The 57671-nt window shown below is 74.0% G+C and carries 43 protein-coding genes, 1 rRNA gene and 1 other RNA gene (1 of these 45 running past the window's edge); 33 read left to right on the forward strand and 12 right to left on the reverse strand.

Annotated elements, in window-relative coordinates; genetic code table 11:
* Nucleotides 1-99 (forward strand): 5S ribosomal RNA (gene rrf / locus SNE206_RS13825); the annotation flags it as partial.
* A 125-nt stretch (nucleotides 100-224) separates the two neighbouring features.
* Here the strand turns inward: rrf and SNE206_RS13830 are convergent.
* Nucleotides 225-1217, reverse strand: coding sequence for an LLM class flavin-dependent oxidoreductase (locus SNE206_RS13830; protein WP_407913620.1), 993 nt, complete (start codon nucleotides 1215-1217; stop codon nucleotides 225-227).
* An 84-nt stretch (nucleotides 1218-1301) separates the two neighbouring features.
* Here SNE206_RS13830 and SNE206_RS13835 point away from each other — a divergent pair, with 84 nt between their 5' ends.
* On the forward strand, nucleotides 1302-2084 hold the full coding sequence (locus SNE206_RS13835; protein ID WP_407913621.1) for a helix-turn-helix domain-containing protein: 783 nt from the start codon (nucleotides 1302-1304) through the stop codon (nucleotides 2082-2084).
* Here SNE206_RS13835 and SNE206_RS13840 read toward each other — a convergent pair.
* The 5 genes from SNE206_RS13840 to SNE206_RS13860 are packed head-to-tail and all read right to left on the reverse strand — an operon-like array spanning nucleotide 2051 to nucleotide 7643.
* On the reverse strand, nucleotides 2051-3361 hold the full coding sequence (locus SNE206_RS13840; RefSeq protein ID WP_407913622.1) for a DUF58 domain-containing protein: 1311 nt from the start codon (nucleotides 3359-3361) through the stop codon (nucleotides 2051-2053). The genes SNE206_RS13835 and SNE206_RS13840 overlap by 34 nt on opposite strands.
* Nucleotides 3362-3387: 26 nt before the next feature.
* Entirely contained in the window at nucleotides 3388-4410 is a 1023-nt protein-coding gene (locus SNE206_RS13845) for an AAA family ATPase (protein WP_407913623.1), read from the reverse strand.
* A complete protein-coding gene (locus SNE206_RS13850; protein ID WP_407913624.1) occupies nucleotides 4407-5708 on the reverse strand; it encodes a DUF4350 domain-containing protein in 1302 nt (433 codons plus the stop codon). The genes SNE206_RS13845 and SNE206_RS13850 overlap by 4 nt, the downstream gene beginning before the upstream one ends.
* Nucleotides 5705-6388, reverse strand: a complete 684-nt coding sequence (locus tag SNE206_RS13855) for a DUF4129 domain-containing protein (protein WP_407913625.1) — start codon at nucleotides 6386-6388, stop codon at nucleotides 5705-5707. The genes SNE206_RS13850 and SNE206_RS13855 overlap by 4 nt, the downstream gene beginning before the upstream one ends.
* 4 nt (nucleotides 6389-6392) lie before the next feature.
* The gene (locus SNE206_RS13860; RefSeq protein WP_407913626.1) at nucleotides 6393-7643 is read right to left on the reverse strand and encodes a hypothetical protein; all 1251 of its coding nucleotides are present in this window, start codon (nucleotides 7641-7643) and stop codon (nucleotides 6393-6395) included.
* Between the two features lie 286 nt (nucleotides 7644-7929).
* On the opposite strand from SNE206_RS13860, the gene mtrA reads away from it, so the two are divergent.
* From mtrA to SNE206_RS13875, 3 genes are read left to right on the forward strand one after another with little or no spacing between them, the layout of a single operon-like run.
* A complete protein-coding gene (mtrA, locus tag SNE206_RS13865; RefSeq protein ID WP_363487734.1) occupies nucleotides 7930-8607 on the forward strand; it encodes an MtrAB system response regulator MtrA in 678 nt (225 codons plus the stop codon).
* Between the two features lie 4 nt (nucleotides 8608-8611).
* Nucleotides 8612-10753, forward strand: coding sequence for an MtrAB system histidine kinase MtrB (gene mtrB, locus SNE206_RS13870; protein ID WP_407913627.1), 2142 nt, complete (start codon nucleotides 8612-8614; stop codon nucleotides 10751-10753).
* Nucleotides 10743-12575: an LpqB family beta-propeller domain-containing protein gene (locus tag SNE206_RS13875; protein WP_407913628.1), complete on the forward strand. Its 1833-nt coding sequence runs from the start codon at nucleotides 10743-10745 to the stop codon at nucleotides 12573-12575. The genes mtrB and SNE206_RS13875 overlap by 11 nt, the downstream gene beginning before the upstream one ends.
* A 46-nt stretch (nucleotides 12576-12621) precedes the next feature.
* Here SNE206_RS13875 and SNE206_RS13880 read toward each other — a convergent pair whose 3' ends face one another.
* The gene (locus tag SNE206_RS13880; RefSeq protein WP_407913629.1) at nucleotides 12622-13356 is read right to left on the reverse strand and encodes a ComF family protein; all 735 of its coding nucleotides are present in this window, start codon (nucleotides 13354-13356) and stop codon (nucleotides 12622-12624) included.
* A 433-nt stretch (nucleotides 13357-13789) separates the two neighbouring features.
* Between SNE206_RS13880 and hpf the strand changes: the two genes are divergently transcribed.
* Both hpf and SNE206_RS13890 read left to right on the forward strand, forming a co-directional pair.
* On the forward strand, nucleotides 13790-14476 hold the full coding sequence (hpf, locus tag SNE206_RS13885; protein ID WP_407913630.1) for a ribosome hibernation-promoting factor, HPF/YfiA family: 687 nt from the start codon (nucleotides 13790-13792) through the stop codon (nucleotides 14474-14476).
* Nucleotides 14477-14639: 163 nt separating this feature from the next.
* Nucleotides 14640-15395: a response regulator gene (locus SNE206_RS13890; RefSeq protein WP_407913631.1), complete on the forward strand. Its 756-nt coding sequence runs from the start codon at nucleotides 14640-14642 to the stop codon at nucleotides 15393-15395.
* A gap of 12 nt (nucleotides 15396-15407) precedes the next feature.
* On the opposite strand, the gene SNE206_RS13895 is transcribed toward SNE206_RS13890, so the two are convergent.
* A complete protein-coding gene (locus SNE206_RS13895; protein WP_407913632.1) occupies nucleotides 15408-16553 on the reverse strand; it encodes a winged helix-turn-helix domain-containing protein in 1146 nt (381 codons plus the stop codon).
* Nucleotides 16554-16842: 289 nt separating this feature from the next.
* Between SNE206_RS13895 and secA the strand changes: the two genes are divergently transcribed.
* Nucleotides 16843-19593 carry a preprotein translocase subunit SecA gene (gene secA / locus SNE206_RS13900; RefSeq protein ID WP_407913633.1) on the forward strand — a complete coding sequence of 917 codons (2751 nt, stop codon included), beginning with the start codon at nucleotides 16843-16845 and terminating at the stop codon, nucleotides 19591-19593.
* Between the two features lie 80 nt (nucleotides 19594-19673).
* Here secA and SNE206_RS13905 read toward each other — a convergent pair whose 3' ends face one another.
* The gene (locus tag SNE206_RS13905; RefSeq protein ID WP_407913634.1) at nucleotides 19674-20372 is read right to left on the reverse strand and encodes an Rv3235 family protein; all 699 of its coding nucleotides are present in this window, start codon (nucleotides 20370-20372) and stop codon (nucleotides 19674-19676) included.
* Between the two features lie 321 nt (nucleotides 20373-20693).
* On the opposite strand from SNE206_RS13905, the gene SNE206_RS13910 reads away from it, so the two are divergent.
* From SNE206_RS13910 to SNE206_RS13935, 6 genes are all read left to right on the forward strand, one after another.
* Nucleotides 20694-21755 (forward strand): patatin-like phospholipase family protein, encoded by a 1062-nt coding sequence (locus tag SNE206_RS13910; RefSeq protein WP_407913635.1) that lies wholly within the window; start codon nucleotides 20694-20696, stop codon nucleotides 21753-21755.
* Between the two features lie 176 nt (nucleotides 21756-21931).
* On the forward strand, nucleotides 21932-22441 hold the full coding sequence (locus SNE206_RS13915; protein ID WP_407913636.1) for a DUF6912 family protein: 510 nt from the start codon (nucleotides 21932-21934) through the stop codon (nucleotides 22439-22441).
* 29 nt (nucleotides 22442-22470) lie between these two features.
* The gene (locus tag SNE206_RS13920; RefSeq protein WP_407913637.1) at nucleotides 22471-23130 is read left to right on the forward strand and encodes an HAD family hydrolase; all 660 of its coding nucleotides are present in this window, start codon (nucleotides 22471-22473) and stop codon (nucleotides 23128-23130) included.
* Nucleotides 23131-23593: 463 nt separating this feature from the next.
* A complete protein-coding gene (locus SNE206_RS13925; protein WP_407913638.1) occupies nucleotides 23594-28534 on the forward strand; it encodes an NAD-glutamate dehydrogenase in 4941 nt (1646 codons plus the stop codon).
* Nucleotides 28535-28639: 105 nt separating this feature from the next.
* Nucleotides 28640-29272, forward strand: coding sequence for an RNA polymerase sigma factor (locus SNE206_RS13930; RefSeq protein ID WP_407913639.1), 633 nt, complete (start codon nucleotides 28640-28642; stop codon nucleotides 29270-29272).
* Nucleotides 29269-30192 carry a CU044_5270 family protein gene (locus tag SNE206_RS13935; protein ID WP_407913640.1) on the forward strand — a complete coding sequence of 308 codons (924 nt, stop codon included), beginning with the start codon at nucleotides 29269-29271 and terminating at the stop codon, nucleotides 30190-30192. Before SNE206_RS13930 ends, SNE206_RS13935 begins: the two co-directional genes overlap by 4 nt.
* A gap of 30 nt (nucleotides 30193-30222) precedes the next feature.
* On the opposite strand, the gene SNE206_RS13940 is transcribed toward SNE206_RS13935, so the two are convergent.
* Nucleotides 30223-33015 (reverse strand): FHA domain-containing protein, encoded by a 2793-nt coding sequence (locus SNE206_RS13940; RefSeq protein ID WP_407913641.1) that lies wholly within the window; start codon nucleotides 33013-33015, stop codon nucleotides 30223-30225.
* A gap of 280 nt (nucleotides 33016-33295) precedes the next feature.
* On the opposite strand from SNE206_RS13940, the gene SNE206_RS13945 reads away from it, so the two are divergent.
* The 3 genes from SNE206_RS13945 to prfB all read left to right on the forward strand — a co-directional run bounded on the left by SNE206_RS13945 (nucleotide 33296) and on the right by prfB (nucleotide 37811).
* Nucleotides 33296-35176, forward strand: coding sequence for a serine/threonine-protein kinase (locus SNE206_RS13945; protein ID WP_407913642.1), 1881 nt, complete (start codon nucleotides 33296-33298; stop codon nucleotides 35174-35176).
* Between the two features lie 189 nt (nucleotides 35177-35365).
* The gene (locus SNE206_RS13950) at nucleotides 35366-36667 is read left to right on the forward strand and encodes a serine/threonine-protein kinase (RefSeq protein WP_407913643.1); all 1302 of its coding nucleotides are present in this window, start codon (nucleotides 35366-35368) and stop codon (nucleotides 36665-36667) included.
* 34 nt (nucleotides 36668-36701) lie between these two features.
* The gene (prfB, locus tag SNE206_RS13955; RefSeq protein WP_407913644.1) at nucleotides 36702-37811 is read left to right on the forward strand and encodes a peptide chain release factor 2; all 1110 of its coding nucleotides are present in this window, start codon (nucleotides 36702-36704) and stop codon (nucleotides 37809-37811) included.
* Nucleotides 37812-37969: 158 nt separating this feature from the next.
* On the opposite strand, the gene SNE206_RS13960 is transcribed toward prfB, so the two are convergent.
* A complete protein-coding gene (locus SNE206_RS13960) occupies nucleotides 37970-38164 on the reverse strand; it encodes a hypothetical protein (RefSeq protein ID WP_407913646.1) in 195 nt (64 codons plus the stop codon).
* Between the two features lie 338 nt (nucleotides 38165-38502).
* Here SNE206_RS13960 and ftsE point away from each other — a divergent pair, with 338 nt between their 5' ends.
* The 10 genes from ftsE to SNE206_RS14010 all read left to right on the forward strand — a co-directional run bounded on the left by ftsE (nucleotide 38503) and on the right by SNE206_RS14010 (nucleotide 50512).
* Nucleotides 38503-39192 carry a cell division ATP-binding protein FtsE gene (gene ftsE / locus SNE206_RS13965; protein WP_405013102.1) on the forward strand — a complete coding sequence of 230 codons (690 nt, stop codon included), beginning with the start codon at nucleotides 38503-38505 and terminating at the stop codon, nucleotides 39190-39192.
* A 55-nt stretch (nucleotides 39193-39247) separates the two neighbouring features.
* The gene (gene ftsX, locus SNE206_RS13970) at nucleotides 39248-40159 is read left to right on the forward strand and encodes a permease-like cell division protein FtsX (protein WP_405013103.1); all 912 of its coding nucleotides are present in this window, start codon (nucleotides 39248-39250) and stop codon (nucleotides 40157-40159) included.
* A 111-nt stretch (nucleotides 40160-40270) separates the two neighbouring features.
* Nucleotides 40271-41404, forward strand: coding sequence for a S41 family peptidase (locus tag SNE206_RS13975; protein ID WP_407913647.1), 1134 nt, complete (start codon nucleotides 40271-40273; stop codon nucleotides 41402-41404).
* A 58-nt stretch (nucleotides 41405-41462) separates the two neighbouring features.
* Nucleotides 41463-41951 (forward strand): SsrA-binding protein SmpB, encoded by a 489-nt coding sequence (gene smpB / locus SNE206_RS13980; protein WP_405013105.1) that lies wholly within the window; start codon nucleotides 41463-41465, stop codon nucleotides 41949-41951.
* A 125-nt stretch (nucleotides 41952-42076) separates the two neighbouring features.
* Nucleotides 42077-42455: a transfer-messenger RNA gene (gene ssrA / locus SNE206_RS13985) on the forward strand.
* Nucleotides 42456-42653: 198 nt separating this feature from the next.
* On the forward strand, nucleotides 42654-44021 hold the full coding sequence (locus SNE206_RS13990; protein WP_407913648.1) for a nitrate/nitrite transporter: 1368 nt from the start codon (nucleotides 42654-42656) through the stop codon (nucleotides 44019-44021).
* A gap of 215 nt (nucleotides 44022-44236) precedes the next feature.
* The gene (locus tag SNE206_RS13995) at nucleotides 44237-45424 is read left to right on the forward strand and encodes a uroporphyrinogen-III synthase (protein WP_407913649.1); all 1188 of its coding nucleotides are present in this window, start codon (nucleotides 44237-44239) and stop codon (nucleotides 45422-45424) included.
* A 201-nt stretch (nucleotides 45425-45625) separates the two neighbouring features.
* Complete coding sequence (locus SNE206_RS14000) at nucleotides 45626-47914, forward strand: HelD family protein (RefSeq protein WP_407913650.1); 2289 nt, start codon at nucleotides 45626-45628, stop codon at nucleotides 47912-47914.
* A 362-nt stretch (nucleotides 47915-48276) separates the two neighbouring features.
* Nucleotides 48277-49752 carry an NAD-dependent malic enzyme gene (locus SNE206_RS14005; protein ID WP_407913651.1) on the forward strand — a complete coding sequence of 492 codons (1476 nt, stop codon included), beginning with the start codon at nucleotides 48277-48279 and terminating at the stop codon, nucleotides 49750-49752.
* A gap of 478 nt (nucleotides 49753-50230) precedes the next feature.
* Nucleotides 50231-50512 carry an HU family DNA-binding protein gene (locus SNE206_RS14010; RefSeq protein ID WP_030271959.1) on the forward strand — a complete coding sequence of 94 codons (282 nt, stop codon included), beginning with the start codon at nucleotides 50231-50233 and terminating at the stop codon, nucleotides 50510-50512.
* Between the two features lie 75 nt (nucleotides 50513-50587).
* Here SNE206_RS14010 and murA read toward each other — a convergent pair whose 3' ends face one another.
* On the reverse strand, nucleotides 50588-51928 hold the full coding sequence (gene murA, locus SNE206_RS14015) for a UDP-N-acetylglucosamine 1-carboxyvinyltransferase (RefSeq protein WP_407913652.1): 1341 nt from the start codon (nucleotides 51926-51928) through the stop codon (nucleotides 50588-50590).
* Nucleotides 51929-52254: 326 nt separating this feature from the next.
* Here murA and SNE206_RS14020 point away from each other — a divergent pair, with 326 nt between their 5' ends.
* The 6 genes from SNE206_RS14020 to SNE206_RS14045 form a co-directional block, all read left to right on the forward strand.
* Nucleotides 52255-52827 carry a YqgE/AlgH family protein gene (locus SNE206_RS14020; protein ID WP_405013111.1) on the forward strand — a complete coding sequence of 191 codons (573 nt, stop codon included), beginning with the start codon at nucleotides 52255-52257 and terminating at the stop codon, nucleotides 52825-52827.
* A 58-nt stretch (nucleotides 52828-52885) separates the two neighbouring features.
* Nucleotides 52886-53167, forward strand: a complete 282-nt coding sequence (locus tag SNE206_RS14025; RefSeq protein WP_407913653.1) for a DUF3039 domain-containing protein — start codon at nucleotides 52886-52888, stop codon at nucleotides 53165-53167.
* A gap of 69 nt (nucleotides 53168-53236) precedes the next feature.
* Nucleotides 53237-54877: a beta-N-acetylhexosaminidase gene (locus SNE206_RS14030; RefSeq protein ID WP_407913654.1), complete on the forward strand. Its 1641-nt coding sequence runs from the start codon at nucleotides 53237-53239 to the stop codon at nucleotides 54875-54877.
* Between the two features lie 413 nt (nucleotides 54878-55290).
* Complete coding sequence (locus SNE206_RS14035; RefSeq protein ID WP_407913763.1) at nucleotides 55291-56157, forward strand: FAD binding domain-containing protein; 867 nt, start codon at nucleotides 55291-55293, stop codon at nucleotides 56155-56157.
* Nucleotides 56154-57548 carry a 2Fe-2S iron-sulfur cluster-binding protein gene (locus SNE206_RS14040; protein ID WP_407913655.1) on the forward strand — a complete coding sequence of 465 codons (1395 nt, stop codon included), beginning with the start codon at nucleotides 56154-56156 and terminating at the stop codon, nucleotides 57546-57548. Before SNE206_RS14035 ends, SNE206_RS14040 begins: the two co-directional genes overlap by 4 nt.
* A protein-coding gene (locus SNE206_RS14045) for a xanthine dehydrogenase family protein molybdopterin-binding subunit (RefSeq protein ID WP_407913656.1) crosses the window boundary here: on the forward strand, nucleotides 57545-57671 show its beginning. The gene runs 2144 nt beyond the window's last position; only the first 127 of its 2271 coding nucleotides appear in the window; the start codon lies at nucleotides 57545-57547; its stop codon lies beyond the right edge, outside the window. Before SNE206_RS14040 ends, SNE206_RS14045 begins: the two co-directional genes overlap by 4 nt.

Below are 57671 nucleotides of genomic sequence, written 5' to 3' on the forward strand. Positions count from 1 at the left end.
AGGGAAACGCCCGGTTACATTCCGAACCCGGAAGCTAAGCCTCGTAGCGCCGATGGTACTGCAGGGGGGACCCTGTGGGAGAGTAGGACGCCGCCGAACAATTCTTCGAGAGAAGCCCCCTCCCCTTTCCGGGAGGGGGCTTCTCTGCGTTTCCGGCCCAGTTTCCGGCCGGTATTCACCACACGACCGGACCAGGTGCCGATATCGGTGTCGATGTCGGTGGGTCAGTGCAGGTCGCTCGCGAGGTCGGCGACGAGTTCCAGCTGTTCGTACTGGGCGGGGAGATCCAGCGCTCCCAGCCGGACGACGAGTCGGCGGGCACCGGCGTCGCGGTACTGCTGGAGGCGGGCGGTCACCCGGTCGGCGGGGCCAATGACGACGGCCTGGATCTGCTCCAGGTCTTCCAGCCCCAGGCCGTAGTTGGCGCGGGCGTAGACGTCCATGGCGCGCCGTCCGGAGGCCTCGTCGGCGGCCACCAGCACGGAGACGAACAGGGCGGGGGCGATACTCCCGGCGTCGCGTCCCGCGGCCGTGGCGGCCTCCTGGACGGCCGTGAGGCCCGTCCGGTAGTCGGCGGGGTCGGGCGGATAGGGCAGCCACCCGTCGTACAGGCGGCCGGCGCGGGCGAGGGCGGCCGGGGTGGCACCGCCCAGCCAGATCGGCGGGCCGCCGGGCGTGAACGGGCGGGTGGACGGCGGGACGTCGTCGAACCGGAGGACCTCGCCGTGGAACGAGGTCGGCCCGTCCGCGGTCCAGAGCTGCCGCCACAGGGCGACGGTCTCGTCCAGGCGCTTGAACCGCCGCTCCCACGGGAGTTCGGAGAGGGTGTACAGCGGCTGCCCGAAGCGGCCGGGGAAGCCGGCGCCGACCGTCACGGCCAGGCGCCCGCCGGAGAGCAGGTCGATCGAGGCCAGTGCCTGGGCCGCCTGCACCGGGCGGCGGAGGAACGGCAGCAGAGCCCCGGTGCCGAGCGTCGCACGCCGGGTGACGGGGGCGAGGGCGGCCAGCATGGTGAGCGCCTCGATCCGGGGCGTCAGCAGCGAGTCGTTGACGAAGAGCGCGTCGTAGCCCAGCTGTTCGGCCCGCAGGGCGAACGGCACGAGCTCGCGGGGATCGGCGCCCTGCCCCCATTGCGCACTGCCGGTCGGGAGGAGGACGCCCAGGCCACGGCCGGTGGCCGGGTGGTTCGCGGGGCCGGTCTCGGTGTCGTTCTGCATGGGACGAGCCTGCGCCCTCCAGGGAAGGCTCTCAATTCCCCGGAGGGAATGGCGGGTCGGAGGGCCGGGGCCGAGACTGGCGGCGTGGACTTCTCCCAGGCACTGCGCGAACGTCGGACCCGCCACCGGGTGAGCCAGCTGGATCTGGCCTTGCGGGCCGGTACGACCCAGCGGCACGTGAGCTTCATGGAGAGCGGCCGTTCGGCGCCGGGCCGGGCCATGGTGCTGCGGCTCGCGGAGTCGTTGCAGCTCGGGCTCCGCGACCGCAACGATCTTCTCCTGGCAGCGGGTTACGCACCGGCGTACCCGGAGAGCCGACTGGACGGGGCCGCGCTGGCGCCCGTCCTGGAGGCGCTGGAGCACGTGCTGGCGGGCCATCTGCCCTACCCGGCGGTCGTGGTGGACCGGTACGGCGTGCTGGTGGCGGCCAATGCGGCGTTCGCGCTGCTGACGGAGGGGGCGGCCGCCGAACTGTACGCCCCCGGCGCCAACATGTACCGCTTCGCGCTCCACCCGCAGGGGCTCGCCCCGCGGATCCTGAACTTCCCCGAGTGGGCGCGGCACGTCGTCGAACGGCTCACCCGGCGGGCCGAGTCGGAGGCGGACGACCGACTGGCCGAGCTGCACCGCGAGTTGGCGGGTCACCTTCCACCGGAGGAGCCGGCGGGGGCGCCGCTCGGCTTCGCCGTACCCCTGCGGTTGCGCTCCGGCCGGAGCGAGTTGAACCTGATCACCACGATCACGACCTTCGCCACCGCGGTGGACGTCACGCTCTCCGAACTGCGGCTGGAGGCGTTCCTGCCCGCGGACGCGGAGACGGCGGAGCTGCTCGCTCAGAGCCGTCCGGCGGCCTTGAGGGCGAGGTAGGCGTCCGCGAGGGCCGGGGGCAGGGCCGCGGGAGGTGCGTCGAGGACGGTCACGCCGTGCCGGGTGAGGCGTTCGGCGGTGGTGCGGCGGTCGGCGCGGGTCTGCTCGGCCGCGGCGGCGCCGTAGACGGCGTCCAGGCTGCCGCGGCCTGCCGCGAGCTCCTCCAGCCGGGGATCGGCGACGGCGGCGAGGACGACCTCGTGGCGCTTGGTGAGCAGGGGCAGCTGCGGGAGCAGGCCCTCCTCGACGGCCCCGGACTCCAGGCCGGTCAGGAGCACGATCAGGGAGCGGTGCGGGGCCATCCGCAGCGCGGCGGCGGTGAGCGCGCGCAGGTCGGTCTCGACGAGCGCGGGCTCCAGCGTGGTCATGGCCTCGGTGAAGGCGGGCAGGACGTCGGCGGCGGAGCGGCCGGCCACCGCGGTGCGGCGGCGCCGGTCGTGGGCGAGGAGGTCGACCCGGTCACCGGCCCGGGTGGCGAGGGCCGTGAGGAGCAGGGCGGCGTCGAGCGACGCGTCCAGCCGGGGAGCGTCGCCGACCCGGCCGGCCGAGGTGCGTCCGGTGTCGAGGACGATCAGGATGTGCCGGTCACGTTCGGGCCGCCAGGTGCGCACGGCGACGGTGTGGCGGCGCGCACTGGCCCGCCAGTCGATGGAGCGGACGTCGTCGCCGGGGAGGTACTCGCGGAGCGAGTCGAACTCCGTGCCCTGGCCGCGGGTCAGGACGGAGGTGCGGCCGTCGAGTTCGCGCAGCCGGGCGAGCCGCGACGGCAGGTGACGGCGGCTGGCGAACGGCGGCAGCGCACGGACCGTCCACGGCACGCGGTGGGCGCCCTGCCGGGCGGCGAGGCCGAGCGGGCCGTACGAACGGATCGTCACCCGGTGGGCGTGGTGGTCGCCGCGTCGGGTCGGCCCCAGCACGGTGGTGAGCCTCCGCCGCTCCCCGGCGGGGACGGTGACGGAGTGCCGGGCACTGTCGTACGAGCTGCCGGGATGCCAGGCGGACGGGGGCCAGGCGTCCCTGACGAGGGAGCGGAGCGGCCGCCCGGACGGGTTGGTGACGGCCAGTTCGACCCGTGCGGTCTCGCCGAGACGGACGCGGGTGTCGCCGGACCGTTCGAGCAGCAGGCTGCGGACCGGGGCGGCGAGGACGAGGTCGGCGGTGACGGCGAGCAGGACGAGCAGGGCGGCCGCGCCGACCCCCGCCCACGAGGGGACGACCAGGCCGACGACGAGCGCGCCCAGCGCGGCGAGCAGGGCGGTACGGCCGGTCAGGGCCATGGGCGGGGCTCCTTGGTGAAGTGGGGTCAGCGCGGGGCGGGCGTCTGCGACAGGACGGCCTGGACGACGGAGTCGGCGGTGACGCCCTCCATCTCGGCCTCGGCCCGCAGCTGGATCCGGTGACGCAGCGTGGGAAGGGCGAGGGCCTTGACGTCGTCGGGGGTGACGTAGTCGCGGCCGGCGAGCCAGGCCCATGCGCGCGACGTGCCGAGCAGCGCGGTGGCACCGCGCGGCGAGACGCCGATCGACAGCGACGGGGACTGCCGGGTGGCCCGGCACAGGTCGACGACGTACGCCAGCACCTCGGGGGCGACGACGACCTTGGCGATCTCCTCGCGGGCGGCCGCGATGTGCGCCGGACCGGCGACCGGGCGGACTCCGGCGGCGGCCAGGTCGCGCGGGTCGAACCCGGCCGCGTGCCGGGCCAGCACCTGGTACTCCTGGTCGCGGGTGGGCAGCGGCAGGACCAGCTTGAGCAGGAAACGGTCGAGCTGGGCCTCGGGCAGGGGGTAGGTGCCCTCGTACTCGACCGGGTTCTGCGTGGCGGCGACGAGGAACGGCACCGGCAGGGCCCGCGGCTCGCCGTCGACGGTGACCTGGTGCTCCTCCATGGCCTCCAGCAGGGAGGCCTGCGTCTTGGGCGGGGTGCGGTTGATCTCGTCCGCGAGCAGCAGGTTGGTGAAGACCGGGCCGGGCTGGAACGAGAACTCCGCCGTGCGGGCGTCGTACACCAGCGAGCCGGTGACGTCGCCGGGCATCAGGTCGGGGGTGAACTGGATGCGCTTGGTGCCCAGGCTGAGCGCCGTCGACAGGGCGCGGACCAGCAGGGTCTTGGCGACGCCCGGCACGCCCTCCAGCAGCACGTGGCCGCCGCAGAGCAGGGCGACGACGAGGCCGGTGACGGCGGCGTCCTGGCCGACGACGGCCTTGCCGATCTCCTCGCGCAGTGCGGTGAGCGCTGCGCGGGCGTCGCCCGCCGGGGGCGGGCCGTCGGCCGGGCCGGTGCCGGGCTTCGTGAGCGTCGTGAAAACAGCGGGCTGCTCGGTCACGGCTGTCGTACCTGCCTTTCCAGGGCGTCGAGGTCGTCGGCGAGCCGCAGCAGTGCGGCGTCGTCGGTGGGAGGCGCGCCGTACAGCAGCGCGTGCAGCTCGGCGGAGGGGCGGCCGAGGCGCCCGGCGGCGGCCGCCGCGAGGGTCGCCGGGTCGGCCTCCCCCCGGCTCACGGGCACGCCGAGCGAGGGGGCGAGCCGGTGGCGGGTGGCGCGGCGCAGTGCCTCGGCGGCGTGGCCGCGGGCGCGCGCGCGGCGGTACAGGCGGGCACGGCCCTCGGTGGTCTCGGCGGCGCGGACCACGACCGGGAGGTCCTCGGAGACGACCGGGCCGAGCCTGCGGGCCCGCCAGACGGCGGCGAGGGCAGCGGCGACCGCCAGCTGGAGCACGGCCCAGCGCCAGCCGTCCGGGACGTGGTCGAGGAGGCTGCGGCGGTCCTCGGCCGGGGCGGCGACCGGGGCCGTGTAGTCCGGCAGGAACCACACCAGGTGGGGGCGGGAGCCGAGCAGGCCGAGGGCGAGCGCGGCGTTGCCGTCCGCCGTGGCGTGGGCGTTGGTGAGCGGGCGGCCGGTGCCGAGCACGGCCGTCTGCCGGCCGTCGGCGTCCTGGTGCAGGACGAGCGTCGGCCGCCCGCGGCGCGGGTAGCAGGCGCTGTCGCCCGGGTCGGGGACGTAGACCAGGCCGCCGAGTTCGGCGCTGCCGGCCCGGGTGGCCTCGGGGAGGGCGCAGTCGGGTGCGGTGGACGTCTCGACGACGTAGTCGGGGAGTCCGTCGGGCGCGGTCGAGGTGCGGACGCCGCCGGCGAACGCGTCGAGCTCGGCGTCGTCGGGGGCGATCAGCACGAGGCGGGAGCCGCGGCCGCGGGCGACCCCGGCGAGGGTGTCCAGCGTGTCCTCGTCGAGGAGGTAGGCGTCGGGGAGGACGACGGTGGTGTCCGGCTCGGCGAGGGCCGCGGCGAGCCCGGCCGGTCCGGCGGCGGTGCGGACGGTCACGCCCTGGCGTTCGAGCACGCGGACGACCGCGCGCGTGCCGTTCGGGTCGGGGGAGCGGGGGTCGAGCGGGGGCCAGGTGCTGCTGCCGCCGAGGCCGCCGACCAGCAGGCCGACCAGGACGAGGAGGACCGCGGCGAGCAGGTACCAGCGGGCGCGGCGCGGCCGGCGGGGACGGCGTACGGCGGTGCCCTGCGCTGCGGGGGCGGGCCCTGTGCCGTGGACGTCCGTGCCGTGGACGTCCGTGCCGGGAAGGTCCGTGCCGGGGAGGTCCGGAGCGGCGGGAGGGACGGGCGGGGCGGTGGTCATGCGGCGCCTCCGCGGGCCGGGGCGAGGACGGGCCTGCTCGCGCCGACCGAGCGGTCGAGCGCTAGCAGGCCCTCGTACGCGGCGCGGTCGGCGGTGCGTTCGCCGTACACGACGTCGTCGAAGGTGCGGGCGGCCGAGGCGAGGGCCCGGGCCTGGTCGGGGAGGACGCGGCCGGCCTCGGCGGCGGCCTCGTCCGCGGTGCGGCCCGGTCTGGTGTCGAGGAGCGTCCGCTCCTCCAGCGACCGGACGACGGCGCGCATCTGCTCGCGGACGGCCTGCGGCCACTCGCCCGCCGCGGCGTGCGCGGCGGCCGCGCGGCGGTGCTGCTCGGCGCTGCGCGGCCCGCGGTGTTCGAACAGGGCGCTGGTGCGGACGGTCTCCCGGCGCGGCGCGCCGAGGCGCCACCAGAGGGCGCCGACGACGAGGACGACCAGCAGCACCAGCAGCACGATGCCGGTGGCGTCACCCGCCATCGACCGGCCGAGGTGTCCGAAGATCTCGTCGAGGCGTTCCCCGAGCCAGTCCGTGGCGCGCTGGACGAGGCTGGGGTCGTGCCGGTGGTACGCCGGGTCGAACATCTCGTCGCGGACGGCGTCGCGCGCCGGTCCGCGGGGGATGGTCACCGGCGCGCCGTCGGCGAGCAGACGGATGCCCGGGCCCTGCGTCCCCCCGTGCGGCATCGGCTCAGGCTCCCGGGGGCGTCGGCCGGTCGGCCAGGTCAGCGGAGCCGTACTCGGGCAGGCCCGCGGCGCGGGCGAGCTCGATGTCGAGGGCCTCGCGGCGGATGCGCTGGTCGATGTACAGCAGCACGTTGACGGCGGCGCTGAGCGGGATGGTGAAGGTCGCCACCACGGTGCCGCCGATCGCCAGCACGAGCAGGCCCAGCGGCGGCAGGCCGAGGAGGAACGGGTTGTCCCCGCCGGTGTCGTCGCCACCGATCGAGAGGAGGCCCGCGACGCCGGTCACCGGCGTCATGACGATGGCGGAGGCGACCCCGATCAGCACGCGGGTGAGCACGTTGATGCCCAGCAGACGCCACCAGGCGCCCTTCACGAGCCGCCGCGAACGCGCCATCGAGGCGAGGACGCCCTGCCGTTCGAGGACGACGGCGGGTGCGGCGAGGCTCAGGTCGATCGCCAGCCAGATCGCGACCGGCGCGGCCGCCAGCATCAGGACGGCGCCCAGTCCGAGGAGGCCCTCGTTCAGGCCGTCGACGACGGAGACGATCAGCAGTGCGGCGCCCGGGACGAACGGGGCGACGACGATCAGCAGCGTCAGCAGGGTGAGACCGGTCAGGGGCGCGAGCCGCGGCAGGGCGGCCTTCCACGCCTCGGAGACGGTCACCGGCTGTCCGAGGACGGCCCGGCTCACCACCATCGTCAGCATGCCCACCGCGATGACGCCCAGGAGCAGCTCGACGGGCAGCGGGCCCAGCAGCGCCACGATCTCGGTGGCCGTGCCGGGCCGCTCGTACGCCAGCCACTGGCCCAGCGCCTCCAGCACCTGCTGGACGGCCGCGAGGCCCAGCGACAGGCCGAGGGCGGTACGCCAGTGCCGCCGCACGGTGGTCACGGCGCCGTCGAGGATCTCGCCCACGCCCAGCGGGCGCAGCGGGATGATGCCCGGCTTCGGACTGAGCGGCACGCCCCAGCCGGCCTGCGGGGGGCCCTGCCAGCCGCCCTGGGGACCGCCCGCGCCCCAGCCGCCCTGGGAGGGGCCCTGCGGGGCGGCCGGGCCCCAGCCGCCCTGGGGGCCGCCGTCCGGTGCCGACGCCCCGCCGTCCGGCCCCTGGCCCTGGCCGGGGATGCTGCCGTACGCTCCGCCGTACGGGCCGGGCCCGCCCGGTGTGTCGCCGGCGGAGCCGGCCGGCGGCCGGACATCGTCGCGGGGCGGCTCGGACGAACCGGGCGATGCCCAGCCCGGGGTGTCGGTCATCAAGGCTCCTTGTCGAGGGTCCGGGGCGCCGTGGACCCGGTGATCCGGGCCCGGAAGGGCGTCGGATCGGATACGGCCGGACGGCCGGAAGTCGCTGCTGCGCCGCCCATCGTGCCATGGTGGCGGCGACGGCCCCAGGGGTATTCCGCTGCTGATCGGCATCGGTCCGCACTACCGCCCTGAGCTGTGCTTTTTCAGGCGAAATGCCCGTTTTCGCACCCGCGAGGAGCGGTGTGCGGGGGCGGGTGTGAAGCAGGTCACAATCGGGTGATGAGAAGATGGAGTCATGAAGGGACGCGTCCTCGTCGTTGATGACGACACCGCACTGGCCGAGATGCTCGGCATCGTGCTCCGTGGTGAAGGTTTCGAGCCGTTTTTCGTCGCCGACGGGGACAAGGCACTTGCCGCGTTCCGGGAGACCAAGCCGGATCTCGTACTGCTCGACCTGATGCTGCCCGGCAGGGACGGCATCGACGTCTGCCGGCAGATCCGGGCCGAATCCGGCATTCCGATCGTCATGCTCACGGCCAAGACCGACACGGTGGACATCGTGGTCGGTCTGGAGTCGGGGGCGGACGACTACGTCACCAAGCCGTTCAAGCCGAAGGAGCTGGTGGCGCGCGTGCGCGCCCGCCTGCGCCGGGCCGAGGAGCCCACGCCGGAGCAGCTGACCATAGGCGATCTGGTGATCGACGTCGCAGGACACTCCGTCAAGCGGGACGGCCGGGGCATCCCGCTGACCCCGCTGGAGTTCGACCTGCTCGTCGCGCTCGCCCGCAAGCCCTGGCAGGTGTTCACCCGCGAGGTGCTGCTGGAGCAGGTCTGGGGCTACCGGCACGCGGCCGACACCCGGCTGGTCAACGTGCACGTGCAGCGCCTGCGCTCCAAGATCGAGCGCGACCCCGAGCGCCCCGAGATCGTGGTGACCGTGCGCGGCGTCGGCTACAAGGCGGGGCCCAGCTGACGTGGTGCAGTACGAAACTGACGACTCCCCGTCGGGCCTGGACGCCGACGGGGAGGCTGCTGTGCGCGGCGACGTGCTGAGCTCGACCACCCGCGGCCGCCGGCGCCGCCGTGGTCCGGTGGCGCTCGCCGCCCCGGTCGTGCGTCAGTTGCGGCGGCCGGTGCGCCGGCTCGTCGCGCTCTACCGGCGCTCCATCCAGCTGCGGGTGGTCGCCGCCACCCTGATGCTCTCCGTGGTCGTGGTCCTGGTGCTCGGCGTGGTCGTCGTGGCGCAGGTCCGCACGGGGCTGCTCGACACCAAGAAGCACTCCGCGCAGGGCCAGGCGCTGGGCGGGTTCCAGATCGAGCAGGACAAGATCAACGAGGCGATCAACCTGCAGGCCAAGGCCGGCACCGGCGCCGACCCCTCGCGGGACGAGGTCGGCACCTGGCTGATCAAGCAGGTCTCCGACCTCGCCAGCGGCGGCACCGGCGTCTACTCGGTCATCGCCCTGGTGCCGTCGACCGGCCAGCAGGAGAGCGCGCCGAGCGCCGCCCTCCGCGGCGCCTGGTACTCCGGCAACATCGTGCCCGACTCCATCAGCCAGGACCTGCGCGACGAGGTCGCCGCCGAGACCGGCACCCCGCACCAGCAGACCACCGAGATCCAGCGCACCGCCGACGACGGCAGCCCCTCGGGCAACGAGCCGGGCCTGGTCATCGGCAAGCAGTTCAACGGCCCCGACGGCACGCCGTACCAGCTCTACTACGTCTTCTCGTTCGGCCAGGAGAGCAAGACCCTCGGCCTGGTCACCACCACCCTGGCGACCGCCGGCGTGTTCGTGGTGGTGCTGCTGGGCGGCATCGCCTGGCTCGTCGTACGCCAGGTGGTGACCCCGGTCCGGATGGCCGCGGGGATCTCCGAGCGCCTCGCCGCCGGCCACCTGGAGGAGCGGATGAAGGTCACCGGCACGGACGACATCGCCCGTCTCGGCGAGTCGTTCAACCGCATGGCCAACGCCCTGCAGGCGCAGATCCGGCAGCTGGAGGAGCTCTCCCGGGTGCAGCGCCGCTTCGTCTCGGACGTCTCGCACGAGCTGCGCACCCCGCTGACCACCGTCCGGATGGCCGCGGACCTGATCTACGACAGCCGCGAGGACCTCGACCCGATGGCGGCGCGCTCCGCCGAACTCCTGCAGGACCAGCTCGACCGCTTCGAGTCGCTGCTGGCCGACCTGCTGGAGATCAGCCGCTTCGACGCCGGCGCCGCGATCCTCGACGCCGAGCCCGTCGACCTGCGCGACATCGTGACCCGCGTGGTCGAGGCCGCGGACCCGCTGGCCCAGGCCAAGGGCAGCGCGGTGATCGTCCGCGGCGCGGAGAAGCCGGTCGTTGCCGAGGTCGACTCCCGGCGGATCGAACGCATCCTGCGCAACCTCGTCGTCAACGCCCTGGAGCACGGCGAGGGCCGCGACGTGGTCGTGCGGCTCGGCTCCGGCGACGGTGCCGTCGCCGTCGCCGTCCGCGACTACGGCATCGGCCTCAAGCCCGGCGAGGCCTCCCGGGTGTTCCACCGCTTCTGGCGGGCCGACCCCTCCCGGGTGCGGACCACCGGCGGCACCGGGCTCGGCCTCTCCATCGCCGTCGAGGACGCCCACCTGCACGGCGGCTGGCTCCAGGCCTGGGGCGAGCCCGGCGGGGGCTCGCACTTCCGGCTGACCCTGCCGCGCACCCGCGGCGGCGAGATCGCCCGGGCGCCCTTCCGGCTGGAACCCGAGGACTCCCGCCACAACCGCGGCCTCGCCGCGACCGGCGCGCCGTACCGCCGCGCCCTGCGCCCCGGCGGGTCGACCGCCTCCGCCGCGGGCGCCGACGCCGGCCTGCCGGACCAGGACGCCCCGGAGACCCCGGAGAACGGCTCCGTGGGCTTCGGCCCCGGTCTGGGCGGCGTGCTGTCCATCGGCCCGGGCCTCGGCCGACGGCAGGCGGCGCCTGTCGCCGACCCCTCGGACGTCCGTGCGGCGGCCGCCGGGTACGGTGCCACCGGGGCCCAGGTCGTCGTGGACCGCGGATCCGGCCGTCCGCCGGTGCCGTCGCAGGAAGGGCCGCGTACCGCCGACACCACCGGGAGGCCGCAGCGTGCGAAGGACGGGCAGCGTGAGGGCTGACCTGCGCTCCGCGCGGGCCGGCTGCGCCGCACTCGCCGTACTGCTCGCCGCGGGCTGCGCGGCGATGCCCGCGGACGGGCCGCCCGAGCGGGTCGGGCTGCCGCCCGGCCCCGGCGCGGAGAACCTGCAGGTGCGGGTCTTCCCGGTGCCGCCGCACAAGGGCGAGGACCCGCGTGACCTGCTGGCCGGCTTCCTCGCCGCCTCCAACGCCGACGAGGCGAAGGACTACGAGACCGCCCTCAAGTACCTGACCGCCGACGCGGGCAAGCGCTGGAACCCGCAGGCCGGGGTCGCGGTGCTGGCCACCACGCCGCACCGGGACGAGACCGTGGCCTCGCCCGAGGCGAAGACCATCACGGTGAGCGGCACGAAGGTCGCCGAACTCGACGAGGGCGACTCCTACCGGGTGGTCTCCGACGCCTCGTACCAGCAGCAGTTCACCTTCGTGAAGGAGACCGACGGCCCCGACAAGGGCGAGTGGCGGATCGACCGCCTCCCCGACGGGCTGATCATCGACCAGACGAACTTCAAGAACGGCTACCGCGCCGTCCACCGGTACTTCTACGCGGCCTCCGACCCCTCGGCGGCCGGCGAGTCGCTCTCCGTCATGGTGCCGGACCCGATCTACCTGCGGCGCCGTACGGACCCGCTCACCGCGGCCGCCAGGGCGCTCGCCGCCGGCCCCTCCGGCTGGCTGGCACCCGCGGTGTACTCGGCGTTCGACAGGGTGCACATCCAGGGCGCCGTGACCGTCGGAGACGACCGGACGGCCACCGTCCGGGTCGACGTGCCGGACTTCGCCGGACGCCAGACCAACTGCACGCAGATGGCGACCCAGCTCTTCCACACCCTGGCCGACCAGCAGGGCAAGGCGCAGATCGACCGGGTCGACCTGGCCGGCGAGAAGGGCGGGTGCTCGGTGAGCGCCACCCAGGCCGCCGCCTCCGCCCCCGGTCACCTGGCCGGTACGTCGGGCGCCGAGCAGTACTACCGGCTCGCCGACGGGCAGCTCCTCACGGTGCAGGGGGACGGGCCCGGCCGGGCCGTCCCCGGGCCCCTCGGCGGGCAGACCCAGCCGAAGGCCGGCGCCGTCGCCGTGCGCCGCGACGGCGCGGGCGCCGCCGCGGTGAGCGCCGACGGCGCCGCGCTGTACGTCACCGGCCTCCAGGAGTCCGACAAGCTGGGCGAGCCGCTGCTGACCAGCCACGTGCCGAAGCCCGGGCAGGGCCTCGCCTCGCCGAGCTGGGACGGCCGGCAGAACCTCTGGGTGGTCGACCGCGACCCGGCGGCGGGGAACGTCTACATGGTCCGCGGCCGCACCGTGGTGAAGGTCCAGGTCGACGGGCTGGGCGGCCGTACCGTGCAGGACGTCCGGGTCTCCTCGGACGGCACCCGGGTCGCCGTGGTGCTGCAGGACGGCGACGGTGCGCGCTCCCTGCGGATCGGGCTGATCCTGCACGAGGGCACGGCGAGCGCGCCGCGGGCGCGGATCACCGAGCTGCGGGCCGTGGCGCCGCTGCTCACCGACGTCGCCTCGGTCTCCTGGGCGGACACCGACCAGCTCCTCGTGCTCGGCAAGGAGCAGGGCAAGCTGCAGCTGCTGCACTACGTGGGCACCGACGGGTCGCAGTCCAGCGACTCGCCGCTGCAGGGCGGTGAGTCGATGACTTCGGTGTCGGCGTCGGAGAGCCGGACCGGCGAGAGCGTGCCGCCGGTGCTGGCGCTCTCCAGCGACCACCGGATCTTCCGCCTGCAGGGCAACCAGTGGCGCGAGGTCGCCCTCCAGGGGCAGCAGGCCGCCTCCTTCGACTACCCGGGCTGACCGCCCCCGCCCCCGCGGCCGGGCCGGGCGTGCCGTCCGGCGCGGCTCAGTGCGGGCGGCGGCGGGCCGTCGCGGCGACGGTGGCCGCGGCGTGCGGCGGCCGGCCGGCCGCCTGCAGGGCCCGCGCCGCCTCCGCCAGGCTGGCGCCGGTGGTCACCAGGTCGTCCACCACGACCGGCAGCCCGGCGTGCAGGACGTGCGCCCGTCGGGCCGGCACCTCCAGCGCCCCGTGCAGGTTGCGGTGCCGGGCGGCCGCCGACAGCCCGGCCTGGTCGGCGACCCGGCGGGCGTGCCGCAGCACCGGTGCGACCCGGGCCGGCATCCCGTGGCGCCGCAGCTCCCGGGCCGCGGCGCGGGCCAGCCGCAGCATCGGGTCGTGGCCGCGGTCCCGTACCGCCCGGCGGGTGGACGGCACCGGCACCAGCAGCAGGCGCCCGGGTGTACCGGGGGCGCGGCCCTCGGGGGCGTACGCCTCGACGGCGGAGCGCACGGCGGCGGCTAGCGCGCCCCCGAGCGGTGCGGCGAGACGCAGCACCCCGCGTTCCTTGTGGGCGATCAGCAGGTTCCGCACCGGGCCCGCGTACGGGGCGGCCGCGTGCACCGGAGGAAGTCCCGCGGGGGCGGGCACCGGTCCTGCGGGACCGGGCGCCGCGGTCGTGAGGACGTCCCGGCAGGCGTGGCACAGCTGGCGGCGGCCGGTGAGGCAGCCCGCGCACCGCGCCGGCAGGAGCAGGTCGAGCAGGCCGGTGTCCGGGATGCGGAAGTTCGGCGGAGCGGTCACGCGGCACCCTCCGGTGGGCCGGGACGGGGGCCCCGCCGACGTGCACGAACGGCGACGGGGCACGCGTTTCTGAGGGGTTCCGACCCTTGCCGGGGTGCGGACTGAGCCATACGGTGGGCGCCCCGGCGCGTGTTGTCCAGCCGTTCACCGGTGTTTCACTCCGTAGGGGGTAAACAGTGGTGACAGCTGGGCAGCCGGCCCGGTCTCGCTCCGCTGTTCGACTGGGGAGGCGGAAACCCCGACTGAGGTGTTGCATGAAGCACACAGGGGGTTTCAAGTGCTCTCGGTGGGGAGGAAGTGAGGTGAGGGCCGGTCGAGTTCGCCGCTCCCGGTGGAGGCGGGGGGCTGGTGGTGGATCGGCTGGTCCGGCTGGGTCTCAGCCCGGTCCGGGTGCGTTCCGGATCGGCAACAGCACAAGGGATCGGAGTTCTGCGTGGACATCGTCGTCAAGGGCCGCAAGACCGAGGTGCCCAAGAGGTTCCGCGAGCACGTGGCCGAGAAGCTGGAGAAGGTCCAGAAGTTCGACGGCAAGGTGATCAGCCTCGACGTCGAGGTGTCCAAGGAGCACAACCCGCGTCAGGCCGACCGGTCCGAGCGGGTCGAGATCACCGTCCGTACCCGCGGCCCCGTGATCAGGGCCGAGGCCGCCGCGAGCGACCCGTACGCGGCGCTCGACCTGGCCTCGGCGAAGCTCGACGCGCAGCTGCGCAAGTCCGCCGACCGGCGACGGGTGCACAAGGGCGGCAACGGCCGCACCCCCGTCAGCGTCGCGGCGGCCACGGCTGCCCTCGCTGCCCTGCCCGCGACGGAGTCGGCCGAGGCGCCCGCCAACGGGGTGGCACGCAAGACCATGATGGGATCGCTGGAGGTGGAGGGCGACGGCCCGCTCGTCGTCCGCGAGAAGACGCACCCCGCGGCGCCCATGTCGCTGGACCAGGCGCTGTACGAGATGGAGCTGGTCGGCCACGACTTCTTCCTCTTCGTGGAGAAGGACAGCGGGCTGCCGAGCGTGGTGTACCGCCGGCACGGCTACCACTACGGCGTGATCCACCTGAAGGAGGACGCGACGGCTGCCGGCGGAGGAGCCGGCGGCGCGATCAACGGGCCGGACGAGGACTGATCCCGTCCACGTCCCGCCCGGACACGGCGATCGACCGGTGACCCCGGCGGCCTCGGCCGCCGGGGTCACCCAGCTGCGCGGTGCGGTCTCGGAGGGTGATCAACGGCCCCCTCGGTCGTGGAATGATGGGGTCGACATCGACCGGCGACCGGGGGAGGACCGGATGGGCGAGCCCATCGGCCGGAGTGCGGAGGACCGCCCTGGCGGCGGAGGGTCCGGAGGGCCCCCCGACGACGGCTACGGGCCGCACCGCGCGGAGCCGATCCGGGTGCTCGTGGTCGACGACCACGCGCTCTTCCGCCGCGGCCTGGAGATCGTGCTGGCCGAGGAGCCCGACATCCGGGTGATCGGCGAGGCCGGGGACGGCGCCGAGGCCGTGCTCAAGGCCGCCGACCTGCTGCCGGACATCATCCTCATGGACGTCCGCATGCCGCGCCGCAGCGGGATCGAGGCCTGCACCGCCATCAAGGAGGTGGTGCCGAGCGCGAAGATCATCATGCTGACGATCAGCGACGAGGAGGCCGACCTCTACGAGGCGATCAAGGCCGGGGCCACCGGCTACCTCCTGAAGGAGATCTCCACCGACGAGGTGGCCACCGCGATCCGCGCGGTCGCCGACGGGCAGTCGCAGATCAGCCCGTCGATGGCCGCCAAGCTGCTCACCGAGTTCAAGTCGATGATCCAGCGGCGTTCGGACGACCGGGACCTGCTGCCCGCGCCGCGGCTCACGGACCGCGAGCTGGAGGTGCTCAAGCTGGTGGCGACCGGGATGAACAACCGGGAGATCGCCAAAGAGCTCTTCATCAGCGAGAACACCGTGAAGAACCACGTGCGCAACATCCTGGAGAAGCTGCAGCTGCACTCCCGGATGGAGGCCGTGGTGTACGCGATGCGGGAGAAGATCCTCGAAATAGGGTGACCTGACGACAGGTCAGAGCAGCTTCTCCAGCGCGGGCCGCAGCCGCTCGTCCGCCAGCTGCTCCACCCGCACGGAGTCGCATCCGACCCAGCCCGCCGCCTCGCGCAGCGCCTCGGCGAGCGGCTCGACGAACGCCGGCCCGGCCAGCGAGACCTGACGGGCCACCAGGGTGCGGCCCTCGCGCGCGGGGTCGACCCGGCCGACCAGCCGGCCGCCGGCCAGCAGTGGCATCGCGAAGTAGCCGTGCACCCGCCTGTGCTTCGGGGTGTACGCCTCCAGCCGGTGCGTCATCCCGAAGATCCGCTCGGTGCGGGCGCGGTCCCAGATCAGCGAGTCGAAGGGCGAGAGCAGGGTCGTGCGGTGCCGGCCGCGCGGCACGGCCGCCAGCGCCGCCGGATCCGCCCAGGCGGGTGCCGCCCAGCCCTCGACCTGCACCGGCACCAGGCCGGACGCGTCGAGCACGGAGTCGACCTGGGCGCGCTTGAGCCGGTGGTGGTCCATCAGGTCGGCGCGGGTCGCCACCCCCAGGGCGGCGCCCGACAGGGCGACGAGTCGGCGCAGGCACTCCTCGTCGGTGGGCTCCAGTCCGAACAGTTCCGCGGGGACGGCCTGCTCGGCCAGCGCGTAGACCCGCTTCCAGCCGAGCCGCTCGGTGCAGACGACGTCGCCGAAGGCGAGCGCCCGCTCGACCGCGATCTTGGTGTCCGACCAGTCCCACCACTCGGCCGTCCGCTTGGCGCCGCCCAGGCCGGTCGAGGTGAGCGGGCCCTCCGTGCGCAGCCTGTCCAGGACCTGCCGGTACGTCCCCGGCGACACCTGGTGGCCCCAGAGGTTGCCCCGGCCGCGGTAGGCCCGCCGCCGGAACGCGAACAGCGGCCACTCCTCCATCGGCAGGATGCACGCCGCGTGCGACCAGTACTCGAACGTCGTCCCCGCGCCCCAGTAGGCCTGCTCGACCGCCGGGCGGCCCACCGCACCGAGACGTGCGTACGGGACGAGCTCGTGCGAGCGCGCCAGCACGGAGATCGTGTCGAGCTGCACGGCACCCAGGTGACGCAGCACGCCGCGGACGCCCGCGCGGCGGTCGGGGGCGCCCAGCAGCCCCTGCGCGCGCAGGGCGATGCGGCGGGCCTGGTCGGCGGAGAGCATGACGGTCATGCCGGGCAGCGTAGGCCCTGCCACCGACAGCGGGACCGCCCGCAGAACGAGGCGGACGGACGGGAACCCCGGAGGGCGCTCGGGGGTTGTGCAGGGCACAGGGTCCGGGCCGGTGCCCGATTTGCCCGTCCACTGGCGCTTCACAGCGCTTTGCCCGGGCGGGTGACACAGGAATACCGTGCTGACGGACCTCCCGGGGGCTCGGCCTCCTCGCATACGATGGCCCGTACGGTGGGGTAGGTCTCGCCGACTGTAGTCCAGAGCCGATCCAGGCAAGGAGCCCGCTCACGTGTCCGTCTTCGACAAGATCCTGCGCGCAGGCGAAGGAAAGATCCTTCGCAAGCTGCAGCGGATTGCCGCCCAGGTAAACTCGATCGAAGAGGACTTCGTCAACCTCACCGACGACGAACTGCGCGCGCTGACCGACGAGTACAAGGCCCGCATCGCCGACGGCGAATCGCTGGACGACATCCTCCCCGAGGCCTTCGCCACCATCCGTGAGGCCGCCAAGCGCGTGCTCGGCCAGCGCCACTACGACGTCCAGATCATGGGCGGCGCGGCACTGCACCTCGGCTTCGTGGCCGAGATGCGCACCGGTGAGGGCAAGACCCTGGTCGGCACCCTGCCCGCGTACCTCAACGCGCTGACCGGCAAGGGCGTCCACCTGATCACGGTCAACGACTACCTCGCCGAGCGCGACTCGGAGTGGATGGGCCGGGTGCACCGCTTCCTCGGTCTCGAGGTCGGCGTGATCCTGGCGAACATGTCGCCGGCCGAGCGCAAGCGCCAGTACGGCATGGACATCACGTACGGCACCAACAACGAGTTCGGCTTCGACTACCTCCGCGACAACATGGCCTGGGCGCAGGACGAACTCGTCCAGCGCGGCCACAACTTCGCGATCGTCGACGAGGTCGACTCGATCCTCATCGACGAGGCCCGCACGCCGCTCATCATCTCGGGGCCGGCCGACCAGGCCACCAAGTGGTACAGCGACTTCGCGAAGCTGGTCGTCCGCCTCAAGCGCGAGCGCGACTACGAGGTCGACGAGAAGAAGCGCACCGTCGGCGTGCTGGAGGAGGGCGTCGGCCGCGTCGAGGACTACCTCGGCATCGACAACCTCTACGAGTCGGTGAACACCCCGCTGGTGGGCTTCCTCAACAACGCCATCAAGGCGAAGGAGCTCTACAAGGCGGACAAGGACTACGTCGTCATCGACGGCGAGGTCATGATCGTCGACGAGCACACCGGCCGCATCCTCGCCGGCCGCCGCTACAACGAGGGCATGCACCAGGCGATCGAGGCGAAGGAGGGGGTGGAGGTCCAGAACGAGAACCAGACGCTGGCCACCATCACCCTGCAGAACTTCTTCCGCCTGTACGACAAGCTCTCGGGCATGACCGGTACCGGCACCACCGAGGCCGCCGAGTTCCACCAGATCTACAAGCTCGGCGTCGTGCCGATCCCGACCAACAAGTCGCCCAAGCGCATCGACCAGCCCGACCTGATCTACAAGTCGGAGCCGGCGAAGTTCGCGGCCGTCGTCGAGGACATCGCCGAGAAGCACGAGAAGGGCCAGCCGGTGCTGGTCGGCACCGTGTCGGTCGAGAAGTCCGAGTACCTCTCCCAGGAGCTGCGCAAGCGCGGCATCCCGCACGAGGTGCTGAACGCCAAGCAGCACGAGCGCGAGGCGCAGATCGTCGCGCAGGCCGGCCGCAAGGGCGCCGTCACCGTCGCCACCAACATGGCCGGCCGCGGCACCGACATCATGCTCGGCGGCAACCCCGACCACCTCGCGGCCGCCGAACTGGCGCAGCGCGGCCTCACCCCGGAGGACACCCCGGAGGAGTACGAGTCGGCGTTCCCGAGCGCCCTCGACAAGGCCAAGGAGGCGGTCAGGGCCGAGCAGGAGGAGGTCCAGGGACTGGGCGGCCTCTACGTGCTCGGCACCGAGCGCCACGAGTCCCGCCGGATCGACAACCAGCTGCGCGGCCGCTCCGGCCGTCAGGGCGACCCGGGCGAGTCCCGCTTCTACCTGTCGCTCGGCGACGACCTGATGCGCCTCTTCAAGGCCGGCATGGTCGAGCGCGTCCTGTCGATGGCCAACGTGCCCGAGGACGTGCCGATCGAGTCGAAGATGGTCACCCGCGCCATCGCCTCCGCGCAGACCCAGGTCGAGCAGCAGAACTTCGAGATCCGCAAGAACGTCCTCAAGTACGACGAGGTCCTCAACCGCCAGCGCGAGGTCATCTACGGCGAGCGCCGCCGCGTCCTGGAGGGCGAGGACCTGCAGGAGCAGGTCGGCCACTTCATGGACGACACCGTCGAGGCGTACGTCACCGCCGCCACCGGCGAGGGCTTCGAGGACGACTGGGACCTCGAGAAGCTGTGGACGGCCCTGCGCCAGCTCTACCCCGTCACCCTCGACCTGGACGAGCTGGAGGAGGAGGCGGGCGGCCAGGCCGGCCTCACCCCCGAGTACCTCACCAAGGTGCTCCAGGAGGACGTCCAGGCCCAGTACGGCGCCCGCGAGGACCAGCTCGGCGAGCAGATCATGCGCGAGCTGGAGCGCCGCGTCGTCCTGTCGGTGCTGGACCGCCGCTGGCGCGAGCACCTCTACGAGATGGACTACCTGCAGGAGGGCATCGCCCTGCGGGCCTACGCGCAGCGCGACCCGCTGGTCGAGTACCAGCGCGAGGGCTTCGACATGTTCTCCGCGATGATGGAGGGCATCAAGGAGGAGTCCGTCGGCTACCTGTTCAACCTGGAGGTCCAGGTCGAGCAGCAGGTCGAGGAGGTGCCCGTGCCCGAGGACGCGGTGCAGCTCGACAAGACCGACGCCCGCCCCGAGATCAAGGCCAAGGGCCTGGAGGCCCCCGTCCGGCAGCGGCTGCACTACACCGCGCCGACCGTCGACGGCGACGACACCGTCATCGAGGGCGACTTCGAGGACGGCGTCGTGGACGAGGGCGACGGCCTCACCCGCGCCGAGCGCCGCAAGGCCGCCAAGTCGGCCAAGGGCCGCCGCCGCAAGGCCTGACCGGTCACGCACCACAGGGCGCCGCCACCCGCACCGGGTGGCGGCGCCCTGCCGTGCGCCGGGCCGCCGCGGCCGGGCCGTCAGCGGGACTCCACCGCCGCGCACTGCCACTGCTCGGTGCGCCGGTGCCGCTCCAGCCGGAACGCCACCATGTGGTGGCGCGGCCCGAACTCCACCCGGACGCACACCTCCAGCGCGCCGGGCCCCGGTGCGGAGTCGTACACCCGGCCCAGCCGGGTCCGCGGCGCGGTGCCGCGCGGGCGCAGCGGGCCGCCCCGGACGAGCGCGGTGAGCTGCTGGTAGGCCTGCAGCGTGGTGTGCCGCTGGAGCTGCCCGACCGGGCGGACCCCGGTGAGCACCTCCACGAGCCGGTGGGCGAACCGCGCCGCGACATCGCCCTGGCCTGCGCCCCGTGACGGCGCGCAGCCGGCCCGGGGGTGCCGCGGCACCCGCGGTTCGAGCGCCGCCCGGTGGTGCCGCGGGTGCCCGTGCCCGTGTTCGTGTCCCTGCTCGTGCTCGTGCTCGTGCCCCCCGTGCCCGTGCTCGTGCGCGGCCGGCCTGCGGCCCGGGTGCGCGGCCCGGACCGGGCGGCGCGACTGCGGATGACCGGGGGCGTGCACCAGCGGACGGATCAGCGGCACCGCCCGGCCGGCCGCGGGCGCGATCTCCGCGGGCACCGGGCGCACAGGTGCGGGTGCGGGTGCGGGTGCGGGTGCGGATGCGGTGGCGGGTGCGGGGGAGAGGGCGGTGGCGGTGGCGGGGGTGCGGTGCTCGGCCATGGTCGACCGACCTCCTGTCGGGCTCGGCTGCTCCGGCGGGGCTGTCGTACCCCTTGCTACCGGGGTCGTCCGCCGCCCTCAAGGACCGCCCGCAGGGCGTGGCGGATCGTCGGTGATGTCACCTATCCGGGTGAAGTTCGCTGCGGCACCGGGCCGGAAGGACCGGTCCGGGTGGCGGTGTGTTGACGTGCGGAGCGGTCAGGAGGTGCACGAAGGGGTACGGACACGCCGGGAAAGTCGTGTGGCGCGGGGCCGTTGCACGCTCCGCCCTACCCTCGGGTAGGGCGGAGGATCGCCTCCAGGTGACCCCAGGGAGGCGGCATGGCGACCGAAGTGTCCACCGGCGACGGACCGGTGGCCGCAGCCGGTGCGGACGGCCCGCGGCGCGGGCTGGTGCTCGGCGGCGGCGGCATGCTCGGCGCCGCGTGGACGGTGGGCGCCCTGTGCGCCATCGAGGAGGCCACCGGCTGGCGGCCCGGCGGCGCCGACGTCATCCTCGGGACGTCCGCCGGCGCGATCCTGGGCGCACTGCTCGCCGCGGGTGCCGAGGCCGGGCAGCTCAGGGACCACCAGAACGGCCTCCCGGTCACCTCCGGCCCGCTGGCCGGGGTGGACTTCGACTACGCCACCGCCGCGGGGGGCGCCCTGCCGCCCCGGCCGGCCGTCGGCATCGGCTCGCCCGGCCTGCTGCGGGACGCCGTGCGGCACCCGCGTGACTACCCCTTCCTCACCATGGTCTCGGCGATGGTGCCGCCGGGCCGCGGTTCGGTCGCCCCGGTGGGAGACCTGGTGCGCACCCTCTCCGACGGGGACGGCTGGGCCGAGGACTCGCCGCTGCGCGTGGTCGCGGTGGACTACCGCAGCGGCCGCCGGGTGGCGTTCGGCGACGCCGGTGCGCCGCCCGCGCCGATGGCCGACGCGGTCATGGCGTCCTGCGCGATCCCCGGCTGGTTCGCGCCGGTCGAGGTCGCGGGCGCGTCGTACGTCGACGGCGGCTGCTGGTCGGCCACCAACGCCGACCTGATGGCCGGCCGCGGCCTCGACGAGATCTACGTGCTCGCGCCGATGGCCCTGCGGCTGCACCCGCCCGGGAGCACCGAGCCGGCCCGCGGGGCGGCGGCCGCCCTGCAGGAGTGGCGCGAGCGCGACCGGCCGCGCGGCATGCTGGCCCAGCTGGTCAGCCGCTACCGGCGTACGGTGACCCGGCAGATGATGCGGGAGGCCCGTGCGCTGCGCTCGGCCGGCACCCGGGTGCAGCTCTTCGCGCCCACGCCCGCCGACCTCGCGGTGATGGGGCCCAACATGATGGACCCGTCCCGTCGGCCGGAGGTCCTGGCGTCGGCGCTGCGCACCAGCCGGGCCGCGCTCGCCGCGCTGCGCTGAGGCGGGTGGCGCTGAGGCGGGCGGTGCGGGCGGTGAGAGTGGTGCGGGCGGCGCGCCCGGGCCCCGGCGGGGCGGGCCGGACCGCGGGCGGCGCGGGGCCGATCACCCGCCCCGTATCCTGGGGTCGCCGCGGGCGCGGCCCGACGGCCCGCACGACCGAGAGCGGAGTGCCACCGATGCGTGTGTACGTGCCCACCACGTTGACCGGCCTGGCGGCGGCGCATCCCGGCGGTGTGCTGGAGCAGGTGGCGGCGTACGCCGTCACGCCCGCCCTGCGCGAGTGGTACGTCAGCGACGACCTGGAGGAGCTGGAGTACGCGGCCCTCAACCGGGCCGGGCAGGCCTCGCTGCGGCTGATGGCGGCCGACCCGGCGGTGCCGCGCCGCCGGGTGGTGGTGGCGGTCGAGGTCGCCGACTCCGCGGTCGGCGCGTTCGCCGGCGACGAGTACCAGGACCAGGCCTCGCTCGGCCGGGTCGTGCTGCACGGCCCGGTGCCGCTCGTGAAGGCGGCCGCGGTGCACGCGGACGTCGCGGACGCCGACGTGGTGGCGGACATCGCCGCGGCCGCCGACGCGGTCGCCGCGGCCGACAAGGGCGACGAGGACGCGCAGTTCACCGTCGACGGCGCCGAGGACCACGAGCTGCTCTGGTTCGCGACGCAGGAGATCCCGGGCCTGCTGGCCTGAGCGCCGGCGGGGCCGGGTAGCGTTCCCGGATGCGCACGCACATCGTCTGGGACTGGAACGGCACGCTCTTCCACGACATGGAGGCCGTGCTGGGTGCCAGCAACGCCGCCTTCGCGACCGTCGGGCTGCAGCCGCTGAGCCTGCAGGAGTACCGGGAGCAGTACGAGATCCCGATCCCCCGCTTCTACCAGCGGCTGCTCGGCCGGGTGCCGAGCCAGGCCGAGTGGGAGGCCCTGGACGACGCCTTCCACGACCGCTACACGCAACTGAGCCCCGCCTGCGGGCTGACGGAGGGCGTGCCCGAGCTGCTGACCGGCTGGAGCGCCGGGCCGGGCCGCAGCCAGTCGCTGCTGTCGATGTACGCGCACGAGCGGCTGGTGCCGGTGGTGGACGCCTTCGGGCTGACCCGGCACTTCGTCCGCGTGGACGGCCGCACCGGCGCGTCCGGCGGGCGCAAGGCCGGTTTCCTGGCGGCGCACCTGGCCGCGCTCGGACCCGGGCTGGACCCGGCCCGGACGGTGCTCATCGGCGATGCGGTCGACGACGCGGAGGCGGCGCTGGAGTCCGGCATCCACGCGGTGCTGTACGCGGGCGGCTCGCACACCCGGCAGAAGCTGGAGGCGGTCGGCGTGCCGGTGGCGGACACGCTGGCGGAGGCCGTCGCACTGGCCGGGCACCTCACCGGCTGAGGCCGTCGCACCGGCCGGGCACCTCACCGGCCGAGGCCGTCGCACCGGCCGGACACCTCACCGGCCGAGGCGTCGGGCCGCGGGCGTTCCGCGCCGGCGGAGGAGGCCGGGCGGCCGGCGCATGACGTTCGCAGACACGGGGGATGACGGGCGCGCAACACCTGACAGGCGCTGACACGAGCACGCCCGGCGGTTTGGACATGGTGTCCATTCGGGCGCGCGCTTCCTGCGGGATTGCTCCTCCGTGTCCCCTGACACCTTCGTTTCATGCGGTTAGGCTGACTGGCGTCGCCGGGTTCCTCCCGCGGGCCAAACGTCTTGTCGTACCCGGACGCAGGGCCGCTCATGCGTGGCACGAGCGGTTTTCGTCCGGGCGCTGCGGGAGGATTGCGGACGGACCCGGCGGTGCACACCAAGCCGTCACCGAGTCACGCAACGGCGCGCGACAGGAGCCAAAGAAGCCATGCAGACCAAGCTGGACGCAGCCAAGGCCGAACTGCTCGCCAAGGCAGCAGCAGCCGCTGAGAACAGCCAGGTGGGGGGAGCGGCGCCAGGGGAGGGTCTGAGCAACGGTGCTCTGACCGCGTACCTGCACCACTACTACCTCCACACCGCGCCCGAGGACCTGGTCGACCGCGACCCGGTCGACGTGTACGGCGCGGCGGCCTCCCACTACCGGCTGGGACTCAAGCGGCCCCAGGGCACCGCCGAGGTGCGGGTGCACACCCCCTCCGTAGACGAGAACGGCTGGTCCTGCGGCCACACCGTGGTCGAGGTCGTCACCGACGACATGCCCTTCCTCGTCGACTCGGTCACCAACGAGCTGACCCGCCTCGACCGGGCGATCCACCTCGTCGTCCACCCCCAGCTCGCCGTCCGCCGTGACATCACCGGCAGGCTGCTGGAGATCCTCGACGTCGACGCCTGCTCCCGCAGCCAGGCCGGCGGCGCCGAGTGGCCCGCCGACGCCGTCGTCGAGTCGTGGATGCACATCGAGATCGACCGCGAGACCGACCGCGAGGACCTCCGGGCGATCGAGGCCAACCTGCGCCGCGTGCTCGGCGACGTCCGCGAGGTCGTCGAGGACTGGACGAAGATGCGCGACTCCGCGCTCCGTCTCGCCGACGAGCTCGCCGAGCAGCCCCCGGCCCACCTGCCCGAGCAGGAGGTCGGCGAGGCCTGGGAGCTCATGCGCTGGCTCGCCGGCGACCACTTCACCTTCCTCGGCTACCGCGAGTACGACCTCGTCGAGCACGAGGGCGAGGAGGTGCTCAAGGCCGTCGCCGGCACCGGCCTCGGCATCCTGCGGGCCGACCCGTTCAGCCACGACACCGACCACCACCCGGTCAGCGAGGCGTTCGGGCGGCTCTCCGCGCCCGTCCGCGCCAAGGCGCACGAGAAGAAGCTCCTCGTGCTCACCAAGGCCAACAGCCGGGCCACCGTGCACCGCCCCGCCTACCTCGACTACGTCGGCGTGAAGAAGTTCGACGCCAACGGCGAGGTCGTCGGCGAGCGCCGCTTCCTCGGGCTCTTCTCCTCCGCCGCGTACACCGAGTCGGTCACCCGCATCCCGGTCGTCCGCCGCAAGGTCCAGGAGGTCATCACCACCTCGGGCTTCTCCGACGAGAGCCACGACGGCCGCGACCTGCTGCAGATCCTGGAGACCTTCCCCCGGGACGAGATGTTCCAGACCCCGGCCGCGGAACTCCTCACCATCGCCACCAACGTCCTCTACCTGCAGGAGCGCCGCCGGCTGAGGCTGTTCCTCCGCCAGGACGAGTACGGGCGCTACTTCTCCGCGCTCGTCTACCTGCCGCGCGACCGCTACACCACGCGGATCCGGCTGCGCCTGATGGACCTCCTCAAGGAGGAGCTCAACGGCGAGACGGTCGACTACACCGTCTACGCGACCGAGTCCGTCCTCACCCGCCTGCACTTCGTCGTGCGGGTCGCCCCCGGCACCCCGCTGCCGCAGCTCACCGACGCCGAGACCGAGCGGATCGAGACCCGGCTCGCCGACGCCGCCCGCTTCTGGATGGACGGCTTCCACGACCAGCTGCACATCGAGCTCGGCGAGGAGCGCGCCGCCGAACTCTCCCACCGGTACGGCAACGCCTTCCCCGACGGCTACCGCGCCGATTTCACCGCGCGCACCGCCGTCGCCGACCTGAAGCAGATCGAGTCGCTGCACGGCGAGGGCGACTTCCGCCTCAACCTCTACCAGCCGGTCGGCGCCGGGGACGACGAGCGGCGCTTCAAGATCTACCGCGTCGGCGGCCCGATCTCGCTCACCGAGGTCCTGCCGGTGCTGCAGCGCCTGGGCGTCGAGGTGCTCGACGAGCACCCGTACGCGCTGAAGCGCTCCGACGGCACCACCGCCTGGGTCTACGACTTCGGCCTGCGGCTGCGCGAGGCCACCGGCCTCACCGACGAGGCCCGCGACCGCTTCCAGGAGGCGTTCTCCGCCACCTGGACCGGCCGCGCCGAGAACGACGGTTTCAACGGCCTGATCCTCACCGCCGGGCTGACCTGGCGCCAGGCCGTGGTGCTCCGCGCCTACGCCAAGTACCTGCGGCAGGCCGGCAGCACGTTCTCCCAGGACTACATGGAGGACGCGCTCCGCAACAACGCCCACACCACCCGGCTGCTGGTCAACCTCTTCGAGGCCCGGCTCAGCCCCAGCCACCGGCTCGGCTCCGCCGAGCTCACCGAAGGGCTGATGGAGGAGCTCGACGGCGCCCTCGACGAGGTCGCCTCGCTCGACGAGGACCGCATCCTGCGCTCCTTCCTCCACCTCATCAAGGCCACCCTGCGGACCAACTTCTTCCAGCACGCCGACGACGGCTCCTGGCACTCCTACGTGTCGATGAAGCTCGACCCGCAGGGCATCCCGGACCTTCCGGCGCCGCGCCCGGCGTTCGAGATCTGGGTGTACTCGCCGCGCGTCGAGGGCGTGCACCTGCGCTTCGGCAAGGTCGCCCGCGGCGGCCTGCGCTGGTCCGACCGCCGCGAGGACTTCCGCACCGAGATCCTCGGCCTGGTCAAGGCCCAGATGGTCAAGAACACCGTCATCGTGCCGGTCGGCGCCAAGGGCGGCTTCGTCGCCAAGCAGCTCCCCGACCCGTCCGTCGACCGGGACGCCTGGCTCGCCGAGGGCATCGCCTCGTACCGGACCTTCATCTCGGCGCTGCTCGACATCACCGACAACCTCAAGGGCGGCGAGGTCGTCCACCCCGTCGACGTCGTCCGCCACGACGAGGACGACACCTACCTCGTCGTCGCCGCCGACAAGGGCACCGCCACCTTCTCCGACATCGCCAACGGCGTCGCCGAGTCGTACGGCTTCTGGCTGGGCGACGCGTTCGCCTCCGGCGGCTCCGCGGGCTACGACCACAAGGGCATGGGCATCACCGCCCGCGGCGCCTGGGAGTCCGTCAAGCGCAACTTCCGCGAACTCGGCGTCGACACGCAGTCCGAGGACTTCACCGTCGTCGGCATCGGCGACATGTCCGGCGACGTCTTCGGCAACGGCATGCTGCTCAGCGAGCACATCCGCCTCGTCGCGGCCTTCGACCACCGGCACATCTTCCTCGACCCGAACCCGGACGCCGCCGTCTCGTACGCGGAGCGCCGCCGGCTCTTCGACCTGCCGCGCAGCTCCTGGGACGACTACGACCGCTCGCTGGTCTCCGCCGGCGGCGGCGTCTTCCCGCGGACGGCCAAGGCCATCCAGCTCTCCCCGCAGGTGCGCGAGCGCCTCGGCATCGGCCAGGCCAAGATCACCCCGGCCGAGCTGATGAAGGCCATCCTGCAGGCCCCCGTCGACCTGTTCTGGAACGGTGGCATCGGCACCTACGTCAAGGCGAGCACCGAGACCAACGCCGAGGTCGGCGACAAGGCCAACGACGCGATCCGCGTCAACGGCAGCGACGTCCGCGCCCGCGTCATCGGCGAGGGCGGCAACCTCGGCTGCACCCAGCTCGGCCGCATCGAGTTCGCCGCGACCGGCGGCCCCGAGCAGACCGGCGGCTGGATCAACACCGACGCCATCGACAACTCGGCCGGCGTCGACACCTCGGACCACGAGGTCAACATCAAGATCCTGCTCAACCAGGTCGTCGCCGACGGCGACATGACGGTCAAGCAGCGCAACGTCCTGCTCGCCGAGATGACCGACGAGGTCGGCCACCTCGTGCTGCGCAACAACTACGCGCAGAACGTCGTGCTCGCCAACGCCGTCGCCCAGGCCCCCAGCATGGTCAACGTGCACGCCCGCATGATCAACCGGCTGGAGGCCGCCGGACAGCTCGACCGGGCCCTGGAGTTCCTGCCCGCCGAGAAGCTCATCCGCGACCGCCAGCAGGCCGGCCGCGGACTCTCCCAGCCCGAGCTGTCCGTGCTGCTCGCCTACACCAAGATCACCCTGGCCGACGAGCTGCTCGCCACCGGGCTGCCCGACGACCCGTACTTCCGCGCCGCCCTCCACCAGTACTTCCCGACCGCCCTGCGGACCCGCTTCGCCGACGCGATCGACCACCACCCGCTGCGCCGCGAGATCATCACCACCCTGATCGTCAACGACACGATCAACCGCGGCGGCTGCACCTTCGCCTTCCGGCTCCGCGAGGAGACCGGCGCGACCATGGAGGAGATCGCCCGCACCCACGCCGCGGCCCGCGCGGTCTTCGGCCTGGAGCAGCTCTGGGACGAGGTCGAGGCGCTCGACACCCGGGTGACCGCCCGGGTGCAGACCAAGATGCGGCTGCACGTGCGCCGCCTCGTCGAGCGCGCCACCCGCTGGATGCTCAACAACCGGCGCCAGCCGCTCGACATCGCCGGCACCATCGCGTTCTTCCACGACCGGGTCAACCAGGTCTGGGACTCCCTGCCCAAGCCGCTGCGCGGCGAGGACGCGGTCTGGTTCGAGTCGATCCACCGGGAGCTGGCCGCGGCCGGCGTCCCCGACGACCTGGCCACCCGCATCGCCGGCCTCTCCTCCGCCTTCCCGACCCTCGACATCGTCGGCGTCGCGGACCGCTCCGAGGCCGACGTCATGGAGGTCGCCGAGCTCTACTACGACCTCGCCGACCGCCTGCAGATCACCCACCTGCTGGACCGCATCATCGAGCTCCCCCGTACCGACCGGTGGTCCTCGATGGCCCGTGCGGCGATCCGCGAGGACCTCTTCGCGGCACACTCCGCACTGACCGCCGACGTCCTCGCCTGCGGCCCCGAGGGATCCTCCCCGGAGGACCGCTACCAGGCCTGGGCCGAGCTCAACGGCACCCTGCTCACCCGGGCGCGGACCACGCTCGACGACATAAGGGGTTCCGACACCTACGAGCTGTCCAGCCTCTCCGTCGCGATGCGGGTCATCCGGACCCTCCTGCGCGCCGGCCGCTGAGCAGCCACCCGCGAGGGCGGCACCGTCACCCGACGGTGCCGCCCTCGCGGCGTGCCGTGACCCGCGTCACACGGAACCGCCCCGCCGGTGCGGACAGGGAGGGGCGTGGAGCCGTCACTGCGGGCGCGACTGCGCGCCGGGGACCAGAGCGCGTACGGGGAGATCTTCGATGAGCACGCACAGGCACTGTTCGCCTACGCTGCCCGGACACTGGGGGACAGGTCCGCCGCGGAGGACGCCGTCTCGCTGACCTTCCTGGAGGCGTGGCGGCAGCGCGACCGCCTCCTGGAGGACGGCGGGCCCGTGCGGCCCTGGCTCTTCGGCATCGCCACCAACGTGCTGCGCAACACCGCCCGGTCCGCCCGGCGGCACCGGGCCGCGATGGCGCGGCTGCCCGCGCGGGATCCGGTGCCGGACTTCGCCGACGAGCTCGTCTCCCGCCTCGACGACGTCGAGCGCCTCGCCGCGGCCCGGCGCGCGCTGGCACGGATGCGGCGCGGCGACCGTGAGGTGTTCCGGCTCTGCGTCTGGGTCGGGCTCGACTACGCGTCCGCGGCGGAGGCGCTCGGGGTGCCGGTCGGCACCGTCCGATCCCGGCTCTCCCGGGCCCGCGCCCGGCTGCGGACCTTCGCCGAGGCGGAACTCCGCCCGGCCCGCACGGAACCGCCGCACGGCGGCGGACAGGTAGGAAGTGACCGCGTCCGAGCGGTCCGGTCGACCGGGGAGGACACCCGATGAATGTTCAGCCGACACGGGAGCCGGTGCTCCCGGCCGACCGCCACCGGTTGTTGAGGGGACACCTGATGAACGAGATCAGCAGCACGCGGCAGGCACGTGGCGGTGCCCGGCCGTACCGCCGGCTCCGTTGGGCGGCCGTGCCCGCCCTGGCGGGAGGTCTGGCGCTGGCCCTGGTGCTGACCGCCGGCGGCGGCACGGAGGTGAGCGCCGCCGAGGTGCTCGACCGGGCGGCGTCCGGCGCGGCCGGCCAGCCGGTGCCGGACGCGCGGGACGGGCGGTTCGTCTACGTGCGGTCGCTCGTGGCGTTCTCCGGCTCGAACGAGGCCACGCACGAGCAGGTGCCGGCCGGCACCCCGCACGAGCGGCAGCTGTGGCAGTCCGTCGACGGCAGCAGGCCCGGCCTGCTCGTCGAGGAGGGGCAGCGGCCGGGCCGCGCCGTGAAGCCCGGCGACCCGTATCCGCCGAACCCGGACGGCAGCGAGCCGCTGGAGCCCAACACCGCGCCCGGCGTGAACGCGCCGACGTACCGCTTCCTCGCCTCGCTGCCCACCCGGCCCGACGAACTCCTCGCCCGCATCTACGCGGACACCCGCGGCGCGGGCGTGAGCCCCGACCAGGAGGCGTTCGCCACCATCGGTGACCTGCTGCGGGAGCAGCTCGCGCCGCCGGCGGTCACGGCCGCCCTCTACCGGGCGGCGGCGAGGATCCCCGGCGTGACGGCGGTGCCGGACGCGGTGGACGCCTCCGGCCGGCACGGCGTGGCGGTCGCCCACACCTCCGGCGGCCTGCGCACCGAGTGGATCTTCGACCGTGCGACGTACGCGTTCCTGGGGGAGCGGGAGACCAGGGACGGCGAGGTCCTCGGGCGGAGCGCCGTCCTGGAACGCGCCGTGGTCTCCGCGGCCGGTGAGCGGCCCTGACCCCTGCCGTCCCGCGCGGCGGCCCCGGCGTCAGCCCTGGGCCGCCGCCCGCTGCAGGGCGCTCGCCAGCAGGGCGAGGTCGGTGGGCCCGTTGCCCAGCTCCCGGACCGGCCGGCGGGTCGGCGGTGCGCCGAGCTGCAGCGGGTCGATCGCGACGACGGTCGGCCGCAGGGTGGACGTCCGCGGGATGCGGCCGCCGACCCGGGCGGACTGGAAGGCCGTGACGCCGCCGTCCGGGCGCCGCAGGTAGCCGCGGCCGGGGGTGTCCTCCGGCACCGCGGCGGCGTCCGGCAGGTGGATGAGCTGGTCGGACTCGGCGGGCTGGTCGGTACGGAGCGCGATCCGCAGCTGCGCCGCCTCGTCGATCTCCGTGCCGGAGGTGCGCTCGGGGGAACCGGTCGCGGCGACCACGTGCATGCCGAGCCGCCCGCCGCGCTCCGCGACCGCGCCGAGGGCGCGGGCCAGCGGACGCCCGGCCGGCGAGGTCGGGGCGTACAGCGCGTCCAGGTCGTCGACGACGACGATCATCCGGGCCGGGCCCGGACCGTCGCCGTGGTCTCCGCGGCCGTGGTCGCCGCCGGGTGCGGCGGCGCCGGGCCGGTCGGCCGGGTGGTCGGCGGGGCGCCGCTGCTCGCCGACCGCCGCCGTGCGGGCTCCGGGTGCGGCGGGGCCGCCGGCGGTGACCAGCGCGGGTGTCCTGCGGAGTATCCGGCCGGTGTGCCAGGCGGTGAAGTCCTGCCCGTCGAGGAGCGCCTCGCGGTGCGCCAGCTCGTCGAGCAGGGCCTCGGCGGTGAGCAGGGCCTGCCGGGGGTCGGCGGCGGCGTCGAGGTGCGCGGTGACGTGCGGGAGGTCGGTGCAGCTGCGCAGGCCCGCCGCGCCGTCCCCGCCGACGGGGGAGCGCGACTCGATGACCGTGACCTCCAGCCGCTCGGGGCGTTCGGCGACGGCCAGGGAGGCGATCAGGGTGCGGAGCAGCTCGGTCTTGCCGGAGCCGGGCGCGCCGCCGACGAGGAGGTGCGGGCCGTTCTGGGCGGGCTCGTCCGACCCGGCGAGGTCGAGGGTGAGCACGCCGTCGCGGCCGGTGCCGAGGAGGGCGGTGGCGCTGCCCGCGCCGTCGGGCAGGGCCGCCCAGCGGTCGGAGAGCTTCGAGGGGGTGACGGCCTCCAGGCGCAGCAGGTCGAGCAGGCGGAGGGCGTCGGGCAGCGGTCCGCGGGCGGCGGGGGCGGACTCGCGCAGCGGTGCGAGGGCGCGGGCCAGCCGCTCGGTCCAGGCGGCGGGCACGGCGTCGAGGGCGACGTCCTCGATCCGCTCGCGGGCGCCGTCCACGGTGAGGTCGACGGTGAGGAGGGTGCCGACCTCGCCGGTCACGGTGGCGCGGGCGCCGGTGCCGGCGGGGAGGTCCTCGGGGCTCGCCGCGAGGCAGAGCGCGAAGACCCCGGCGGCGGGCCCCTGGCGCAGCAGCAGTTCGAGCGCGGCCCGGGCGGCGGGCGTGCCGGGGTCGCCGTCGACCAGGACGACGGTGGCGTCCGGGCCGTCCGCGGCGGCGGTCAGTTCGGTGAGCCGGGCCTCGGCCTGCTCGGCGTCGAAGGCGGTGAGCAGGCGGCAGTCCTGGCCGTGGCCGGGGCGCAGGTGCGGCAGCCACATCGTCCAGTGCCAGTCGGCGGCCCGCTGCTCGTCGGCGGCGACCACCACGAGGGCGAGGCCGCCGGGCGGGTGCAGCACGGCGAGCTGGGCGAGGACGGTCCGGGCGAGACCGGTGAGCCGTTCGCGCGGGCCGGCGAGGCCGAGGCTGCCGGCGGCCTGCAGGTCGACGGTGACGGGCACGGCGGGCAGCAGGGTGCCCGGGGCGGTGCCGGGACCGCCGGGCCGGTCGGCGGTGCCGAGGCGGACGGCGAGCGCGTCGGGGTGGGTGGGGGTGCGCTCCCACAGGCGGGGGCCGGGGCCGAGCGCGGTCAGCAGGAGTGCCGCGGGGTCGGGCCAGCGCTCGCGCCGGGCGGCGGCCTGGTGGGCGCGGACGGCCGCGTGCCGGGCGGCCGCCTCGGGGGCGGGCTCGGCCGGGGCGGAGCGGGCGCGCCGCAGCGAGAGCAGCCCGCGGGTGCGGCTGCCGGGTTCCTGCGGTGCGGGTTCGGGTGCGGGCGGGGCGGCGGGCGTGGTGCGGGCGGTGAGGCGGTCGGGCAGCTGGAGGTGGCCGTCGCCGTCCGGTGCGGCGGTGCGGGGGGTGCCCGCGGCGGGCCCGGTGCGGGGGCGGGTGATCTGCAGGGTGGACTCGCCGAGGCGGACGAGTTCGCCGTCGGGCAGGTCGGCGCTCTCGTCGCGCAGGTACCGGGTGTCCAGCCGGGTGCCGTTGGTGGAGCCGAGGTCGCGCACGGTGACGCCGTCGTCGGCGAGGTGCAGGGAGAGGTGGAGGCGGGAGACGTCCGGGTCGTCGAGGGGCACGTCGGCGTCGCTGGAGCGGCCGACGGTGATCTCCCGGCCGTGCAGGCGGTGCACGCCGCCGGCGGCGGGGCCGCCGACGACGCGCAGCTCGGCGCCGGCGGGGAGGTCGGCGGGTTCGGTGTCCGGGTCGGGTTCGCCGAGGGAGAGGACGGCGCCGTCGAGCAGCGGCGGGTGGCCGAGCAGCGCCTGGTCGTCGACGAGCTCCGCCCCGGCGTAGAGCTGCACCTGGGCGGCGGATCGCGGCCCGCGCACGCCTGCGGCGCCCGCGAGCGCCCCGGCGACCGCGCCGAGCGCCGTCCCGGCGGGTGCCGTGACCAGTACGTCCGTGGACGACCCGGCACCGGACGCGCCGCTGCGCGGTCGAAGGACGGTCAGCCGGATCTGCATCTCGCCCAGGTCCCTTCTGCACGCGTGTGGTGCCTGCCATCCTGCCACCCTGGAGCGACAGTCCGGGCACGGTACCGGATTTGACGATCTTGCGATGATCCCGCCGGTGGAACCGACGGCACGTCACGGGGGTCTTCCCCGGTGGAACGGCCCGGAGAGTTCCGTCCAGCACGCCGGGTGATCGCCTCGGCAACGCGGCCGGGCACCGTTAGAGTTTCCGAAAACGTGGCCACCCTGCCCGACCACCGGGCAGCGGGGCGAGCGACCACAGGAGTCACAGGTGCGGCCCGTCGGCAGCAAATATCTGATCGAGGAGACCCTCGGGCGCGGGGCCACCGGCACGGTCTTCCGCGGCCGCGTGCGCGAGGACGCCGTCGTGCCCGGGATGGAACCGGGCCGCGCCGTGGCGGTCAAGGTGCTGCGCGAGGAGCTCGCCACCGACCCGGACGTCGTGATGCGCTTCCTGCGGGAGCGCTCGGTGCTGCTCCGGCTGTCCCACCCCAACATCGTGCGGGTCCGCGACCTCGTGGTGGAGGGCGAGCTCCTGGCGCTGGTCATGGACCTCGTGGAGGGCCCCGACCTCTACCGCTACCTGCGCTCGAACGGGCCGCTCAGCCCGATCGCCGGGTCGCTCCTGATGGCCCAGGTCGCCGACGCGCTGGCCGTCAGCCACGCCGACGGCGTCGTGCACCGGGACCTCAAGCCCGCGAACGTGCTGCTCGCCACCACGCTCACCGCGGACGGCGTCGAGCAGATGCACCCGATGCTCACCGACTTCGGCATCGCGCGGCTCGCCGACTCCCCGGGCATCACGCGCACGCACGAGTTCGTCGGCACGCCGACGTACGTTGCGCCGGAGTCCGCGGAGGGGCGGCCGCAGACCGCCGCCGTCGACGTCTACGGCGCGGGCATCATGCTGTACGAGCTGGTCACCGGCCGTCCCCCGTTCCAGGGCGACGGGCCGCTGGCCGTGCTCCAGGCCCACCTGGCGCAGGAGCCGGAGCGGCCCCGCTCCATGCCGGAGCCGCTCTGGACGGTCATCGAGCGCTGCCTGCGCAAGAACCCCGCCGAGCGCCCGACCTCCACCTCGCTCGCCCGGGCGCTGCGGGTCGTCGCCGCAGGCGTCGGGGTGCACGCCTCTCCGGTGGCGGTGGAGGAGGCCCTCGCGGTCGGCGACCTGCTGCTGCCCGACCCGGCCCTGGCCGCCGCCTCCGCCGCTGCTGCCGCTGCCGCTGCCGCCGCACCGGCCGGCTCCGCGGACGCGACGCAGATGCTGCCCGCACGGGGGTTCGACCCCGGTTTCGACCCCGGCGCCGCGACCCAGGTCGTCCCCGGTGTCGGGGCGGGCTCCGAGGACCGCACGCAGATGATGCCGCAGGCGCCCGCGGCCGGTGGCGACCGCACCCGGGTCATGCCTCCGGTGCCGCCGGGCCCGCCCGCCGCGCCGGGCGCCGAGCCCGAGGCGCCCCACCCGTGGCAGACCCAGATGCGGGCGGCCCGCGACCGCAACCAGCAGACGCAGATCGGCTACTTCGACCCGGAGGAGCTGGACCGCCCGCAGGTGGCCCCGCAGCCCTACCAGGCCGGTCCGGGACGCCAGCAGCCCCAGCAGCCGCAGTACCCCCAGCCGCAGTACCCCCAGCCGCCGCACCGGCAGCAGCCGCCGCCGCAGCCCCAGCAGGGCCGCGGCCAGGGCGGCTACGCCCAGCGGCCCCCGGTGGCCCCGCCGCCGTACCAGGCCCGGCAGCAGCCCCCGCAGCAGCCCCAGCCCCCGCAGGGCTACCGCCAGCCGCCGCAGCCCCAGCCGCCGCAGTACGGCCGGCAGCCGGCCGCGCCGCAGGCGTACCCGCCGCCGCAGCCCCAGCCGCCCGCCCCGGCGCGGCGCCAGGAGCCGGCCCCGCAGCGCAGGGCCGAGCCGCCCGCGCCGCAGCGCCGCGAGCCGGCGCCGGCCCGGGAGCCGCGCGGCCGCAGCCGGAACCGGATGTACATCCCCGGCCTCGGCTGCCTCAAGGGCTGCCTGATGGTGCTGCTGATCCTGGCGATCGCCGCCGTGGCGCTCTGGAACTTCACCGACCTGCCCGTCTACTGGGAGAACGTGAAGGGCTGGTTCACCGAGGTGAGCGACTGGATCAGCGGGCTGGGCGGCGGCGGCACGCCGTGACCGGAGCCGGTGCGCCGTGAACCGGCGACCCGGCCGCCGGTCCGCCGGCCGTGATTTTGGCGCTTTGTCGACAGTTCACAAATTTTCCGTCATGTGACGTTCTCCCAGCGGCCTCCGGCGCCCCCCGGAGGCCACCCGGGCGCGTAGGTTGGTCGCTGAGCACCGACCTACCGAGCCCACGGAGCAGCATTGGCACGCAAGATCGGCAGCCGCTACACCGTCCACCAGGTGATCGGCCGGGGATCGGCCGGCACCGTGTGGCTGGGGGAGGGCCCGGACGGGCCGGTGGCCGTCAAGTTGCTGCGCGAGGACCTCGCGTCCGACCAGGTGCTGGTCGGACGCTTCGTCCAGGAGCGCGCCGCCCTCACCGGCCTCGACCACCCGCGGGTCGTCGGCGTGCACGACATGGTCGTCGACGGCAGCGACCTCGCCCTCGTCATGGACCTCGTCAAGGGCACCGACCTGCGCACCCGGCTGGAGCGCGAGGGCGTCCTCGACCCGCTGGCCGCCGCCTCCGTCATCGCCGACGTCGCCGACGGCCTCGCGGCCGCGCACGCCGCCGGCATCGTGCACCGCGACGTGAAGCCCGAGAACGTCCTGCTCGACCTCGCCGCCCCGCCCGGCGTCGGCGGCGCACCCCGCGCCAAGCTCACCGACTTCGGCATCGCCCGCCTCGTCGACGCCCCCCGCCGCACCCGTGCCACCCGCATCATCGGCACCCCCGACTACCTCGCCCCCGAGATCATCGAGGGCCTGGAGCCCCGCGCGGCCGTCGACATCTACGCCCTCGCCACCGTGCTCTACGAGCTCCTCGCCGGGTTCACGCCCTTCGGCGGCGGGCACACCGGCGCGGTGCTGCGCCGGCACGTCACCGAGAGCGTCCCGCCGGTGCCCGGCATGCCCGACGGCCTCTGGCGGATCATCTCCGAATGCCTGGCCAAGGCCCCCGCCTCCCGGCTGCGCGCCTCCGAGCTCGCCGCCCGGCTCCGCGAGCAGCTGCCCGTGCTGGCCGGGCTGCCCCCGCTCACGGTGCCCGCCCAGCGCAGCCCCGCCGACGACCTGCCCACTCCGGCCGAGGCCGTGTACGCCGAGGCCGACGCCGGGTCCGGAGCCCACCGCCGCCGGCGCGGCCCGGCCGTCCCGCTCGTGCCCGCCCCCACCCCGGACTCCACCCGGGACACCCACACCAGCCTGCGCCGCCCCTCCGCACAGGAACTCGCCTCGTACGCCGCGGAGTCCCGGGCCCAGCGCTCGGCCGCCCCGGTCACCAGCCACCGCCGCCGCCGGCTGGTGCGCCGCCGCCGCATGCTGGCGGTGCTGATCGCCACCGTGCTCCTGCTCGCCGGCGCGGCCGCCGCGTTCAGCGCGTTCGCCGCCGAGTCGCACGGGTCGGGCGGGTCCGGCGGGTCCGGCGGGTCCGCGGCCGCGTCGGCGGCCGCCGGGTGGGCGCCCCCGCAGGGCCCCGCGGGCCCCGGGGTGCCCCCGGTGTAGCCGAACCGTCTCCGCGAACCATTACGCTGGAGGCGTGGCAGCCGTCGATCCTTCCGAAGAGCTCAAGAACCTCGAAACGACCATGGGGTCGATCGAGGCCGTCCTCGACCTGGACAAGATCCGGGCCGACCTCGCGCGCCTCGAGGAGGAGGCAGCGGCCCCCGACCTCTGGGACGACCTCGTGAACGCCCAGAAGGTCACCAGCCGGCTCTCCTTCCTCCAGGGCGAGCTGCGCCGGGTCGAGACCCTCCGCAGCCGCGTCGAGGACCTCGCGATCCTCTTCGAGCTCGCCGAGGCCGAGGCCGACGCGGACACCCGGGCCGAGGCCGAGAGCGAGCTCGGGTCGGTCAAGAAGGCCGTCCAGGAGCTGGAGGTCCGCACCCTCCTGTCCGGCGAGTACGACGCCCGCGAGGCCCTCGTCAACATCCGTGCGGAGGCGGGCGGCGTCGACGCCGCCGACTTCGCCGAGCAGCTGATGCGCATGTACCTGCGCTGGGCCGAGCGCCACGGCTACCCGACCGAGGTCTACGACACGTCGTACGCCGAGGAGGCCGGCATCAAGTCGGCGACCTTCACCGTGAAGGCCCCGTACGCCTACGGCACGCTCTCCGTCGAGCAGGGCACCCACCGCCTCGTGCGGATCTCGCCGTTCGACAACCAGGGCCGCCGCCAGACGTCCTTCGCGGGCGTCGAGGTGCTGCCGGTCGTCGAGCAGTCCGACCACGTCGACATCGACGAGGGCGAGCTGCGCATCGACGTGTACCGCGCCTCCGGCCCCGGCGGCCAGGGCGTCAACACCACCGACTCGGCGGTGCGCATCACGCACCTCCCGACCGGCACCGTGGTGTCCTGCCAGAACGAGCGCTCGCAGATCCAGAACAAGGCGTCGGCGATGAACGTCCTCCAGGCCAAGCTCCTGGAGCTGCGCCGCAAGGAGGAGCGCGCCGCGATGGACGCGCTCAAGGACAGCGGCAGCTCCTGGGGCAACCAGATGCGCTCCTACGTGCTGCACCCGTACCAGATGGTGAAGGACCTGCGCACCGAGCACGAGGTGGGCAACCCGCAGAACGTGCTGGACGGCGACATCGACGGCTTCATCGAGGCCGGCATCCGCTGGCGCAAGCAGCGCGAGGCCGCGAGCTGAAACCGGCCCCGAGGGGGTCGGCGGTCCCGGTGACCGTCGCGCACGGCACCGGAGGCGGCCCCGCCCGCACGGGCGGCGCGGGACGGTGAGCCGGCCGCCGCGGTGACGGCATGACGAAAGGGCCCCGGAGCTTCGAGCTCCGGGGCCCTTCGAACGTCTCAGGCCAGCGCCTGCCGGGCGATGAGCACCACGGCGAACAGCCCGACCAGCAGGGCGAGCAGGGCCGTCGGGGTCAGCGCGGCGAACGGCCCCTGCTGCTCCTGCAGCCGGGCCCGGTTGGCGCGGCACACCGGGCACCGGCCCTCGCTCACGCGGCCGTTGCAGTTGGCGCACACCAGATGGTCGCAGGTCATGCGATCTCCTCCTTGCTGTCACTGCCAACGCACCGGACGAGCCGATGGTTCCGGTCCGTCCCTCCACTGTGCCAGGTTCGCGGTCGCTCGGCGCCCGCAGTGGCGGGCTTCCCGGTGCCGACTGTGAGATCGGTCGCATCGCGCGGCCTCTCCTTTTCGGGACAGAACGGGGCAATCGCCTACGAAAGCTCGGTCCGTACCCGACCGGGGACTGCAGGTCGGCATGTGGTTCGCGTATGGTCCCAGACCTGGAGCGGTGGGGGAGGATGCCGTTCCGACCGCCGCTCCCGGCCTGGGGCGCGGACGGACCCACCTAGGATGGCCTCCGTGATGCAGCCGTGATCAGATTCGACAACGTCTCCAAGATCTATCCCAAGCAGAACCGTCCTGCCCTGGACAACGTCTCGCTGGAGATCGAGAAGGGCGAGTTCGTCTTCCTCGTCGGGTCCTCCGGCTCGGGCAAGTCCACCTTCCTCCGGCTGTGCCTGCGCGAGGAGCGGCCGAGCACCGGTGCGGTGCACGTGCTCGGCAAGGACCTCGGCAAGCTCTCCAACTGGAAGGTGCCGCACATGCGGCGCCAGCTGGGCACCGTCTTCCAGGACTTCCGCCTGCTGCCGAACAAGACCGTGGCGCAGAACGTGGCGTTCGCCCTGGAGGTCATCGGCAAGCCGAAGAGCGCCATCGCCAAGGTGGTGCCCGAGGTTCTCGACCTGGTCGGCCTCGGCGGCAAGGAGGACCGCATGCCCGGCGAGCTCTCCGGTGGTGAGCAGCAGCGCGTGGCGATCGCCCGGGCCTTCGTCAACCGCCCGATGCTGCTGATCGCGGACGAGCCGACCGGAAACCTCGACCCGCAGAACTCCGTCGGCATCATGAAGCTCCTCGACCGCATCAACCGCACGGGCACCACCGTGCTGATGGCCACGCACGACCAGGCCATCGTCGACCAGATGCGCAAGCGCGTGATCGAGCTCGACAAGGGCCTGCTGGTCCGCGACCAGGCCCGCGGTGTGTACGGCTACCAGAACTAGTCGCCGCCGTAACGCCTGACCGCCCTGCCTGCATTGACCCTGGATTGAGAGAAGCATGCGCGCCCAGTTCGTCCTGTCGGAGATCGGCATCGGCCTTCGCCGCAACCTGACGATGACCATCGCGGTCATCGTCAGTGTCGCCCTCTCCCTCGCCCTCGCCGGTGGCAGCCTCCTGGTCCGCGACCAGGTCAACTCGATGAAGGGGTACTGGTACGACAAGGTCGAGGTCAGCATCTCCTTCTGCACCAAGTTCGACGGCGCCGCGTCCGCGCAGTGTGCGAGCGGGGCGGCCACCGCCGACCAGGTCACGGCCGTGAAGGCCCAGCTCGACAAGATGAAGCCGCTGGTGCAGCAGGCGACCCTGGAGTCCTCCTCCGAGGCGTACAAGCACTGGAAGGAGTCGAACCCGGACAACCCGCTGCTCGCGGCGGTCGGTCCGGAGGCGATGCCGCAGTCGTGGCGGGTCAAGCTCAGCGACCCGACCAAGTACGACGTCATCCAGAGCGCGTTCGCCGGCAAGCCCGGCGTGAAGTCGGTCGACGACCAGCGGCGCATCCTGGAGAACCTCTTCGGCCTGCTGAACGGCCTGCAGACCGCGGCGTTCGTGATCATGGTGCTGATGCTCTTCGTGGCGCTGCTGCTGATCGTGAACACCGTCCGGGTGTCCGCGTTCAGCCGCCGCCGGGAGACCGGCATCATGCGCCTCGTCGGCGCCTCGAACTTCTACGTGCAGATGCCGTTCATCGCCGAGGCCGCGGTGTCCGCCCTGCTGGGTGCCGTGATGGCCTCCGGCCTGCTGCTGCTCGGGCACTTCTTCGTGCAGCACTGGCTGGCCAAGCGGGTGCTGTTCATCCAGTTCATCGGCCTCTCCTCGGTGCTCACGGTCATCCCGCTGCTGGTCGTGGTCGGCATGGTGATGGCCGGCGTCGCCGCCTTCTTCACCCTCCGCAAGTACCTGAAGGTCTGACGCCCCGACACACCGCACGGCCCCGGACGGCACCCGCCGTCCGGGGCCGTGCGGCGTCCGGACCGGGCATTTCGTCGCCCGCGCCGGGTGCCGCACCCTAGACTCCGGTGCATGCCGGGAAGTCGACGTCGGGTACGCCAGGGGGCCACGCTCACCCTGGTGTTCGGCGCCGTGCTGTTCACCGGCGCCGCCACCGGCGCCTGGGGCGAGCCCCCGGCCGTACCGCCCGCGCCGTCCATGGACGCCGCCGCCCAGCTGAAGGCCGGCCGCGACGTCACCGGCGCCGACCTCAGCCCGCAGCAGGCCGAGGCGCTCGTCGACGCCAGCGGCGACCGGTGGGCCGCCTACCTCAGCCCGCAGGAGTACGCGGAACTCCTCCGCGGCCGGTACCTCGGCGTCGGCCTGACGGTCGACCGCACCCTGGACGGCGCGACCGCCGTCACCGCCGTGCAGCCCGGCGGTCCCGCGGCGCGGGCCGGCATCGCCGCCGGCGACCGCCTGCTGAGCGTGGACGGCACCCAGGCCGACGGCCTGCCGGTGACCGAGGTGGTGGCCCGGCTGCGCGGCCGGGCGGCCGCGGAGCCGACCGCCTCCCGCTCGGCGTCGCGGACGGTCGAGCTCACCGTGCGCCGCGGCGCCGACGCCCCGCGCGAGCTGGTGCTCGGCCGGGCCGTGCTCGCCGCCCAGGAGGTTTCCGTCGACCGCCCCTCGCCCGGTGTCGTCCGGATCGCCGTGCGCGGCTTCACCAGCGGCGTGGCCGACGAGGTCAGGTCGGCGGCCCGGGGAGCGCAGGCGGTCGTCCTCGACCTGCGCGGCAACTCCGGCGGCCTGGTCGAGGAGGCGGTGCGGACCGCCTCGATCTTCCTCGACGGCGGCGCGGTCGCCGCGTACGAGTCGCGCGGCGAGCGCCGCGAGCTGACCGCCCCGGCGGGCGGGGACACCGCGACGCCGCTGGTGGTGCTCGTGGACGGCGGCACGATGAGCGCCGCCGAACTGCTCGCCGGCGCGCTGCAGGACCGCTGCCGGGCCGTCCTGGTGGGCGCGCGGACGTTCGGCAAGGGCACGGTGCAGCAGCCCAGCCGGCTGGCCGACGGCGGTGTGGTGGAGCTCACCGTCGGCCGCTACTACACGCCCGAGGGCCGCTCCCCGGACGGCGTCGGCCTGCAGCCGGACGTCGCCGCGGCGCCGGGGGCCGCCGACGGGCTCGCCCTGCGCGTCCTGGCCGGCCTCGGGACGCGCCGCTGAGCCCCCGGCGCCAAAAGGACTGTCGACCACCGCGGCGGGATGCGACAATGTCGGCGCTATGGCAAAGGAAAAGGGCAACAAGCTCATCGCGCAGAACAAGAAGGCGCGGCACGAGTACACGATCGTCGACACCTACGAGTGCGGCATGGTGCTGACCGGCACCGAGGTGAAGTCGCTCCGCGAGGGCCGTGCCAACCTGGTCGACGGGTACGCGTACATCCAGGGCCACGAGGCCTGGATCGACAACGTGTTCATCCCGGAGTACACCCAGGGCACGTGGACCAACCACTCGGCCAAGCGCAAGCGCAAGCTCCTGCTGCACAAGCTGGAGATCCGCAAGCTGGAGTCCAAGGTGAAGGAGACCGGCCACACGCTCGTGCCGCTCTCGCTCTACTTCAAGGACGGCCGGGTCAAGCTGGAGCTCGCGCTCGCGGTCGGCAAGAAGCTGTACGACAAGCGGCAGACGCTGCGGGAGCAGCAGGACCGCCGCGAGTCGGACCGCGCCATCGCCGCGGCGCGCCGCAAGCAGCGGGCCGGCGGCGGCTGACCGCCGGGGGTACCCCCGCGCGCCGCCGTGCGGTAATGCGCTGGACCCTCCCGGGGCCGAGCGCGTACCATGGCTCTTGCACCGCCGGAGGGCCCGCCCTCCGGAGCTGTTTGTCAAATCAACATGGGGATGATCGGTTTCGACAGAGGTAGTCGAAACAGGAGAAGCGAGCCGAGGAACGCGGCAATGATCTCGATAACCACCTGCCGCAAAAAAATAATCGCCAACACCAAGCGCGATACCCCGCAGTTCGCTCTCGCTGCCTGATCAGCGAAGCGAATAGGGTGTCAGACCGGGGAGTTCCCGACCCGGACCCTGGCATAATCTAGGGAACTCAACCGTCCGCCCCGGCTGCGGGGGCGGAAGGGAAATCAAACAGCAGCTGGGCCTGTCGGCGGCTTGTCCGCGTGACTGCCGGGGCCGAGAAAAGCACAGCGGACTGCGCTCGGAGAAGTCCTGAATCCACTCCGCTGGACCCGGGTTCGATTCCCGGCATCTCCACCACCCCATGTGCACCGAAGGCCGTCCTCCACCACGGAGGGCGGCCTTCGTGCGTTTCCGTCGCCTCACACGGCCGGCGCCGGGCGGGTGAGAGGACGGTTCCGCAGGCTTCACAGAGCACAACGAAGCGGAAACCCCGGACTTCTAGCGTCGTTCACGACAGCACGGGCAGGGCAGGCACCGGCACGCAAGGGGAGACCGATGAGCGACACAGCCCAGCGCAGAACAGGCGGCCGCTGGATCCAGGAATGGCAGCCGGAGGACACGGAATTCTGGGAGCGCACCGGCCGCCGCGTGGCCAACCGCAACCTGATCTTCTCCGTCTTCTCCGAGCACGTCGGCTTCTCCATCTGGAGCCTGTGGTCGGTCATGGTCCTGTTCATGGGCAAGGACTACGGCATCGACCCGGCCGGCAAGTTCTTCCTGGTGGCGATGCCGACCCTCGTCGGCTCCTTCGTCCGCATTCCCTACACCTTCGCGGTGGCCCGCTTCGGCGGCCGCAACTGGACGATCGTGTCGGCGGTGCTGCTCCTCGTACCGAGCCTCGCGGCGCTGTACGTCATGCACCCGGGCACCTCGTACACCACGTTCATGGTGGTCGCGGCGCTCACCGGCGTCGGCGGCGGCAACTTCGCCTCCTCCATGACCAACATCAACGCCTTCTTCCCCCTGCGCAAGAAGGGCTGGGCGCTCGGACTCAACGCGGGCGGCGGCAACATCGGCGTACCGGTCATCCAGCTCGTCGCGCTCGGCGTCATCACCTGGGCCGGCGCGACCCAGCCGAAGATCGTGCTCGGCATCTACATCCCGCTGATCGTGGTCGCCGCGCTCTGCTCCGCGCTGTTCATGGACAACCTGGCCCCGCTGAGCAACGACACCGGCACCTTCGGCGCGATCCTGAAGGAGAAGCACACCTGGATCATGGCGGTGCTCTACATCGGCAGCTTCGGGTCCTTCATCGGCTTCTCGTTCGCCTTCGGCCTCGTCCTGCAGAACCAGTTCGGCCGGACCCCGCTGGAGGCCGCCCAGCTCACCTTCATCGGCCCCCTGCTCGGCTCGGTCATCCGCCCGTTCGGCGGCTGGCTGGCGGACCGCTGGGGCGGCTCCCGGATCACCTTCTGGAACTTCGTCGCGATGGCCGCGGCCGCCGGCCTGGTGACCTACGCCTCCTCGATCAAGTCCCTGTCGGTCTTCCTCGTCGGCTTCATCGGCCTCTTCGTCTTCGCCGGGCTCGGCAACGGATCGACCTACAAGATGATCCCGGGCATCTTCGAGGCCAAGGCCCAGGACCGGATCGCCGCCGGCGACACCGCGGAGGAGGCGGCCGCCTGGTCCCGCCGGATGTCCGGTGCGGCGATCGGCGTGATCGGTGCGGTCGGCGCCCTCGGCGGCCTCTTCATCAACCTCGCCTTCCGCCAGTCCTTCCTCACCACCAAGAGCGGCACCCCCGCCTTCGTCTCCTTCCTGATCGCCTACGCGATCTGCTTCGTCCTCACCTGGGTCGCGTACCTGCGGCGCCCCGCGGCCTCCTCCGTCGCGGCGAATTCCCCCGCACTCGCCGAGGTCTGATCCGCACGAGGGCCGGTCCGCCGCGGCGGACCGGCCCTCACCTGCGAAACAAGCCGGAAATCCGACCGACCCGGTGGTGTGACCCCGGCGCGGGACGATGGCGGCCCACCCACCCAGTCCGCCGACCGACCGACACCCTGCCGGGTGCAGGCGGGAGGCACCGCCCCCAGGGCCCGCCGACAGCCTCCGGGGCGCTCCACGAAGGACGTCTGCCCATGGCCGACACGACCGCAAGCGCGACCACCGCCCTCGTGCCGTCGCCCGAAGCCGCCCCGCCGCTGGCGGGCTACACCATCGGCATCACCGCAGCCCGCCGCGCCGACGAGCTGGCCGCCCTCCTCCAGCGCCGCGGGGCAGCCGTCCTGCGCGCACCCGCCCTGCGGATCGTGCCGCTCGCCGACGACACCGAACTCCTCAACGCCACCCGCGCCCTCGTGGCCGACCCGCCGGACATCGCCGTCGCGACCACCGGCATCGGCTTCCGCGGCTGGATCGAGGCCGCCGAGGGCTGGGGCCTCTTCGACGACCTCGTCCGCGGCCTCGGCAAGGCCAGCGTGCTCTCCCGCGGACCGAAGGCCAAGGGCGCCATCCGTGCCGCCGGCCTCCGGGAGGCGTGGTCCGCCGAGTCCGAGTCCTCCGTGGAGGTGCTGGAGCGCCTCCTGGAGCAGGGCGTCGACGGCCGGCGCATCGCCGTCCAGCTGCACGGCGCCCCGCTGCGCGACTTCGTCGAATCCCTGCGCGCCGCCGGCGCCGAGGTCGTCGAGGTGCCCGTCTACCGCTGGCTCCCGCCGGTGGACCTGGCCCCCGTCGACCGCCTCCTCGACGCGTGTTGCAGCGGCTCCCTGGACGCCGTCACCTTCACCTCCGCCCCCGCCGCCATCAGCCTCCTCGACCGGGCCGCCGAGCGCGGCCAGACCGCCGACCTGCTGCACGCCCTGCGCCGGGACGTCCTGCCGGTCTGCGTGGGACCGGTCACGGCCGCCCCGCTGGAGGACCTCGACATCGCCACCGTCTGGCCCGAGCGCATGCGGCTCGGCGCCATGGTGCAGACCCTCACCGCGCAGCTCCCCGAGCGCGCCCGCCGCCTCGCCGTCGCCGGGCACACCCTGGAACTGCGCGGCCAGGCCGCCCTCGTCGACGGCGACCTGCGGCCCGTACCGCCCGCCGGCATGGCACTCCTCCGCACCCTCGCCCGCCGCCCCGGCTGGGTCGTGCCCCGCGCCGAACTCCTGCGGGCCCTGCCCGGCAGCGGCGACGACGAGCACGCGGTGGAGACCGCGATGGCCCGGCTGCGCGCCGCGCTCGGCACCCCCCGCCTGATCGCCACCGTGGTCAAGCGCGGCTACCGCCTGGCGGTCGACCCGGTCGCCGAGCCGGCCGGCAAGTACGGCGAGGACGGCTAGCCGCCACGCAGGACGGGCCCGGCACCCCGCCGGAGGAACCCGTCCCCACCAGAACCCCCAGGGGCCGGAGCCGGTACTCCGGCCCCTGGGCCTGTTTTCGGCCGGTCCACGGCCGAACGGCGGGTGGGGGAGGCCGGAGGGCCCGGTCAGGGAGTAGGATCTTCCGTCCGCCGCTTCCCCCGCGCCGTACCGACGAGGCCCATGCACACCACACCAGAGACCAACGATTCCGTCCGCGACCGCGAGGTCGCCGAGGAACAGCGCCACCTCGACACCGTCTACCGGCGTCTGGAGGAGAAGCTCGCCGAAGCCGAGTACATCCTGGAGGACGCCGCCAAGCGCGTGCAGGTGGGCACCCCCGGCGCGCTCGCCGAACGTGACGCCCAGGTCTACCGGGCCGGCGCCCACCTGCACCGGCTCAACAGCGAGTTCGAGGACTTCCTCTTCGGCCGCATCGACCTGCAGCAGGCCGATGCGCCGGAGGAGCACGGCATCCCGTCGCAGACGCCGCTCGACCCGGACGACCCGGCCGTCGCCGAGACCCTCCACATCGGCCGCCTCGGCGTGCTCGACGCCGAGTACGGCCCGCTCGTCATCGACTGGCGGGCACCCGCCGCCGCGCCGTTCTACCGCGCCACGCCGCTGGAGCCCGGCCGGGTCGTCCGGCGCCGGGTGATCCGCTCCAAGGGCCGCCGGGTGATCGGCGTCGAGGACGACCTGCTGCGCCCCGACCTCGCGCCGACCCTGGACGGGCGCGACCTCGCCGTGGTCGGCGACGGCGCGCTCATGGCCTCCCTCGGCCGCGCCCGCAGCCACACGATGCGCGACATCGTCTCCTCCATCCAGAAGGAGCAGGACGAGGTCATCCGGGCCGCCGCCGCGGGCGCGACCCTGGTCACCGGCGGCCCCGGCACGGGCAAGACCGCGGTCGCCCTGCACCGGGCGGCCTTCCTGCTCTACCAGGACCGCCGCCGCTACGCGGGCGGCATCCTCGTGGTCAGTCCCACCGCGCTGCTCGTGTCGTACACCGAAGGCGTGCTGCCCTCGCTCGGCGAGGAGGGCCAGGTCGCCATCCGCGCGGTCGGCAGCCTCGTCGACGGCATCGAGGCGGGCCGCTACGACACGCCCGAGACGGCCCGCATCAAGGGTTCGGGGCGGATGGTGCAGCTGCTGCGCCGGGCCGCCCGGGCCGCCCTGGAGTTCGGTGCGCCCGCCGAGCTGAAGGTCTTCGCGCGCGGCGAGGCCCTGCGGCTCGACGCGGGCCGCCTGCGCGGGGTGCGCGCGAACGTCGTCGGCACCGGCGGCACCCCGCTCAACCTGCTGCGCCCGCGGGCCCGCCGGCTCCTGCTGGACGCCCTGTGGCAGGACATCACCCGGCACCTGCCGAAGCCGACCAGCCACTTCGAGCGCGAGCAGCGCCAGGACGAGCGGGAGGCCTTCGACGAGTACGTCTCCGACGAGGCCGCCTTCCTCGACTTCCTGGACGCCTGGTGGCCCCCGCTCACCCCGCGCCGGGTGCTGGCGACCCTGCGGCACCCGCGGCACACCAACCGGATCGCCCGCCGGGCGGTCACCCCGGAGGAGGCCCGGCTGCTGGGCGCCTCCTGGCGCCACCTCACCGAGCGCGGCGACGGCGACCTGTCGGCGCACGACGTCGCGCTGGTGGACGAGCTGCAGCTGCTGCTGGGCGAGCCGGCCCGGCCGCGGGTGCGCGAGGTCGACGCGGTCGACCTGCTCTCCGGTCTCGACGAGGTGACCACGTACGCCGACCGCAGCGCCCGGCAGCGCGAGCGGGTGCCGGTCGAGCGCACCGAGTACGCGCACGTGATCGTCGACGAGGCGCAGGACCTCACCCCGATGCAGTGGCGGATGATCGGCCGCCGTGCCCGGACGGCGACCTGGACGATCGTCGGCGACCCGGCGCAGTCGTCGTGGCCGTTCCCGGAGGAGGCGCAGGCCGCCCTGGACGAGGTGCTGTCCGGCAAGCCGCGCCGGCGGCACACGCTGACGGTGAACTACCGCAACCCGGCGGAGATCGCCGAGGTCGCGGCGAAGGTGCTGGCGCTGGCCGCGCCCGGCACCCCGTCGCCGAGGGCGGTGCGGTCGACGGGTGTCGTGCCGCGCTTCGCGGCCGTCCGCGAGCCCGGCCCCGAGGCGTTCGGCAAGGCCGCCCGGGCCGAGCTGGAGCGCCTCCTGGGCGAGGTGGACGGCACGGTCGCCGTGGTCGTGCCGATGGACCGCCGCGCGGAGGCGTCCGGCTGGGCGGCGGAGCTGGGCGACCGGGTGGTGGCGCTCGGCAGCCTGGAGGCGAAGGGCCTGGAGTACGACGCCACGGTCGTCGCCGACCCGACCGGCATCGCCGGCGAGTCCGAGGCCGGCCTGCGGGTGCTGTACGTGGCGCTGACCCGGGCCACCCAGCGGCTCACGGTGCTCTCGGGCCCGGACGACCTGCCGGACGCCGAGGGGGTGCCCGCCCTGCTGCACGGCTGACCGCCGCCGTGCGCGCCCGGCCCGGGCGTGCACGGCGGGCGTGCACGACGAAGGCCCCCACCCGGAGGTGGGGGCCTTCTCGTGTCGATGACGCCGACCCGCCATGCTCGCCTCGCGGCAAGTGGTCGCTCGAAGCGACGAAGGTTGGGCCCGGGGGCTTGGATCGGGCCGACGTCCCGTCCAATGTAACGCATCCGATCCGCGGGCCAAGGGTTCGGCGGCAGATTTTCGGCCGGACGCCCGATCGGCCGGAACCCCTTTGTGGGTTCTGCACACTCAATGAACGTTATTTCTGGCTACGCCGCGGTAGGTGCGACGATCGAAATCCAAAACCCTCGGTAGCGGACGGAAGAAGGACGTCGATGGCGACGGTGCCCAGTGTCTCCAACTCGATCACGGTGCGGCTGGAGGTCCCGGCACGGGGCAACGCCGTCAGTGCGATCACCACCGCGGTCGAGTCGTCCGGCGGTTCGGTCACGGGCCTCGACGTCACGGCGTCGGGGCTGGAGGCGCTCCGGATCGACGTCACCGTCGCCGCCGCCTCGGTGGCCCACGGCGAGGAGATCGTCGAGAAGCTCCGGACGATCGACGGGGTGAGCATCGGCAAGGTCTCCGACCGCACGTTCCTGATGCACCTCGGCGGCAAGATCGAGATGTCGTCGAAGCTGCCGATCCGCAACCGCGACGACCTGTCGATGATCTACACCCCGGGCGTGGCCCGCGTCTGCATGGCGATCGCCGAGAACCCCGAGGACGCCCGCCGGCTCACCATCAAGCGCAACAGCGTCGCCGTGGTCACCGACGGCTCGGCGGTGCTGGGCCTGGGCAACATCGGCCCGAAGGCCGCGCTGCCGGTGATGGAGGGCAAGGCGGCGCTGTTCAAGCGCTTCGCGGGCATCGACGCGTGGCCGCTCTGCCTGGACACCCAGGACGCCGACGAGATCGTCGCGATCGTGAAGGCCATCGCGCCCGGCTTCGCCGGCATCAACCTGGAGGACATCTCCGCGCCGCGCTGCTTCGAGATCGAGGCCCGGCTGCGGGAGGCCCTCGACATCCCGGTCTTCCACGACGACCAGCACGGCACCGCGATCGTCGTGCTGGCGGCGCTCACCAACGCGCTCAAGGTGGTCGGCAAGGAGATGTCCGCGATCCGGGTCGTGATGTCCGGCGCGGGTGCGGCCGGCACCGCCATCCTCAAGCTGCTGATGGCCGCGGGCGTCGAGCACGCGACCGTCGCCGACGTGCACGGTGTCGTCCACGAGGGCCGGGAGGGCCTCACCGACAGCCTGCGCTGGATCGCCCGGCACACCAACCGCTCGGGCCGCACCGGCACCCTCAAGGAGGCCGTGGCGGGCGCCGACGTCTTCATCGGCGTCTCGGCCCCGAACGTGCTGGACGGCGACGACCTGGCGACCATGGCGCCCGAGGCGATCGTCTTCGCGCTGGCCAACCCGGACCCGGAGGTCGACCCGGCCGTCGCCCGGCAGACCGCCGCGGTGGTCGCCACCGGCCGCAGCGACTTCCCGAACCAGATCAACAACGTGCTGGTCTTCCCCGGTGTCTTCCGCGGCCTGCTCGACGCGCAGAGCCGGACGGTGGACACGGACATGATGATCGCCGCGGCCCGCGCGCTGGCCACCACCGTCGCGGACGACCAGCTCAACGCCAACTACATCATCCCGAGCGTGTTCCATCCGGACGTCGCCAAGACCGTGGCCGCGGCCGTGCGGGAGGCGGCGGTGGCCGCGCGGGGCGGCCAGGAGCAGGCTCCTCCGCGGCCCACCGCGGGCATCGTCGGCACCCTCGACACGTCCTCCTTCCCGGCGGTCGGCATCTGACCGGGGCGCCGTTCGCGCGCCGGAACGGCCGCGAACGGCGCCGCAGGCCGTCCGACCGGCCCCTTCCCCTTGCGACACAAGGGGAAGGGTGTGTTTGGGCTTGTCGGTGCCAGGGCGTACGGTAGCCCTGCACGGGGGTGGCGTGTCCGACAAGTACGGAACGTCCCCCCGGGTGACCGGCGTGTCGTCCCGACCGCCGCCCGGCTCCGGTGCACCGGAGCCGACGGAGCATCACGCCTCCGTCGGGAGGGTGTGGTTCGGGTCGGTCCATCCGGTGCCCGATTGGCTTTCTCAGTGCCGGTCGGGGCAGGATTCGTACCCGGGCGGGCGGTTTGCGGCGCTTCGGGGCCCGAGCCCGGCCTCTGACCACCCCTCGCCTGAACGAGCACCAGTGTGCGGACCAGTGACCCGTCCGGTTCCCCGGAGGGTGTCGCCGAGGGGCGCCGCACACCGCAAGCAACAGACCACAGGAGTACACATGAACCGCAGTGAGCTGGTGGCCGCGCTGGCCGAGCGCGCCGAGGTGACCCGCAAGGACGCCGACGCCGTTCTGGCCGCCTTCGCCGAGGTCGTCGGCGAGGTCGTCGCCAAGGGTGACGAGAAGGTCACCATCCCCGGCTTCCTGACCTTCGAGCGCACCCACCGTGCGGCTCGCACCGCGCGCAACCCGCAGACCGGTGACCCGATCCAGATCCCGGCCGGCTACAGCGCCAAGGTCAGCGCCGGTTCCAAGCTCAAGGAAGCCGCCAAGGGCGCCTGAGGCTTGTAACAGCCTGAACAGACCGATGGCCGGTCTCCCCTCGGGGAGACCGGCCATCGGCCTTCGCGGGCGCCGTCAGACGGCGACCACGGCCTCGCTGGGCAGCTCGACGTGGGCGCCGAGGTCGCGCAGCTTGGACATGAAGTTCTCGTAGCCGCGGTTGATCAGGTCGATGCCGTGGACCTTGGAGGTGCCCTCGGCCGCCAGCGCGGCGATGAGGTAGGAGAAGCCGCCGCGCAGGTCCGGGATGACCAGCTCGGAGCCGATCAGCTTGGACGGGCCGGAGACCACCGCGGAGTGCTGGAAGTTGCGCGCACCGAACCGGCACGGCGTACCGCCGAGGCACTCGCGGTACAGCTGGATGTGCGCACCCATCTGGTTGAGCGCGCCGGTGAAGCCGAGCCGCGACTCGTAGACCGTCTCGTGGACGATCGACAGGCCGGTGGCCTGGGTCAGCGCGACGACCAGCGGCTGCTGCCAGTCGGTCTGGAAGCCGGGGTGCACGTCCGTCTCCAGGGCGATCGCGCGGAGCTCGCCGCCCGGGTGCCAGAAGCGGATGCCCTCGTCGTCGACCTCGAACGCGCCGCCGACCTTCCGGAAGGTGTTGAGGAAGGTCATCATCTCCAGCTGGCGGGCGCCGCGGATGTAGATGTCGCCCTTCGTGGCCAGCGCCGCGCACGCCCACGAGGCCGCCTCCAGGCGGTCCGGCAGCGCGCGGTGGTTGTAGCCGCCCAGCTCGTCCACGCCGGTGATGAGGATCGTGCGGTCGGTGCCCATCGAGATGATCGCGCCCATCTTCTGCAGCACGCAGATGAGGTCGACGATCTCCGGCTCCACGGCCGCGTTGCGCAGCTCGGTGACGCCCTCGGCCAGGACGGCCGTCAGCAGCACCTGCTCGGTCGCGCCGACCGAGGGGTACGGCAGCTCGATCTTCGTGCCGTGCAGCCGCTGCGGGGCCACCAGGTAGGTGCCCTGCGGGTGCTTCTCGATGGTCGCGCCGAACTGGCGCAGCACCTCGAAGTGGAAGTCGACCGGCCGGCCGCCGATGTCGCAGCCGCCGAGGCCGGGGATGAACGCGTGGCCGAGCCGGTGCAGCAGCGGGCCGCAGAACAGGATCGGGATGCGGGAGGAGCCGGCGTGCGCGTCGATGTCGGCGACGTTGGCGCTCTCGACGTGCGAGGGGTCGAGGATCAGCTCGCCGTCCTCGTCGCCGGTGCGCACCGTCACGCCGTGCAGCTGCAGGAGGCCGCGGACGACCTTGACGTCGCGGATGTCCGGGACGTTGCGCAGGCGGCTGGGCCCCTGGCCGAGCAGGGCGGCGACCATGGCCTTGGGCACCAGGTTCTTGGCGCCGCGGATCTGGATCTCGCCTTCGAGGGGGTTACCGCCGTGGACCAGCAGGACGTCGTCGGTCATCGTTCTCGCAATCCGGGGTGCGCAGGGGGATTTTTCGGCTGCGGGGCAAGGGAAACGCGAGTGGAAGGATCTTCCACCACCAGCGAAAGGCCCTTCCACCATTCATAGATGGTAGAGGGTGGGCGATTGGTTCCCGTGTGCCCCTTTGGTGATCATGCTCCGCGGGGGCCGCACGGGCTCCCCGGGCGCCCTCCGGTACGGCCGGCCGGGTGGTGCCGGCCATCCCCGCGGCCACCTGCGGGGCTGTGCCCCGGACGCCCGGGAACGGGTCGGGGAGGTTTCGTGTTGGGCGCCCCTGCCGGGCCTTCCTGCGGGATCATGTGAGCATGACCACGGCCCTCTCCCACACCGGCCGACTGCTCGTCGCGACGCCCGTCCTCACGGACCCGAACTTCGCGCGGGCGGTGGTGCTGCTGCTCGACCACGACGAGCAGGGGGCGCTCGGCGTGGTGCTCAACCGGCCGACCCCGGTGGAGGTGGCGGCGGTGCTGGACGGCTGGGCCGGCCTCACCGGGCAGCCGTCCGTGGTCTTCCAGGGCGGCCCCGTCGCGCTCGACTCGGCGCTCGCCATCGCCGTCGTGCCGGGCGAGCCCGGCCACGGCGACGACCCGGTGGGCTGGCGCCGGGTGCACGGCGCGATCGGCCTCGTCGACCTGGAGGCGCCGCCCGAGGTGCTGGTCGGCGAGCTCGGCGCGCTGCGGGTCTTCGCCGGGTACTCGGGCTGGTCGCCGGGCCAGCTGGAGTCGGAGATCGCCGAGGGCGCCTGGTACCTCGTCGACTGCGAGCCCGGTGACGTGAGCAGCCCCGAGCCGGAACGGCTCTGGCGTTCGGTGCTGCGCAGGCAGCGCGGTCCGCTGGCGATGCTGGCCACGTATCCGGACGATCCGACCCTCAACTGAGCCGGGCGTCCGTGCGCTACTGGCCCGCTTCCGAGCGGCGCCCATAGACTTGTCACCCATGAGCACTCTTGAGCCCGAGCGCGGACTCGGCACCGGCACCCTGGTCGAGCCCGTTCCCCAGGTGTCCCACGGGGACGGCGACCACGAGCGCTTCGCGCACTACGTCCAGAAGGACAAGATCATGGAGAGCGCCCTCTCGGGCTCTCCCGTGGTGGCCCTCTGCGGCAAGGTCTGGGTGCCGGGCCGCGACCCGAAGAAGTACCCGGTCTGCCCGATGTGCAAGGAGATCTTCGAGGGCCTCGGCCAGGGCGGCGACGGCGGCGGCGACGACAAGAAGTAGCCCCGCGGATCTCCGACGCGATCCGGCAGTGGTCTGGACCACTGCCGGATGTCGGGGCAGGATGACCGCATGGACCTCATCCCCGCCCCCCGGAGCGTCGAGCTCCTCGCCCGCGACACCGGCCCGCGGAGCTTCCTGCTGGGCCCCGGCACCCGGATCGCGGCCGCCGAGGGAACCGAGGGCGTCGCCCGCCTGCTGCGCGCCGAACTCTCCGCCGCCACCGGCTTCCCGTTCGACGCCTGCGCCCCGGACGACGGCCGCCCGGAGGCCCCCGCCGTCTCGCTCGAACTCGACGACGACCTGCGGGCCGCCTCCGGTCCCGAGGCGTACCGGCTGACCGTCGACGCGCACGGCGTCCTCCTGCGCGGCGGCGGGCTGCCCGGCCTCCTCCACGCCGCGCAGACCCTGCGCCAGCTGCTCGGCCCGCAGGCGTACCGGCGGGCCCCGCTGCCCGGCGCCACGTGGGCGCTGCCCGCCGTGACGATCGACGACGCGCCGCGCTTCGGCTGGCGCGGCGTGCTCCTCGACGTCGCCCGGCACTTCCTGCCCAAGGCTGACGTGCTGCGCTTCCTCGACCTCATGGCCGCGCACAAGCTCAACGTGCTGCACCTGCACCTCACCGACGACCAGGGCTGGCGCGTCGAGATCGCGCGCCACCCGCGGCTCACCGCGGTCGGCGCCTGGCGCGAGCGCTCCATGGTCGGCTTCCGCAGCGGCGACCGCCGCGACGACCGCCCGCACGGCGGCTTCTACACCCGGGACGACCTGCGCGAGATCGTCGCGTACGCCGCCGCCCGGCAGATCACCGTCGTGCCGGAGATCGACCTGCCCGGCCACAACCAGGCCGCCATCGCCGCCTACCCCGAACTCGGCAACACCGACGTCGTCGACACCGCGGCCCTCGGCGTCTGGACCGACTGGGGCGTCAGCCCCCACGTGCTGAACGCCTCCGACGCCACCCTGCGCTTCTTCGAGGAGGTGCTGGAGGAGGTGCTCGACGTCTTCCCGTCCGAGTTCGTGCACCTCGGCGGCGACGAGTGCCCCAAGGAGCAGTGGAAGGCCAGCCCGGCCGCGCAGGCCCGGATCGCCGAGCTCGGCCTCTCCGGCGAGGACGAGCTGCAGAGCTGGATCATCCGGCACTTCGACCGCTGGCTGGCCGACCGCGGGCGCCGCCTGATCGGCTGGGACGAGATCCTGGAGGGCGGACTCGCCCCCGGCGCGGCCGTCTCCTCCTGGCGTGGCTACGAGGGCGGCATCGCCGCCGCCCGGGCCGGCCACGACGTCGTGATGTGCCCGGAGCAGCACGTCTACCTCGACCACCGGCAGGCGCCCGGCGACGACGAGCCGATCCCGGTCGGCTACGTGCGCACCACGGAGGACGTCTACCGCTTCGAGCCCGTGCCGCCGGAGCTCGACCCGGCCGCGGCCGCGCACGTCATCGGCACCCAGGCCAACCTGTGGACGGAGTTCATGGCGAGCGCCCGGGACATCGACTACCGGGCCTTCCCCCGGCTCGCCGCGTTCGCCGAGGTCGCGTGGTCCGACCTGCCGCGCGACCCGGCGGCCCGCGACTGGCCGGACTTCGAGCGGCGGATGGCCGTCCACCGCGCGCGGCTGGACGCCCTGGGCGTCGAGTACCGGCCGCCGGGCGGCCCGCACCCGTGGCAGCGGTGGCCCGGGGTGGCGGGACGGCCGTCGGACGGCCCCTGAGGCGTCCCCGGGCCGCTCACGGCCCGGCGCCGGGCCCGGCCCCGCTCCCGCTCCCGCTCCGTCCGGCACCCGTCCACGGCCGGGAACCGGACGCCGGGCCGGTCCCGTCAACGCCGCGCCCCGGCCGGGTCGTCCGCCGGGGGAGCGGCGCCCCGGCCGGCACCCGTCAGGTCAAGTTCGGATGAACATCCGGCCTCAGGGGTTCCGCTTACGACCGATCTGTGGCGTGATTTGTCCAGCATTGCCCTCGTAGGCCCACCACCCGGCAAGTGATCACCGGGGATTGTGTGCCAGAGTTGCCCAACCCGGCCCTGTCGCCCGTACCCTACGGCCAGGCCGCACTGCCGGTGGGGAGGGGCAGGGCAGTTGATGAGCAAGTGGAGCACGGTGGAATCCAGGTGAACCGGACGATCATGCTGCCGGCCTCGGTCGACGAGGCCGTCGAAGCGCTGGCCGCGACCCCGGGCGCCGTCCCGGTCGCGGGCGCGACCGACCTCATGGAGTCGGTCAACGCCGGCCGGCTCCGGCCCGCCGCCCTCATCGGCCTCGGCCGGATCAGCGAACTCCGTGGGTGGCGCTACGAGGACGGCGGCACCGCCGTCCTCGGCGCCGGACTCACCCACGCCCGGATGGACCGCCCCGACTTCGCCGCGCTCATCCCCGCCCTCGCGGACGCCGCCCGCACCGCCGGACCCCCGCAGATCCGCAACGTCGGCACCCTCGGCGGCAACATCGCCACCGCCGCCCCCGCCGGCGACACCCTCCCCGTGCTCGCCGCCCTCGACGCCTCCGCCACGCTCACCCGCGCCGGAGCCAGCCGCGACGTGCCCGTCAGTCACCTGCTCACCGGCCTCGACCCGCTGCGCCCCGGCGAACTCCTCACCTGGGTGCGGGTGCCCCTGCTGCACGCCCCGCAGGTCTTCCTCAAGACCGGCGGCCGCAGCGGCCCCGCCCGCGCCACCGCCTCCGTCGCCGTCGTCCTCGACCCCGCCCGCCGCGCCGTCCGCTGCGCCGTCGGCGCCGTCGCCCCCGTGCCGCTGCGCCCGCTGGAGGCCGAGGCCTGGGTCGCCGGCTGCATCGACTGGGACGCCCGGGGCGAGGAGGGCGCGCAGGCCATCGACCCCGCCGCGCTCGCCGCCTTCGGCGAGTACACCGCCGCCGCCTGCATCCCCGACGCCGCCCTGGAATCCGCCGGCGAGGGGTCGGCCGCCGTCCTCGTGCGGCAGCGGCGTACCGTGGCGGTGCTGGCCCGCCGGGCACTGGGAAGGGCGCTGACGTGACGGACGAACTCAACGGCCTCGGCGGCGACGTGCGGCCCTGCGCCTCGTACACGCTGCGCGTCAACGGCGCGGAACGGCCCGTCAACGACGCCTGGATCGGCGAGAGCCTCCTCTACGTGCTCCGCGAACGCCTCGGCCTCGCCGGCGCCAAGGACGGCTGCGAGCAGGGCGAGTGCGGAGCCTGCACCGTCCAGGTCGACGGCCAGCTCGTCGCCGGCTGCCTGGTGCCCGCGGCACTCGCCGCCGACAGCGAGATCTCCACCGTCGAAGGCCTCTCCGGCGCCGGCACCGCCAGCGACGTCCAGCAGGCCCTCGCCGACTCCGGCGCCGTCCAGTGCGGCTACTGCACGCCCGGCCTCGCCATGGCCGTCCACGACCTCCTGCAGCGCAACCACCGGCCCACCGAGGTCGAGGCCCGCCAGGCGCTCTGCGGCAACCTCTGCCGCTGCACCGGCTACCGCGGCGTCCTCGCCGCCGTGCAGAGCGTCGCCCAGGCCCGCGAGGCCGAGCTGGAGGCCGAACTCGACGCCGCCGCCGCCCAGGCAGCCGCCGCGCAGGCCACCCAGGCCGCGCCCGCCGCCGGGGACGACGCACCCGCCGAGGACGGCACCCCGGCCGGCGACCCCGCACCCGGGCAGCCCCGCGCCGCCGGCCGGCAGTCCGCCACCGACCTCCCGCTCGCCGGCGAGCTGCCGCTCTACGCCGACTCCGAACTGTGGGTCGAGGCCGACCAGTACGCCGCCGCCCGGCAGGCGCCCGCCGCCGAGCCGCGGACCGCGGGCCACCCGGCCCCCGGCACCGCCCCGCAGTCCGGCGTCTACGAGACCGGCTACTACCAGCCGCCGCAGCCCGCCGAGGGCTACCTCGGCCACGTGCCGGCCCCCGCCCGCGGCTACGAGCCCACCCCGTACGACACCGGCCTCTACGAGAGCACCCCGGCCCACGGCACCGCCCACGACGGCCCGGCGTACGACACCACGCCCGCCCACGGCACCCCGTACATCCCGACCCCCGCCCACGGCACCCCCTACGAGGGAACGCCCTACGGCACCACCCCCGCCCACGGCACCCCCGTGCCCCCCGGCGCCGCCGGGTACGACGGCACGCCGGTCCACGACGGCGGCGCGGGCTACGACGGCGGCGCGGTCTACGAGAACGGCCCCGCGTACGGGCCCGGCCAGGCCGACGACGGCACGCCCGCCTTCGGCACGCCGGTGTACGGCTCGCCCGCCTACGGCTACCAGGGCGTGCCCGGTCACCCCGGCCACCCCGGCACGCAGGCCTACGACGACCCGTCCGCCTACGGAGACCCGTCCGGCTACGACGGCACGGTCTACGACGGCACCACCCCCGCCCACGGCATCAGGCTCCCCGAGGACGAGAACGCATGACCGCGCCCACCGAGCAGGAAGCACCGGCGCCCGAACCGTTCGGTCTCGGCAGCTCCCCCCTCCGCACCGACGCGCTCCCCAAGGCCCTGGGCATCTACCCCTACGCCGCCGACCTCTGGGCCG

It is taken from the genome of Kitasatospora sp. NE20-6, assembly GCF_045862635.1.

Bases quoted from the DNA above. Each gene is read 5' to 3' on its own strand.
- SNE206_RS13830 (WP_407913620.1), bottom strand. From the start codon at position 1,217: ATGCAGAACGACACCGAGACCGGCCCCGCGAACCACCCGGCCACCGGC.
- SNE206_RS13840 (WP_407913622.1), bottom strand. From the start codon at position 3,361: ATGGCCCTGACCGGCCGTACCGCCCTGCTCGCCGCGCTGGGCGCGCTC.
- SNE206_RS13850 (WP_407913624.1), bottom strand. From the start codon at position 5,708: ATGACCACCGCCCCGCCCGTCCCTCCCGCCGCTCCGGACCTCCCCGGC.
- SNE206_RS13855 (WP_407913625.1), bottom strand. From the start codon at position 6,388: ATGCCGCACGGGGGGACGCAGGGCCCGGGCATCCGTCTGCTCGCCGAC.
- SNE206_RS13860 (WP_407913626.1), bottom strand. From the start codon at position 7,643: ATGACCGACACCCCGGGCTGGGCATCGCCCGGTTCGTCCGAGCCGCCC.
- mtrA (WP_363487734.1), top strand. From the start codon at position 7,930: ATGAAGGGACGCGTCCTCGTCGTTGATGACGACACCGCACTGGCCGAG.
- SNE206_RS13890 (WP_407913631.1), top strand. From the start codon at position 14,640: ATGGGCGAGCCCATCGGCCGGAGTGCGGAGGACCGCCCTGGCGGCGGA.
- SNE206_RS13895 (WP_407913632.1), bottom strand. From the start codon at position 16,553: ATGACCGTCATGCTCTCCGCCGACCAGGCCCGCCGCATCGCCCTGCGC.
- SNE206_RS13905 (WP_407913634.1), bottom strand. From the start codon at position 20,372: ATGGCCGAGCACCGCACCCCCGCCACCGCCACCGCCCTCTCCCCCGCA.
- SNE206_RS13910 (WP_407913635.1), top strand. From the start codon at position 20,694: ATGGCGACCGAAGTGTCCACCGGCGACGGACCGGTGGCCGCAGCCGGT.
- SNE206_RS13915 (WP_407913636.1), top strand. From the start codon at position 21,932: ATGCGTGTGTACGTGCCCACCACGTTGACCGGCCTGGCGGCGGCGCAT.
- SNE206_RS13920 (WP_407913637.1), top strand. From the start codon at position 22,471: ATGCGCACGCACATCGTCTGGGACTGGAACGGCACGCTCTTCCACGAC.
- SNE206_RS13925 (WP_407913638.1), top strand. From the start codon at position 23,594: ATGCAGACCAAGCTGGACGCAGCCAAGGCCGAACTGCTCGCCAAGGCA.
- SNE206_RS13935 (WP_407913640.1), top strand. From the start codon at position 29,269: ATGAATGTTCAGCCGACACGGGAGCCGGTGCTCCCGGCCGACCGCCAC.
- SNE206_RS13940 (WP_407913641.1), bottom strand. From the start codon at position 33,015: ATGCAGATCCGGCTGACCGTCCTTCGACCGCGCAGCGGCGCGTCCGGT.
- SNE206_RS13960 (WP_407913646.1), bottom strand. From the start codon at position 38,164: ATGACCTGCGACCATCTGGTGTGCGCCAACTGCAACGGCCGCGTGAGC.
- ftsX (WP_405013103.1), top strand. From the start codon at position 39,248: ATGCGCGCCCAGTTCGTCCTGTCGGAGATCGGCATCGGCCTTCGCCGC.
- SNE206_RS13975 (WP_407913647.1), top strand. From the start codon at position 40,271: ATGCCGGGAAGTCGACGTCGGGTACGCCAGGGGGCCACGCTCACCCTG.
- smpB (WP_405013105.1), top strand. From the start codon at position 41,463: ATGGCAAAGGAAAAGGGCAACAAGCTCATCGCGCAGAACAAGAAGGCG.
- SNE206_RS13990 (WP_407913648.1), top strand. From the start codon at position 42,654: ATGAGCGACACAGCCCAGCGCAGAACAGGCGGCCGCTGGATCCAGGAA.
- SNE206_RS13995 (WP_407913649.1), top strand. From the start codon at position 44,237: ATGGCCGACACGACCGCAAGCGCGACCACCGCCCTCGTGCCGTCGCCC.
- SNE206_RS14000 (WP_407913650.1), top strand. From the start codon at position 45,626: ATGCACACCACACCAGAGACCAACGATTCCGTCCGCGACCGCGAGGTC.
- SNE206_RS14005 (WP_407913651.1), top strand. From the start codon at position 48,277: ATGGCGACGGTGCCCAGTGTCTCCAACTCGATCACGGTGCGGCTGGAG.
- SNE206_RS14010 (WP_030271959.1), top strand. From the start codon at position 50,231: ATGAACCGCAGTGAGCTGGTGGCCGCGCTGGCCGAGCGCGCCGAGGTG.
- murA (WP_407913652.1), bottom strand. From the start codon at position 51,928: ATGACCGACGACGTCCTGCTGGTCCACGGCGGTAACCCCCTCGAAGGC.
- SNE206_RS14020 (WP_405013111.1), top strand. From the start codon at position 52,255: ATGACCACGGCCCTCTCCCACACCGGCCGACTGCTCGTCGCGACGCCC.
- SNE206_RS14025 (WP_407913653.1), top strand. From the start codon at position 52,886: ATGAGCACTCTTGAGCCCGAGCGCGGACTCGGCACCGGCACCCTGGTC.
- SNE206_RS14030 (WP_407913654.1), top strand. From the start codon at position 53,237: ATGGACCTCATCCCCGCCCCCCGGAGCGTCGAGCTCCTCGCCCGCGAC.
- SNE206_RS14035 (WP_407913763.1), top strand. From the start codon at position 55,291: ATGCTGCCGGCCTCGGTCGACGAGGCCGTCGAAGCGCTGGCCGCGACC.